Origin of the sequence: Pseudolactococcus piscium (assembly GCF_002441695.1) — a bacterium.
Taxonomy (GTDB): domain Bacteria; phylum Bacillota; class Bacilli; order Lactobacillales; family Streptococcaceae; genus Pseudolactococcus; species Pseudolactococcus piscium.
On sequence record NZ_JXJW01000008.1, the window covers coordinates 1 to 57671 of the forward strand.

The window sequence follows — 57671 nt, forward strand, 5'->3', positions numbered from 1 at the left end:
AAAATCAAAAAAATCGTCTTTACAGGCGCCACTAAAGCACCAGTAAATTCGACTGATTTATTTAAGTCACTAAAAAGCTTAACTGAAATAGAAGGATTGCCTAATCTAGATACATCAGATGTGTCGAACATGACCAGGATGTTTGATGAGTGTACCGCACTAACAGCACTAGACTTGTCAAACTTTAACACCGAAGAGGTAAGGAGCATGCTTGATATGTTTCTTTTCTGTACGAGTCTCACATCACTAGACCTCAAATCATTTAATACGAAAAATGTAAATGATATGAGGGGGATGTTTAGAGGAAGTTCATCGCTTAACAGTTTAGATCTAGCAAGTCTTGATATGTCAAACGTATCACAGATGGGCGGCATGTTTAAAGATATATCACTGGTTAGTTTAACATTAGGCGATGCATTTAAATTTGACAATCCAAACAGCAATTTAAGAAAACCACGAGCGATTGTTTCTGTATCAGACCTGAACCGTGAGGGGAAATATCTAACTGACAACTGGATTAAAAAAGAGGATTCCTCACTTGTCTATACGACAGCTGACTTCATGGCTAACTATGGGAAAGGTGACTTAAAAGCTGGCACCTATGTCGCTGAAATTAAGCCCCTTATTTGGGGAGATGCACCCTATAGATTTGATTCAAATACAGGTGTGCTAACGATCAATTCGGGCACATTAGGTGAGGCTGAAAGCGCACCTTGGAATAAAACGGATAATAGCAAAGTAGCTGGGGAGAAAATTAAAAAAATCGTCTTTACAGGTGAGACTAAAGCACCTGTAAATGCGACTGCTTTATTTAAGTCGCTAAAAAACTTAACTGAAATAGAAGCCTTGCCTAATCTAGATACATCAGATGTGTCAAACATGAGCAGGATGTTTGAAGGGTGTAGCGCACTAACGACACTCGACTTATCAAACTTTAACACCGAAAAAGTAACGAGTATGCTGGATATGTTTCTTTTCTGTGGTAGTCTTACAACATTAGACCTAAAATCTTTTAATACTAAAAATGTGACTGATATGAGAGGAATGTTTAGAGCATGTTCATCACTGAAAAGTTTAAATCTATCAAATTTCGATACCTCAAATGGATCATTGATGGGCGGAATGTTTACCGAGACAGTCCTTTCAAGCTTAACGCTAGGAGATAAATTTAAGTTTAGAGGAGACGGTATTAACCTACCTGAGCCAGCTGCGCTAGCAACAGGAGACAAATTAACCGGAAAATGGATCAAAATGAATCGCGGTTCTTATCCCCACAGTCCGAACGGTTTCATGAGAGAATATGGTAAAAAAGACTTGACTGCTGGCACCTATGTCGCAGAAATTAAAGCGCCACTTCTCTGGGGAGATGCACCCTATACATTTGACAAAAATACAGGGGTTTTGACGGTTGAATCTGGTAGATTATCTAAGTCGGACGCATCACCTTGGAATAAAGAAGGGGATGAAAAAATAGCTGGGGAGAAAATTAAAAAAATCGTCTTTACAGCTGCGACTAAAGCACCTGAGGATTCAACAGACTTATTTAAGGATTTAAATAACTTAACTGAGATAGCAGGTTTGACCAATCTGGACACGTCCGAAGTGACGAGTATGTATAATCTGTTTCGTGACTGTTCTAGTCTCATGACATTTGACATATCAAACTTTAGTACTTCAAAACTAACAAACACTCGTGATATGTTTCGTGGATGTACTAGTCTCCTGACATTAGACCTATCGACATTCAATACTAAAAATGTAAATGATATGAGAGGGATGTTTAGAACCTGTACATCGCTTAATACTTTAGACATATCAGCTCTTGATACCTCCAGTGTTTCAACCTTGATGCAGATGTTTGAAGATGTACCACTTACTAGTTTAACATTAGGGGATAACTTTAGATTTGTCAATACAGACAGCTACCTATCACTACTGCAGGAAAAATCAAAATTAGCCGCACTACGTGAAGGAAACTGTCTGTCTGGCAACTGGATTAAAAAAGACAATCCATCACCTGTTTATACGACAGATGACTTCACCACTAACTATGGAAAAACAGCTGGCTTACAAGCAGGGACCTATGTCGCAGAAACTAAACCAGTTTTTTGGGGAGATGCACCCTATGCATTTGATAGCGATACAGGTGTCTTAACTGTTAGCCCGGGGACCTTAGATGTTTTTGCAAACACACCTTGGATAAGGGATGATTTCTACAAAATTAATAGTGATCAGATCAAAAAAATCGTCTTTACAGGTGAAAATAAAGCACCTGAAAATTGTAATTCGTTATTTTCTAACCTAATCTCTCTAAAGGAAATAGTCGGATTAGATAAACTTGATACTTCCGGGGTCTTCAGTATGGCAAACATGTTTTTATCGTGCACCATGCTAGAAAAACTGGATTTATCAAGTTTTGATACCTCCAAAGTAAACATTTACTTCAAAATGTTCTACAACTGTAAAAACCTTAAAAGTCTGGACATATCAAGTTTCAATTCAACTTCCAATCCTTTCGCTAATCTGCCAACGAAGTCGTACGTCTTCGATATGTTCAAGGATTGTACCTCGCTAGCTAGCCTCACACTAGGAGATAAGTTTGCACTTCATAACATCATGGAACTCTCTGATCCTAAAGTGCTACATAGCTGGGAGAGACCAACTGGAAATTGGATTCGAAAAGATGGCAACTCTAAAGCCTACAGTACTAAAAATTTCGTAGCTAACTACGGCAAAGGGGACTTAACAGCAGGGACTTATATCGCTGAAGTTAAACCTATTAAGTGGGGAAGTGCGCTATGGACATTTGATCCTGATAGTGGTATCTTAACCGTCAACTCTGGTACACTGGAGGCAGGAGCAACTACTTCTCCTTGGAAGCGGACTGATAGGCAAAATATAGATCCGAACAGTGTTAAGCAGATTGTATTCACTGGGAAAACCCAAGCACCGAAAAATTCAGAAGCGCTTTTCTCAGATCTACCAAATCTGACAGATATTGTTAACCTGACTAACCTGGATACCTCAAAAGTGACAGACATGTCTCGCATGTTCATCGGGTGTAAATCGCTCAAAACGTTAGATCTATCTCAGTTTAACACCTCAAATGTAACCAAGACTGAGTGGATGTTCCAAGACTGTGCATCACTTACAGAGCTAAACCTCAAATCCTTTGATACCTCGAAGTTGACCAAGATGTGGATGATGTTTAGTGGATGTGCTAGCCTGACAAGTATAGATCTGTCAAACTTTGATACAAAAAATGTCGTAACAATGGGTAAACTATTTTATGGCTGTTCAAGCTTAACAAGCGTTAACCTATCAAGTTTTGATACCTCACAAGTCACACACATGGGTGAGATGTTCCAAAATTGTACCTCTCTTACAAGTCTCGATTTGTCGAGCTTTGATACAGGTAAGGTCACAACCATGCAAAAACTATTTAAAAACACGCCTCTTGCTAGCTTAACACTAGGTGTTAAGTTTAAATCAGTAGGCAGAGATACTGACTTGCCTATACCTACCGCATTAAATGACGGGGATAAACTGACTGGAAACTGGATTAGAAAAGATGGTCAGTCTAAAGCCTATAGTCCAGAAAACTTCATGGCTAACTATGGGAAAGGTGACTTAAAAGCAGGGACCTATGTGGGTGAGCTGATCTATGGTGGTGCTGTCTTAGAAACAACTATCTCCTTCAGTACTGATTCGGGCAAAACAGCTGCGACGACTGCCGATATTGGTGACAAATTACAAGGTAAGATCACAGTCAAACACACTGCTGACTCACCGAAAGATGCGATTGCCAGCGTCATTAAGCTATCAACTATCAGCCTATTGACAGATGCCTGGGCAGTATCGCCTACTGTCACCGTCACAACCTTTGATCAAGATGGGAAGCAAACAGCGACCAAAGCACAAACCATTAAGGATAATGAACTTAGTTTGCCAGCATTACCTTTCGATTCCTATATCGAAATTACCATAACAGGGACTGCCTGGGAAAAAGCTTATGCAATCCCTAATGGTAATTATCACTACACGCTCTCTCATCAAAATCAATTTGGCGTTCAAAAGGTTGAGAAATCGGATAACTTTGTCATTAATAGTGGTGCATTCGGTTTTAAATCTGTCCCTAATATTTCCTTTACGGACAGCATCTTGCCGATAAAATCTAACCAGTTTATTGATCGAAAAGATACTGACTATGCGATTTCAGTTACAGACTATCGAGGAACACGTTTACCTGATGGGGAAACAGTAAAACCTGATCGTGTTAACTGGGAGATCACAGCAACAGCTAGTCCATTTAAGGATGCTACTGGTAAAACGATTAAGCTATCCACTATGGCTGTCAGTTTTACAAAGGCTATTGGGAAAACGACAGAGCTCGGTGCTGATGCGACACTCATCACGTCTCACGATGTGACAGGTGAAACTGCCAAAGACAATCATCTGACTAAGTTATCTTGGGCTAAAGAGCTTGGCTTTAAAGCAATCGTCCATAACAGGAGCGGATTAGATACCACAAAATATACTGCAGATGTCGAGTTTGATTTAAGAACAGCACCTTAAGTCATCACACATCAAATGAGTAGCTAAACAAGAATAAGCTATACGGCCTACAAATCAAAAAAATCCGGACTAGGTTTAACCCCTAGTTCGGATTTTTTGAGTGCAATCACTCTGCAGTGGGAAATCGCTAAAATGAGTAATATTGAGGTATAAAAGTCATCTTCAGATTGCTTTTTTCGCGTCACTTGGGTGCTAACGCTTGCAAATCAAGCAAGGTTGGCATCCCAGTCTGTGCACCAAATTTAGTGGTGGCATAGGTCGCGCCAGCCGTTGCAAGCGAAATCGCATTTGCTAGAGATTCCCCACGACTTAACTGCTGTGCTAGGATACCGTTAAAGGTATCCCCTGCACCCGTTGTATCGCTTACGGTTACTTCTCGAGTCGGCACTGTTAATAGCTGACTATCTTGAACATAAGCTACCCCTTTGGCACCTCTAGTTACGATCACAGTTGTATCGTACTTTTCTGAGAATGACAACATGGCTTCTTCAAAAGGCAATGCTTTTAATCTATCAGGTAATAAACTTGCAAACTCTAATTCATTAGGTGTGAGGTAGTCTACTTGTGGTAGGAGATTTAAAACAGCTGCTGAAAATGGCGCAGGATTCAGAATCGTTATAACACCGGCTGCTTTGGCAATTCGCAACCCTTGTTTAACAGCCTCAATCGGGATTTCTAGCTGCATGAGCAGGACATCAGCCTCTGCTATGATATCAGCATGTTCGACGACATAGGTGTCATCAATCCTGCCGTTAGCACCCGGGACAACGGTAATACAGTTGTCAGTTGGTAGCTTAAAGACATTGGCGATACCTGTAAAAGACTGGTCGTCTTCTTCGATATTTACTAAATTCAAGCATTCTTGCTTGAGTTGATTCAATATTTTTTCACCAAAGGTATCACAGCCAATTTTACCTAACAACGCTACATCACCACCAACGCGTGATGCTGCAACAGCTTGATTGGCACCCTTACCACCTACAAAGTAGTCTAATTTTTCGGCAATAAGTGTCTCACCTATCTCAGGTAACCTCGCTAAGGTAGTTACCAAATCCATATTTAAACTGCCTAATACGACAACTTTATTCATCAGTCTCCACCTCTAATTTCTTATAAAATACATAAAATAGGCCATATTCGCTTCTTGCTTTGTCTATGTATCCCTCTCCTCTTATAAAGCTATGCTTTAAGAAAAACTCTTGCATTTTATGATTGCTGTGATGGGTTGCTGAATAGCTATATACGACCTTTTTTGCGATTGCTAGTTCTTCTAAATAGTGATATATCTGACTCGCATAGCCACACTTCCTACAATCTGAAACAGTTGCTAGTCGTTTAAGCCAATACCCATCCCCTTTTTCAATAAAGGTAGCAACACAGACAATCCGACCATTTACGACCAGTTTATAACAATGATTATCTGCTATATCCTGCTTGATTAAGTCATAACTAGGATAGGACTGGTTCCATTGTCTGATATGCGCTTTTACCATCTCCACTTTTGCTGTTTGAAACAGATCAACAATTTCCTTTATATCCGCCATCCTTGCTAAGGTGATCATGTGCTACCTCCATTATACGCTTTTTTAGTTTGATTAATAAGGTAATAGCAAGATGGATAGCACAATCACACAGATGATCCCGATGATGGTCGGTACGCTGGTCCGTTTTAATATCCTGACTGGACTAGTACCAACTGTTGATGCGACGATCATAACGACTGCTGCAACTGGCGAGATGGTTCTTGCAAGGTTGGCAATCATTTGCATTGGTAAGGCAATCAAGATACCATCGATACCGGCTTTATCCGCAATATTTGGAATCAGGTCTATGACCGCATAGAACATGGCAAGACCACCTCCACTTAATATACCGAATAGCGTTGTTGCACCACTGAATATCAGAGATGTTACGATGCCTGCTGAGTTTGACGACTGAACAGATGACATCAAGGAATCGATAATACCTAGAGATTGGATAGCCGTGGTAAACAATGACCCACCAACAACTAAAATCACAACTTGGCTAAAGCCCTGCCCCATGCCTTTGAACATTTCAGTCGCGGACTCTTGAACTTTTTTATAGGACCGGTGTCGGATCGTTTCTATGATGACTGCAATAAAATATGCGATAAAGGTCAGCACAAAAATATCCATCGTGATCCCTTTGACCACCATCCCTGTTATACCAACAACGAGTATCAGAATCAGCGGTAATAAGGGTAAAATCGCATAGTATGTCGGTGCATTAATCGCTTCTTGCGCCACAAGGTCTGCTTTATCAAGCGATATGAAAGCATCTTGACCTTCTTTTTTATCACAATATTTTTGCCAAAAGTAGTGGGCAACTGCCATCACAAGCAAGGTTGGTATGGAAATTTTAGCGTGCCAGATGACATAATCCATCAGGTTATAGTTCAAGGTGCCTGCAGCAATCACATTATCAGCGCCTAAAGGAGTTGGCATGACAGTTGCGGTCATGGCGATCACCCCTGCTGCTGTTAAGGATGAAATGCCCATACCAACTAGCATCGGATAGAGGATGGCCATCAAAATAATGGCCAAACTTGATGCACTTGGAATAACGAGGGACATCAAATTACCTACCAAAAAGATAATAGGAATAAATAAGATGTTCGTCTTGATCTTCTTAAGCGGCCCAACCAAGAGATTGACCGCAACTTGGTTTGCACCGATCGTATTCATATAGCCTGAATAACCAAACAAGATCATGATGACGATACCTGCTGAACTGACCTGAGCAATAATGGTATCCTTTAATTTCAAGAAGATATCAAAGAAAGCAAGGCCTGTTCCTTCACCTTTTGGATAGAGTGGATGTCCCAAAACAACCGAACAGGTTAGTAATATCAAGGCACCAACAATCAAACTTAAGGCTGGATGATAGTTATGAATGATCAGATAGGCAACGCCTACCAGGACGAGTAAGACTAAGCTAGCTTCAACCATATTGTTTTTCTCCTGCAAGGGCTAGATGTTCAACCAGCCAGTTTTGAAATAAAGGGACATCGATTTCTAGACAGACAGCACAGTTTGTGACCGAGTGATAGGACATCTTCAAATCAGCTACAGTCACACCTGCAGCTGGTCCTTCTAGCGCTACATCGACAAAGGTATCTTGTGTTCTAAATAGATCAGGAGAAACGAGATAGGCAACCGCACACACATCATGCATTTTAAGGCCTGTTTTTAAGCTACCACCACGATAGTGTTGGAAAAGCCCATAACACATCTCCCCAACTTCGCCAAATGTCTTGATCTGCGTCATCTCTTTTGGCGTCAAGACTGCTGTACTTGTGACATCTAAACCCACCATGACCAGTGGTACACCTGATTGGAAGACCATCTGTGCAGCATGTGGATCGACATAAGTATTAAATTCTGCTGCACTCGTCGTATTACCACGTGATAGTGTCCCACCCATCATGACAATCTTAGCTACTTTTGACTTAACTTCTGGATAGAGGCTAAAGAGTAAGGCGATATTCGTAAGTGCTGCGATAGCTAAGATCACCACAGGTTCATCACTTTGTTCAAGTACACGACGCATCGCTTCAACTGCGTGTGCATCAACCACTTTTGACTGCTGGCCGGGAAAGGCATAGCCAGCCATACCCGTCTCACCATGGATGTCTGATGCATCCTCTGGCTCAATCAGCAAAGGTCTGGCACAGCCTTTAGCCACAGCGATCTTTTTGCCCATAAATTCGACCAGCTTTAAGGCATTGTTGGTCGTTTGTACCACATCTACATTACCTGAAACAGTCGTGATTAACTGAACTGCTAAGCGAGGATGACTAAGGGCAATCACCAAAGCAACTGCATCATCAATCCCCGGATCTGTGTCAATAATTACTGGTATTTGTGTCATCATTTGTTTCCCTTTCCTTAACTTACTTGCTAGTGAACCTCTAAAAGTCATAAATGCTGCAGACATTTTTTCTTCTGATGTGTTCAAGGTTAACTGCACATCTGCTGGTCACGATCAAGCACCTAGCTCAAAAGTATCGACTCCTTATCTTTTTCTATTATCCCCAGCATCAGATAATGATTTGGTAAAACGTTTTATCAAGTTCAGTTTATCACGTTATGTAAGCGTTGTCAATATAAAATAGTGACTTTTTTTAATTCATGATCCTAGCCTAGGTTGATCCCATTTCGACCTCCTAATTATGATATAATTAGCCTGATAAGTATTCAATCAAGCAGGTGAGCTAGAGGTAAGATATGAAATTAACACTAAAAGATATTGCCAAGCAAGCAGGTGTCTCGATTCCTGCTGTTTCACAAGTCTTAAATAATAAACCGATTCGAATAACAGAAGCCAAAAGAGCCTTAATTAAAAAGATTGCCAAAGACAACCACTACATGCCTAATTTGGCTGCCAAGGCATTGGTCTCGAATAAAACCTATACGATTGGTATCATCATACCAGATATCAATAATCCTTTTTTTGCGAATCTAGCCAAACAAATCGAAAGCCAACTGAGAAATTTGGGCTATTGGCTAATTCTAGTGAATTCAAATGAAAAATTTGCCTCTGAAAAGGAATTATTGCCACTTTTATTAAATAGAGGGATAGATGGTCTCATTTTCATTATGTCTAATCAAGCTTATGCTCAGGAAACTGAGTTGAAAGCCATGTTAAGTGATATTGATACACCGTATGTATTAGTAGATAGAGGGCTTGACCAGTTTGACTGCAACCAAATCGTCTTTAATAATCGGCTTGGTGGCTACTTAGCAACCAAGCACCTGATCGCATCTGGCCATCAAACGATTGGAATTATGATGAATTTCCCTGATAATATCAATTGCCATTATCGCTATATTGGCTATCAAGATGCCCTAGCAGAAAGTGGGATTCTGCTCGACAAGCGTTGGGTGGTCTCCACAAAATTTGAGATTGAGGATGCCTATGACAAGGCTGAGCAGCTCCTCAGTAAGCCCGAGATTACCAGTATCGTTGCCGGAAATGACATGATTGCCCTCGGCATCATCAGAAAAGCAAACGAGTTAGGCAAAAAAATACCCGAAGATATCTCAATCATCGGGTATGACAATGTTTTTTATACTGACCTCTTTAAACCGTCACTCACGTCTATCGAACAAGATGTAAACGCCATGGCAACTCAAACGATTGCCGTCTTGTTTGATACGATAGCTGATCCAACTGCTACAAAGTTCATTCAGTTATCTCCTAGTCTAGTCGAAAAAGCCAGTGTCAAAAAAATAATCTGATAGAAATAGACGACAGTAACTAATAGGCTATCGCAATAAGTCGGAGGATAAAAAAATGAAACGTTATATCGCCTTGTTAAGAGGAATCAATATAGGTGGTAAAAATAAACTAGCAATGGCTGACTTAAAAATAGCCAGTACTGAACTTGGTTTGCTATCTGTCAAAACCTATATTAACAGTGGTAATCTTATTTTTACAAGTCCGATTGAGGATCAACACCTACTTCAAACCATGATAGAAACAATGATAAAAGAAACATTTGAGTTAGCTATACCTGTCCATCTCATCTTGCAGACAGACTTAAAAATGATATTAAAGAACGCACCTGACTGGTGGGGTACTGATGATCAAGCAATCTATGACAATCTCATATTCATCATGTCCCCTTTATCAAGTCAAACGGTTTATGATGCCTTAGGTCCGCCAAACACCAGCTACGAAAAAGAATCCCCCGATGACAAGGCGATATTTTGGTCATTCATCCGAAAAGCGTACCGACAAACAAACTGGTGGGCGAAAACGGCAAAGTCAACTGTGTCTAAAAACCTAACGATTCGCACGGCAAATACCGTAAAAAAAATAGTCGACATGTGATTATGAACAGGTATGAACCACTTGCCTGTGACATCACTGGATCAAAGAGGTTTGAATACAAGGCCTACAAGCAAGTACCTGAACAATCAGTACTTGTTTTTTTATCATCGCATACTTGTCGACTAATCAATCAAAAATGCTGATGGACACCTGATAGATTCATACAACCATAGACCAGTTGCTAAACTTTTTTAGCAACTGCACCTAACCATTTTTTATTATTTGCAGCTGATTTTGTGACATTGCCTTTATGAAACCATTTGACCTGTTTCAAGCCCATATCCTTCAAAATTCTTTTCTTTAATGCACCGATAGGATGTCCAGCAAATAATCTGAGATAGATCGCAGGCGCAATCCCGGTCGTAATGATAACTGTTTCTTTGATATGCGTTAATTGACCGACTAGACGACCATTTACTTCCGTATAGGCAAAGTTTTTCAACATCACTTTATCAAAGAACCCCTTGATGATGGCAGGTAGCCCATACCACCAAATAGGGGCGATAATAATCAATTTATCCGTCTGACTTAAAATTTCCTGATACTTGCCTACCAAGGGATCAGCATAGGCACCTTTTGAAAAAAGTGCTAAATCATCTGCCAACATGGCTGGGTTAAAGCCGTCCGCAACTAGGTTAATGACTGTTGCTGACGGATGTCTTTCGAGCAGTTTAGCCAGAATAACATGGTTAAAGCTTTTGTCATAGGGATGTCCGATTAATAGTGTTGTCTGCATGATAAGACCTGTTTTCTATAAGTTTTGAAAGATGTCATTAATCTTTTGAGATAAGCGTGCTTCTGCCTCAGGCGTATCACTAGTTACGGCTAAGGGACCAACCGTATCTAATAACTGAACAATCGTTTTATAGTTGTCAATTTTTCGCAAAAGTGCTGCTTTCTTTTGCAGAATCAGCTTCTGTGTCTCACTCGCACATGACGCTTGTGAAAGACCTGTAAAGCTGAGCATGTCCTTTGTCTCAGCTAAGCTAAAGCCTGCATATTTCATAACTAGGATTAGGCTAAGTTGGTCTCTATCTGCTTCAGTAAACTGCCGATAGTTATTTGCTGCTCTTTTAGCTGTCAGCAAGCCCTTCTTTTCATAGTAACGAATGGTAGACACGGGTATCTGTAATGCTTGAGCTAATGTTTTGATGGTATACATAGGACTATCCTCTCTTATCTTCTATTATAACTGTGAACCATGGTTCAATGTCAAGCGAGAATTTAGAATTACCTGATTATTATTATAAGATATAAAAAAGGGCTCTTTATCAAATCGTATGGAAATATATGCCCATACGATTTATTATAGATCCACTAAAAAAAAGCTATCCGAAGATAACTTTTCACACCTTAATTTACCTCATTTTAGTGTGTTACCACCGCAGAGTTGACAGAACCAAAACAAGTACCGAAGTACTCACTTATAGCTAAAATCAGTGTCTAATAATGTAATCAAAGGCACCTAAAGCTGCGGTTGCACCACTTCCCATAGCAATAATAATTTGCTTATAAACTGAGTCTGTACAGTCACCTGCCGCATAAACACCCGGTAAGTTTGTCGCACCTTGTTTATCAACGATAATTTCTCCGCGCGCTGTACGATCTACACTTCCTTCAAGCCATTCTGTATTTGGCACAAGACCAATCAAGATAAAGACCCCTGCCAACTCAAGTGTTAGCACTTCTTGTGTATCACGGTCCATATAAGCTAGACTGTCAACTTTATCTTGGCCGTAAATCGCTTTCGTTTCAACATTTGTCAGTACAGTAACATTGTCAAGTGAATAAAGCTTATCTTGTAAGACTTTATCTGCCTTTAATTCTGGTAAAAATTCTAAAACAGTCACGTGTTCAACGACACCAGCTAAGTCGATTGCAGCTTCAATACCCGAGTTACCACCACCAACAACAGCTATTTTTTTACCTGCAAATAATGGCCCATCACAGTGTGGACAATAAGCAATTCCTTTGTTTTTGAAGGTTTCTTCACCTGGAATGCCTAATGAGCGCCAACGTGCCCCAGTAGACAAGACAACAGTCTTAGACTGTAACACTGCACCATTTTCTAGTGTTACTTCAACTAGTTCATTTTTAGCAATCTTGATTGCTTTTTGTGTTTTCATCACATCAACTGGATATGATTTAACATGCTCTTCTAGTTGTGCTGCTAACTTTGGTCCTTCCGTATAAGTTGTCCCAATAAAATTTTCAATGCCCAGTGTTTCTAAAGGCTGTCCGCCAAATTTCTCAGCTAAGATACCCGTGCGTATGCCCTTTCGTGCTGCATAAATTGCTGCACTGGCTCCTGCAGGTCCACCACCAACAACAAGGACATCATAGGGATCTTTCTCTTCAAAAGCTTCACTACCTGCTTGGCCAATTAATTTATTTAGAATTTCCTCAAGACTCATCCGGCCACTTGAAAATTCCTCATCATTAACAAAAACTGTTGGTACAGCCATGACACCACGAGAGTTTACTTCATCTTGGAACATCCCGCCTTCAATCATCGTATGTGAGACATTTTGATTGAGCACACTCATAATGTTCAATGCTTGTACAACATCCGGACAATTATGACAGGTCAAACTAACATATGTTTCAAAATGATAAGGTTGACGAATGGATTGAATACGTTCCTTTAGTTCAGTCTCTATTTTGGGTGCCCGACCACTCACCTGTAATAGCGCCAAAACTAAGGAATTGAATTCATGACCTAATGGTAGCCCAGCAAATACAATACCAGAAATCGTATCCTTTTGATCAACTGAGAAACCTGGAGATTTGATAGCTGTCGTTTTTTCAATACTAATTTTCGGAGACATATCTGCAATTTCAGTTACAAAATCATGTACTTTTTTACCATTAGTTTCATTGATATCTGCATTTAAACGTAGTACAATATCATTTTCTAATAGGTCAAGATATTGCTTGAGTTGTGTCTTAAGATTTTCTTCTAACATCTGAGCCTCTCATTTTTCCATTTTCAAAAAGGCGAGTAATCTACATCGCCTGAATGAGTTAAATTTTACCAACTAAATCCAAACCTGGTGTCAAAGTTTCTGCATCTTCTTTCCATTTTGCAGGACATACTTCACCTGGATTTTTGCGAACATACTGTGCAGCACGTACTTTATCAACGAGTTGACTAGCATCACGACCGATACCATCCGCAGTAATTTCTACAGCTTGTACAACACCATCTGGATCAATAATAAATGAACCACGTTGTGACAAGCCAGATGCTTCATCTAATACATCAAAAATACGTGAAATTTTTTGTGTTGGGTCTGCAAGCATTGGATAAGTTACTTTACCAATCGCCTCACTGTGTTCATGCCATGCAGCATGTACAAAATGCGTATCTGTAGAACATGAATAAACATCCACACCTAGTGATTGAAGAAAATCATATTGGTCTTGCAAATCTTCCAACTCCGTTGGACAAACAAATGAGAAGTCAGCAGGATAAAAAACAATCACTTGCCATTTTCCTTTAAAATCTTCCGAATTGACAGTTAAAAATTTACCTTCTTGATAGGCATCAGCAACAAAATTTTCTATTTTTTTTCCAATTAATGACATCATTTTCTCCTAAATTTAATAAATTTTATCTTCAAAATCATTATCGCAAAATAGCTCTGTTTAATCAAAGAATCTGTTTATTATTTGATATTAATAAGTCAATATTAATAGATACAAAATACGAACAGTGATATTAGAAATCAGATCAACACCTACTTAAGTACTGGATCATTATCTACATTCTCTATGTATCATTTTGTATTGTGACAGTTGCGTTGCCTTTGTTTTTCAATCTACCTATTTTTCATCATCAACTGCTATTACCTGTATTCGCAACAAAAAAGAGCAGATACCCCTTAAAAATAAAGGATTCTAAGCTCTTTTCTTTTATTCCCACTCCGTCATAGCTAAGTGTATTTTGGATGAATTTGAATAGTTTAAAGCTTTTTACTTAGAAATAATTAGTAAGAAAATGTTAGTCTTTTCTGCGGTTGTTTGCAAAATGTTTGCAAAAATAAAACTTATGTGCTAAAATGTATTTGTAACCGAGACAACAAAACAATCAAAAGGAGACTAATATTATGGCTAGAGATTATATGAGTATAAGGCTTTCATATGAAGCTAAGTTTTGGTTGGAAAAATTACAAGGTCATGTGCAACAAGTTCTAGATAAATCTATTGATGAGAAAGAAATAGATGATATGGAAATAATTTTGAAAGAATATCTTGAAAAAATTTCAGATTCACTTGGTGGTGTCTCAATAACAAATATACTTAAAGTATCAGCTTCAAGTATAATAGAGAAAGCATATTATTACACTGAAAACTATTCACTAGAAAAATGGTTGGAAATTGATGAATTAGTACGAAATAGTAAAATCAATTCAAATTTAGAAGTAGGAACACTTACCCCGCGTTTGTATTTAGATAAAGAAGTGATTAACGGATTAGAACAGTACAGATATGATTTTAAAAAAGATAATATGGTACGTGTCGTGAAAATGAGCTATGTGATAAAAAATGTATTGTATGCATATCATTTAGAAATATTAGGAAAGTAAAATTATTGAAGATTCTTTTAGAGTCTTCAAATAATTTTTGAATCATTTGTCTCGATTAGCGAGACTAATAAACTAGAGGAGGAATAACATGAAAGAACGAGTAAGGGGCTCTCCTACTGCAAAAAAATGTAGCTATGTTGCAAAATTAAAGAATTGAGAGGATTGAATCAGTTATGAAAAATATCAACGAATTACTATTGTTAGAAGGCATTACCTTATCAAGGTTATCGGATAGAGTGCTCAGAAAGTTACAAACATTGAGATTAGGTAAATCAGAAAGTTTTAATTTCACGAAAGATAATGTTTTAGAAATGTCTGTGCAGTATACTTTGCCAACAGCTGAGAATGTTTTAGACAATATTCTTACAGCAAGCCGCCTATTCACAAACCAAGGGGATAGACTTTTAGACTTTATCATTTTAAAAGATGGTGATTATAGGTTCTATCCTAACATTTTTTTCTACTACACCGATAGTGAACTAAATAATAATATTGCTTTGAAGCCAATAAAAAATGCCTTAGACGAGTTCCAGAATAATACTTCAATTAATCATAAATACTTTGCACGTATTGCTGATGAATCAAGCATAGAAGAGATTCAAAGATTAATGCCTAAAGACTCTTATTTATTTCACAAATTAAAGAGAACATTTGCTAAATCTACTGCTACTGAGTGTAATGTTCGATATTCTTATCTTATAAAAGTCATTGCAGGATTAAATATAATGGATAATGAGGTAGAAAAATGAAAGATATGTATCGAAACTTTTCATTTACGCTAGTACTCATTATCTCTATATTTGTAGGGTTTTCAGGAGATTTAGGAAAAATACAAGTTAAAAGATTTCTTCCTTATCTAAGTGTAAAAGCATTTTTAATACTATCAGTTGTACTTTTAATATGCTCTTTGCCCGATATAGTTGAAATGATAATAAAATCAAGAACTAATAACAAGTGAACCTTAAAAAACTTAAAGAAAGCAGGTGGGCAATATCATAAGCAATAAACTAAAAAAACAAATTATCTCTATCTTTGGGCTAAAAACAGAAAACGAAATAGGAGAACTTAATATTGTAAGTTTGAGTCCAATCTTCAAATCAAAATTACCATGGTTCGTATATTTTAAAAGATTAGCTCTCTTTAGTCTTGCTGTTTTAGTATTGAGTATTTTTTTCGGTCTCAAAGGAAATTATGGCGTTGCAAATTTCATTCTTATAGTGTACTGCTTGGGAATAATGTTGACAATCCTTATTCGATTTAAAAAGAAATTTTTTCCTAATTACCGATCATACGAACCTACTCTTCAAAAATTTATTTATCAAAATAATCTTTATGAAGAGGATAATGGGCAATTAATAAGTGAAATTCGCATGGCTTATATTGAGGAGGAAGAAATACTAAAAGTCATTATTGAGAAGAATGGAGATTCTTACCAAAAAGTTGCGAATCAACTTCGAGAACCGCTTGAGTCTAAGCTAAGTATGTCATTATATGAAGTCAATGATACAATAGATTATGTTGAATATATCTTCATGAAATTTGATATTACACGTGAACAGGTAGTTTCTTTACCAAAAGAAGATGACAGCTTGCTTATTAAAATATATGGTGATTTTAAAGTAAGTTTGATGAACAATTACAGCATGCTGATAAGTGGCGCTAGTGGTGCAGGTAAGTCCTACTTCACCTATTTCTATCTAACTCGATTCATTAGTCAAAAAGTGAATGGCAAACATGCTAATATTATGGCTATTGACCCTAAGCAGAGTGACCTTTATAAGCTCTTTAAGACTGTAAATATGCCTACCGAGAACTATGGAACATCGAATGCAGATGCATTTAGAATCGTAAAACATTATTTGGCTGAAATGGAGCATAGAATGGCTCTATATGATGAAAGCTCGGCGTTTGATTCAGTTGGTATAGATATTGGTTTGGAGCCTACCCTTTTAGTGATAGAAGAGTACAGTTCGTTAGTTGCAAGTATGGACTCTAAGCAGAAAAAAGAATTTGAAAACATGGTAGCTATTATTGCCCAAAAATCCAGAAGTCTATCAATGGGAATTTTGATTGTTATGCAACAGCCCAGGGCGGATTCTCTAAGCTCTAATATCCGTGAACAGTTGCAAAATTCTGTATTTTTAGGAAATCCAAGTAAAGAATCTGCAGGAATGATGTTTGGTACAACAGATGTTCCACACGTTCGAGGAAAAGGTGTAGGTATGTATGCTATTGAACGTAGTGCACCAAAATCATTTGAATCACCACAATTTGAGAAAAACGTATTTGAAACGATTTTACCTGTATGGCAACATGTAGCACATTCTTATAATGAAAATCTTTAAACTAAATGAGCGTTTTGTAAATGATTAAAGCGTTCTTTGCTTTAATTATTTATGAAATGCCCTCACGAAGTCTGCCGAGTGACAAGGGCAGTCAGCTTGAAAAGCTGAAAGTGATAATATTTGTTGAAAATGAAGATACTTTGAATGCTGATTATTTGTTGAGACATTTCTAGTTCGGCAGAAAATCTCTGATTTTCTGAGCGGGGCGGTCGAATTAGAAATAGTTTCAACGAGAAACTTCTGGCCTGCTTGTAATACCAGGCCAACAGTGACATATTTTTACGATAAAGAGCTTATATATAAAGGGTTTTAAGCTGTTTTATAAAGGCAAGAAAATGGCTTAAAAAATGAAAGGTGGTGTATTTACAATTGCAAAAGCGAAATTTGTTACTGCAAAGCTGGATTGGATAAAAATTAGGCTATGGGAACAGCCAGAAATAATAATTAATGAACTACTTGGCATTGAAATTATGGATTGTGAGCTCTCAGATGGTCAACTTAGGTTCTATGATTATGATTCTTATTACTCATATGGCTTAATTCATGTATACACTTATCGCAATGCCCTTTCTACACCAGATTGTTGCATTCAGCTAAGTGGTCAAGCGTGTACTCAACTTGAAATAATCCTAGAGAGTAAGTCATTAACTTGGGCTAAATTCTTTCAAGTAGCTTTGGAAATTTGTGAGAAAGTTGAATTTCTAAGATTAGACTGTGCTCTTGATGATAAAAACAGGGTACCATATTTTACAGTAGAAAAGTTGATTAGTAAGGCAAAGAAAAATCTTTATTGGTCAAATGGTCGTGAGTATTCAATAAATGAATCAAAATACCGCCTTACAACGGGTAAAACCTTAAATATAGGCTGTCGTACAAGCGATCTAATGTGTCGTATTTACAATAAAGCTATCGAGCAAGCTAAAATGACTGGAAATGATATATCAGATTTTGGTAGTTGGAATAGAATTGAAATTGAATTAAAAAGAGAACCTGCAAATGATATGGCTAGAAAAATTGCTTATGAAAATGAATCACTTGAAAATCTTATTCGGGCGGTTCTTCGCCAAGAACTTCGATTTTATACAGATAGCTCAAAAAATACAATCTGTAGGTTTTGGGATAAGTTTTTATTGAAAATATCGCCTATTAAACTGAATAGAAAATATGAAGTTACAACACTACAAAGTAGCGCCAATTGGCTTGAGGAACATGGGGGATTAGCGACATATCAAGCCTTTGTATTTTTATCAGAGAACAATGCATTAGGAAATTTAAATGATTTGAGATTTCAAAAAAAAGACTTCTCTCGTGGATTGTCTGAAAGAATGATAGCACATTTAGTTTCTATTGGACGAACTGACTTAATACCAGCGGTACACGCAAGAACAAAAAAGGAAAAAGAAAATTAGATTAAGAGAGGATGTTCATGGTTACAATAACAAAATATGATTTGATAGAATTAGGTTATGGAACAAGTCAATCTGCCGATATTATCAGACGTGCCAAATGTTTAATGGTTGAAAAAGGTTTTGCTTATTATTGTTCTAAGAGGTTGGCTAGAGTTCCAGTATCAGCAGTTGAGGAAATTTTAGGAATAAATCTTGAAATTGGAGAAAAGGTGAATGCCTAAGATTGCAAATGTTTATCAAGATAAGAAAAATGGGAAATGGTACTTTGTAGCAAGCTTAGGGTTTGACGAAAAAGGAAAACGAGTCCAGCATTGGGAACGTGGTTTTTCAACACAAAAGGAAGCCAAATCTGCTTACGATGATTATATGAATGATTATTCTAAAACGGCTATCAAGAAAAATAGTTCAATGAGTTATCAAGAATTTTATTCAACTTACTTTGAACCAGACTATAAACGTTCTGTTAAAAAGCGAACCTATGATAACCGAGTTTCGTCCATGAGAATTCATTTAGCCTATTTTTACAAAAGAAAGTTAAAAGAGATCAGCCCACCAATGATAAAAAAATTTCAAAATATTTTATCTGAAAAATATTCTAGTGCTTATATTAGGAATATCTACGGTTTATTCCAGATGAGTTTGGACTTAGCTGTAAAATTAGGCTTGTTACAGACAAACGTGGCTAAGCAAGTTGGAAATGTTAAAAAGACTAAAAAAAAGGTTGAGTTTTGGACTCAATCCGAATTTGAAAAAGTAATAGCAACATTTGATATTTCTGAGTACTATCAGCATTATTCATTTATACTTATCTGGTTGCTGTTCATGACAGGTTTACGTTTTGGTGAAGCACAAGCGTTAGAATGGGATAAAGACATTGATTTTGAAAAAAAGACCTTACGTGTTAATAAATCCATGTACTATAAAAATGCAGAAGAATATTATATTACCGAGCCTAAAACAAGTGCCAGTAACAGAACAATTGCGTTAGACGGTGATACGATAAAGTATTTAAAGAATTGGAAAATAGCACAAGAAAATTGTGGTGGTTCAAAATGGATTCTTTCTTACAATGGATTGCCCACAAATAAAAGTGCACCCTATCACATTATTCAAAGACATTCGGAGCTTGCAGGTATTCATAAGATAAAAACACATGCTCTACGTCATAGCCACGCTTCACTATTAATATCATTGGGAGAAAATGCTATTGTAGTACGTGATAGGCTAGGTCATGAAGACATCAAGACAACTTTAGGAACGTACGGACACCTATATCCAAATACCAATATAGAGGTCGCTAACAGGCTTGTAGGGCTTATAAATGTAGAGGTGAATGAAAAGGCAATAAAAGAAACAAAAAAATTTAGCGGAAACCAGTATATCAAGAAAGAAGGAATATAAAAATGGCAAAATTATTAAGCGTTAGAGATTGGGATTTTAACAATATAGGGAATGTTTTCGAATTAGATGAAGTCACACCAGTTTTTGAACAAGAACATAGAGCAGATGAAAATGGCGAAATTATCAAAGACAGAGAAGGAAAACCAAGAAATTTTGCGACAGATAGAATCATAGGACAAAACTATTCTGTTACAATTTTAGATGGGAAATTTAAGAAGAAAAGCACACAAATTAAAATACTAGACCCTAAGGCTTTAATCACAAATGATGATATTATGAAAAAGGATTCTGTTAAGGTCACATTTGTTAACTTAGAATGTAGTATGCAAGGCAATCCTATGTATTATCGAGCTGAAAAAATTGAGTTTGTATAATGAATATTGATACTATTGCTTTTTTGCATGAACCATCAATTGGAATTTTGTATTTAAATAATTCTAAACCAATGTTGGTACGAGAACAATTTACTAAGGAAAGCTTGGTATATTCAAGAATCGAGGAAATGAAAGAAACTGGGTTCGATTATGCTTATATGAATGATTTTTTGGTTATAGAAGATACCGCAAAGAAACGACCTATCTATGAATGCATGGTAGGAGATTTACTATTAAGTACACAAGGAGATTTCATTGCATTCTTTCATGCAGAAATAAAAAATCATATATGGCTAGCAAGCGGTTTGACATTACCTAATATGGTATACTTAGAACGACATTTAATTACAATACCTAGACCCCCAAAAAAATTAAGAGTCTTGGACTAGATATAATAAGGATAATTTTGGGTTCAAATTTAAAAAAAGAATAAAAGCTGTTGTTTGCAAATTGTTAGCAGAATGTAAAAAAAGAGCCTATAACCTTTATAAATAAAGGCTTCTAAGCTCTTTTCTGTTACTCCCACTCAACCGTAGCTGGTGGTTTAGCCGTAATATCGTAGACGACGCGGTTAACGCCTTTGACTTCATTTGTGATGCGACGTGATACTTCTGAAAGGACTTGCCAATCGATCTCAGCAAAGTCAGCAGTCATCCCATCAATCGATGTGATGGCACGAATGGCAATGACCGTATCATAGCTACGGAAATCGCCTGTTACACCGACTGAGCTAACGCCTGTATCGACTGTGAAGTATTGCCAGATTTTTTCGTTTAGACCGGCTTTAGCGATTTCTTCACGAAGAATCAAGTCAGAATCGCGTACTTTTTCAAGACGTGGTTCTGTAATCTCACCCATGATCCGGATAGCAAGACCTGGACCAGGGAAAGGCTGACGCCAAACAAGGTCATGTGGCATGCCAAGGACTTCACCTAATTCTCTGACTTCATCTTTAAACAATTTGTTAAGTGGTTCAATCAGTTCAAACTGCATATCTTCTGGTAGGCCACCAACGTTATGATGGCTCTTGATTGTTTGTGCTGTATCAGTTCCTGACTCGATCACATCTGTATACAGTGTGCCTTGTGCAAGGAAGTCAACACCATCAAGTTTCGAAGCTTCATCATCAAAGACTTCGATAAACTCGTTACCGATGATTTTACGTTTTTTCTCAGGATCAGCAACGCCAGCAAGTTTACTCATAAAGCGGTCTTTACAGTCGACTTTGACGATATTTAGGCCAAATTTACCACCTAAATCTTTCATCACTTGTTCTGCTTCACCTTTACGAAGTAGGCCATGATCGACAAAGATAGAGGTTAATTGGTCGCCAATCGCACGTTGTAACAAGACACCAACAACTGATGAGTCAACCCCACCTGATAGGCCGAGCAAGACTTTTTTGTCTCCAACTTTTTCACGAATTTCTTTGATTTGTTGGTCTACAAATCCAGCCATCGACCAAGTACCAGATGCCTTAGCGATTTTCTTAACAAAGTTCTCAATAATCACATGACCATACTCACTGAGGGTTGTTTCAGCGTGAAATTGCACACCGTAAAGACCTTTTTCATCATTTGCAATCGCAGCAATCGGTGTTTTATCCGTATGAGCGGCAATTTTAAAGCCTTCAGGAAGAACTGTGACATTATCAGAGTGACTCATCAAGACAGTTTGCTCTGCAGGTGTGCCGTCAAGCAGATTTGATGGTGTATCTAGGCTAATTTTTGTTGGGCCAAATTCGCCATTACCTGGATTAGCTTCAACCTTACCACCGAGTTTTTGGGTCATCAGTTGCATACCATAGCAAATACCAAGGACTGGAATACCTAGCTCAAAAACGCCTGGATCGATGTCGAAAGCATCTGCTTCATAGACAGAGTTTGGGCCGCCTGAGATGATGATGGCTTTAGGGGCATAGGCCTTAATTTCATCGAGAGTCATTTTATGGCTTTTCAGCTCAGAAAAAACACCAAATTCACGAATGCGTCGTGTGATGAGTTGGTTGTATTGGCTACCGTAATCCAGTACGATGATTTTCTGGATGTCTTGCGTATCAGTGGTTGTCAAAGTAAAGCTCCTTCTATAACTGCGAAAATATGTTTCTTCTATTTTACCAAAAAAAGTGGTGTTTTTGAGATTTATTTTCAGGATACTTGATTAATTTGGCAAGTTTGTGATGAGGTCGTAGACTTTTTGACTTCATCTCCTTTCTTTACCACTCTATTTGCTAAGCAATAAGGGAACGCCCTTTCATCCCTGAGACAAGGAAACAGCTATCTGACTAGATAGCTGCTTGTCTATAAGATGTCTGTCAATCAAGTCAAAATTTGTAAAATCTCTGATAAGGATTGCACACGATAAGTTGCCTGATGCGCTTGAACTAGACCTAGCTGTTTGTCATTATCTATCCAGATACTATCGATCCCAGCTTGATTTGCACCTTGAATATCTGATCCTAAGGTATCGCCAATCATCAAGAAGTCTGATTTAGTATTGTCTGGATATAGCTTAAAGATATGGTCAAAGAATCCCGTACTTGGTTTGGCATGTCCGATTTCCTGTGAAATCACGACCTGCTTAAAATAGCGATCAAATCCTGTTAATGCTAATCTGCTATACTGGGTCGCTGTCTTACCATTTGTCCCAACAACTAAGTGGTAACCTGCCTGATTCAGCTGACTAAGTAACGTATCTGCTCCTGCTACCACAGCATCATTGGCATCTAATACTTGACGATAAACGCTTTCAGCTTTTGCCCCATCGATGACTTGACCGAACTCAGCAAACGTTTTAGAAAAGCGTTCATTTAATAACGGTTGTGTCGCTGCACCAGCCTCGATTTCTCGCCAGATGCGATGATTAATCTTGCTATAAGCTGTTACCCAAGCCTCATAGTCAACTGCTGCCGTCTGAAACGCTTTAAATACTGTTGCTAATCCTTTAACTTCACCAGCTTTAAAGTCTAAAACGGTGTCATCTAAGTCAACTATAATTACTTTGTAGGTCACTTGCTAGTCCTCATCCTATATTTTATTCTTCTATTATAGCATATATGATCAGTCAGCTGTTCTGAGTAAATTAAAGACCATGGCCATATTTTAATTACTTTTGTCTGTATTGAGTTGCGCATGTATAGCTAGATTAACTGCTAAGACATTAACGGTAGGCGTCCCTAAAAAATTTAAGGCTGGTTTTGTCGTCTGTGCATCAATCAGTTGATATAATTTTTTTTCGCTTATCTTGCTCGCCTTAGCTATTTCTGGCACTTGAATCTTTGCACTTTCAGGACTGATATGAGGGTCTAGTCCAGATCCAGAAGCGGTCATTAAATCTGTTGGGATAGCCTCCTTTTTAATCGTTGGATTCTGGTCTAGGAAACGTGCCATATCCTGTGCTACTCGTTTTTTGAGGTCAGGATTACTTGGCGCTAGATTTTCTGATCCTGATGCCACACCAAGGTAGTGACCATTTTCTTTTTCAGCTGCTGTATAGGTGTTATAGTTGACACCTGATGGTCTACCTTTTAAGTAGGTCGTCTCAGTAAAGGCTTGTCCGATTAATGCGGACCCCACAACTTTTCCATTCTCTTTGATTTGACTGCCATTTGCCTGATAGGAAAATAAAGTCTGACCTAGTCCTGTGACGAGTAACGGATACCCTATCCCACAGATAATCATAAATGTGACAGTAAGTAAAAACGGCGTTTTTAATGTATAGATGATCTTTTTCATCGTTTTCCTTTCTTAAATCCCTAATAAATGTAAGAGTGGCGCTATCACTAAATCAATTAACTTAATCCCGATAAAGGGAGCTATCACACCACCCAACCCATAAACTAACATATTATGCGTCAGTAATTTTTCAGAACGCTGAGGTTTATATCGAACCCCTTTCATCGCGAGTGGAATCAAAATCGGGATGATCACCGCATTAAAGATGAGTGCTGATAGTATTGCACTTGATGGTGTCGCAAGTCCCATCACATTCATGATACTAATTTCTGGAATTGCAACCATAAACATGGCTGGGATAATCGCAAAATACTTGGCGATATCATTGGCGATTGAAAAGGTTGTCAATGCCCCTCTGGTAATCAACAGTTGCTTACCTATCTCAACAATATCAAGAATTTTTGTCGGATCTGAATCTAGGTCGACCATATTTGCTGCTTCTTTTGCTGCACTGGTCCCAGAATTCATGGCAATGCCGACATCTGCTTGTGCGAGCGCGGGTGCATCATTAGTACCATCACCGGTCATTGCGACTACTTTGCCTTGTGCCTGCTCTGCTTTTATGGCGCGAATCTTATCCTCAGGCGTACATTCAGCTATAAAACTGTCGACGCCTGCTTCTTGTGCAATTGTCGCTGCTGTCAAAGGGTTGTCTCCTGTACACATAATCGTTTTAATGCCCATTTCATGTAACCTTGCAAAGCGTGCTACCAATCCTGGTTTGATGGTATCTTTGAGATAAATCACGCCTAGGATTGCTTGATTGTTTGCCACAACCAGCGGTGTGCCACCTGCTGAAGAGACACTATCTGTGATTGCTTTTAGGGATTTAGGAATGTCCCCACCCAATCTCTCGACATAGTTGACGATGGCATCAGTTGCGCCTTTTCGAACACGAGCACCTCCAGAAATATCGACACCGCTCATCCTTGTTTGGGCGGAGAAGGCAATAAAGGTCATCTCGGAATGATTGACAAAAGGCAGCCCTGTTTGAGATTGTGCTAACTTAACGATGGATTTACCTTCTGGCGTGTCATCCTGTAAAGAAGTTAAAACAGCACTTTCGATTAATGTTTCTGGTGCGATACCTGCCACCGGTAAAAATTTAAAGGCCATCCGATTCCCGTAGGTGATGGTTCCTGTCTTGTCTAAGATCATGGTATCGACATCACCGCTTGCCTCTACTGCCTTGCCAGACATGGCAATGACGTTAAATCGGGTGACACGATCCATGCCAGCAATCCCAATAGCTGATAGTAGCCCGCCTATTGTTGTCGGAATTAAACAAACGGTTAAGGCAATCAGAGTCGAGACCGTTAGTGGGACATGCACAAACAAAGCAATTGGATATAGCGTGACGATAACAATCATAAAAATAATCGTTAAGCTGACAAGTAAGGTATTCAAGGCGATTTCATTTGGTGTTTTTTTGCGTGATGCGCCTTCAACCAGCGAAATCATTTTATCGAGAAAAGACTCGCCTGAATTCGCAGTAATCCTAATTTTCAGCCAATCACTTGACACTCTAGTACCACCCGTAACAGAGGAAAAGTCGCCACCAGATTCTTTAACCACCGGTGCTGACTCACCTGTTATAGCCGATTCATCTACTGAGGCAATCCCATCGATTACCTCTCCATCACGGGGAATAATCTCACCCGATTTAACGAGGACGATGTCTCCCTTGGCTAGGTCACTAGCGTCGATCATTTTTTCTATGTCCTGAGTCGTGTTATCTGCAGTGGCGATTAAGCGTGCCTTCATGTCTTCTTGTGTTTTTTTCAGACTTTCAGCTTGCGCTTTACCGCGCCCTTCTGCTACAGATTCTGCAAAATTGGCAAATAGGATGGTCAAGAGTAATATCAGTGTCACGATGATATTATAGAGACGTCCCTCACCAACTACATGACCAAATAAATTAGGCATGACTGAGAGGAGTAAGGTAATCATAAACCCGACTTCAACAACAAACATGACCGGATTCTTCATCATATAAGCTGGATTTAGTTTAACAAAAGCGCCAAAAACCGCCTGTTGTAAGAGTTTCTTATCCATCAATTTTTTATTTTTTTCTGACATGTCTAACCTCGCATCTTAAGAAATTCAGCTATTGGTCCCAGTACCAAAACCGGTAAAAACGTTAAGGCTGAGATAACAATCACGATAACAAATAGCACTGTTGTAAAGGTCATCGTATCTGTTTTAAGGGACCCAATCGAGTCATTTACTTTTTGTTTTGCCATTAAAGAGGCGACGATTGCCAGCTGTAAGATGAGGGTAACATACCGACCTACAAACATGGCAATACCTGCTGTGACATTCCAAAACAGGCTATTATCTTTCAGTCCCTCAAACCCTGAGCCATTATTTGATGACGAAGAGGTATACTGATAAACGATCTGAGAGAGGCCATGATTACCAGGATTTGAGATACCAGCCACACCAGCAGCCACCGATACTGCTATTGCAGAAAAGACGAGCACAATCAAGGGATGGACGATAATCGCCATTGCCGTTAGCTTCATTTCCTTTCCTTCTATCTTTTTACCAAGGTAAACAGGTGTATGCCCAATCATTAGCCCACAGATAAATACAGTCAAGATGACGAAGATGACCATATTCATCAGGCCTACACCTTTGCCACCAAAGACAACATTTAGCATCATATTCATCATCGCAACACCACCACTTAGTGGGGTGAGGCTATCGTGCATATTATTAACTGAACCAGTAGTAAAGGCTGTGGTGATTTCTGTAAACAGGCCACTCATCACGACACCAAATCTCGTCTCCTTGCCTTCCATGCTCCCCATCGCCTGACTGAGTCCGAGGTGTTTTAAAATCGGATTACCTTGGGACTCTGACCACAGTATCGCACCTAACCCTAGTAAAAATAGGACGCTCATGACGATAAATAGCGGTTTAGCTTGGCTACCTAACCAAACTTTATGCCTCTTTTTAGGATGTAAGGAAGACAGGGTTGATGTGTTAGCCACTATCGTGCGATGTTTCTCTTTTTGACTATCTGAAACCATCAAGCCAAATGCAACGACCACACCTCCTGGTAACAGGGTCATCGATAGCATCTCGATGACATTAGTCAGGATCGTTGGATTTTCAAATGGCATGGCCGAATTAGCACCAAAGAAGCCACCACCATTTGTACCGAGATGTTTGATAATTTCGAGTGCTGCAACTGGCCCAAGCGCAATATCTTGCAACTTGCCTTCTATTGTGTGCACAGTTAAATTATGCATGAGTGTTTGTGGCACCCCTTGTGAGATTAAGAGCATTGCACCTAGGATTGATAAGGGTAATAACACGCGCGTGATAATCCTGATGAAGTCAGCGTAGAAATTACCCATATCTGTCACTTTACCAGATAAGCCGCGAATAAAGGCCATAGCCGCCGCAAATCCTGAGGCTGCTGAGGTAAACATCATAAATATGATGACAATCATTTGGCTCAAATAAGATAGGGATGACTCACCTGAATAGTCTTGTAAGTTAGTGTTTGTGATAAACGAGATGACCGTATTAAGTGCTAAGCCTTGTTCCATACCATGTATCTTATTTGGATTAAGGAATGGCAGTGCTTGTATCCTAAGCATAAAATACCCGATGACAACCATTACCGCATTTGTCAGTAATAATGTCATGATGTATTTCTGCCAATTCATGCCAGTTAAGCCTTTGTTTTTTACGCCGATAACTTTATAGATGAAGTTGTCGACGCGATCAAAAACTGGATCTCCAAAAGTATGTGCTCTTGTGGCAATATGATATAAGTACTTGCCCATTGGCAACATTAGCAAGATGCTAATGATTAAAACAAACGTAATCTGTAACATGATTTTCTCCTAAAATTTTTCTGGATTAATTAAGGCATATAGTAAGTAACCCATGAGTAAACTAATCACAATCCATAAAAGTATAAACATTATGCGTCCTACCCTTCTCTATTGATCTGCTTGTCACACCAGTTAATCAGCCAAAATAGCAGGCCAAACCCAACTATCAAGCCTATCATGATTATTAAATCCATTATCTTCCTCCTATGTGATGATAAATTATTTTAACACTTGAAAAATTAAGATGGTATAAATATTTTACTTATGGTATTAAGATTCTGTTAAGATAAGTCACACATCATATCTATAGTCAAAAAAAAGCACACCCTGAGGGTGAGCCTGTTTGATTTATGCATCTAGTTTAACCATCCGATAGCCGATACCGATATGTGTTTGGATCAGTTTAGGGTTACTAGGATCTAACTCTATTTTTTTTCTTAGTGTTGTCGCAAAGACACGTAAAGCAGCATAATCTGTTTCATTATAAGACCAAATTTCACGTGTGATAAACTGATAGGTTAACACACGATTAAGATTATTAGCAAGTAAGACGAGCAACTTATATTCTATCGGTGTCAGATGTACCTTCTCGCCCTGAATCAACACCTCTTGCGCTAGATAGTCGATACTGAGCCAACCATTTGAAAAGACTGTAGACTCTTGACCCGTTTCTTTCGAAGCAGCTTTGGATCTTCTATAGGTGGCACGTAACCTTGCCAAAAGTTCTTCAGTTGAAAAAGGTTTTGTCAAATAATCATCTGCGCCAGCATCAAGTGCCATTACCTTATCCGTCTCTTCTCCTCTTGCACTAATGACGATGATAGAGAAATCAGAAAATGCACGCACTTTCTTGATAATCTCAACCCCTTCCATATCTGGCAGACCTAGATCAAGTAAAAGTATATCCGGCTCTTCGCGTACGATTTCACGAATACATTGTTTCCCCGTCGTAACCGAGCGATAACGATAGCCTGCTACTTCCATTGTGATCGACAGTAATTTATTGATGGCTGTATCATCTTCACAAATTAAGATTGTTGTCTGTTCATTCATTAAGCTTTATCTCCATCCTGGGTAAAGTAAACCCGATAATCGTGCCACTAGGTATCTGATGCTTGGCATAGATTTCACCTTTGTGGATGGTGATAATCGTTTTGCAAAGTGCTAGCCCAATGCCTAATCCACGTGCCGCGTCTGGGGAATCCGTAGACGTATAAAAGAGATCAAATAATTTTGCAAGTGCCTGATCAGATATGCCTGGGCCATTATCAGCAGCTTCAAGGCAAACCTGTTTGTCACTAGCTGTCACGCGCAAGTCGATTGTTGATCCCTGATGTGTGTATTTTACAGCATTGTTTAATAGGTTAATGATGACTTGCATGATTAATGCAGGATCCATGTTAACAAACAAATCTGCTTCTGATATCGTCAGGTTGAAGATATGCTCATCCAGATGGGGATCAACATGCTTAATTGCTGCCCTAATTACGTCATCCAGGTTATTTGCCTGTAAGTTAAGTGCAACATCCCCTTCTAGTCGGGTAATCATCAGTAAATTCTCGATTAAGTTGGTCAACCATAATGCATCATCATAGATAAAGGATAGCAACTCTTGTTTACTTGCTTCTGCTATGCGCGTACTGTTATCTAGCATGAGCTTAGCATTACCTGAGATGCTGGTTAATGGGGTTCTCAAGTCATGCGATATAGAGCGTAATAGGTTACTTCTTAACTGCTCTTGTTCCATTTCTAATGCAACTTTTTGTTGCTGTCTTCGCAAGGTATCTTTTTCCAATACTAAGGCTGCTTCTCCTAACATGGCCAAGGATACTTCCTTCTCAAATGGGTCTAGTGGATCAGTATCCGCCATCAAAATCCCAATAATTGCAAAAACAGCTTGTTTGCGTCTGACGGATAAATATAGGAATTTGGCAGCAGATAAAGTATCCGTTGTCGCACCAGCACGTTTATTATTATAGAGTACCCACTCTGCCACGCCTGACTCTTTTAAATTCTGGTAAGTGTCTAAAGTATAGGTCGTATTACCTGCTGGATAATAGACCTCTTTTTGCCTGATCCCATCTTCTACAGGATAAATCACAATATCTCTTGCTAATAGACTGATCAAGGCATTTGCTGTAACAGCTAATGTCTCACTTCTACTTTCTGGAATCTGTAATGCTTGATTAGTTTGAAACAAGAGTTCTGTTCGATGGGCCCTCTCAGAATTCAGGCGAACTTGCGCCTTAATCTTTTTGATCAGATTACTCGTGATAAGCCCCGCTGTCAGCATGACAAAAAAAGTCGCCGGATAACTTGAGTCTATTGCCCGAAGTGAAAAATACGGCTCTGTAAAGAAGAAGTTAAAACACAATACTGCAAGTAGCGACGCAATAAAACTAAAAATTCTACCTTTTGTGACCAAGGCATTGACTTGAACCCCTAAAATATATAGGATGATCACATTTGAAAAACTAAAGCCGACTTTCTCTGCAAATAGACCCAAAATCGTACAGCACACTAGCATAAGTAATGTCTTGACTAAATCACTCATGTCAAAATGTAGGTCAATTTTCCCTCGTCTTTTGAGAAAAAATCGGTTTGGCTGCTGCTCATTTACCATGGGAATAATGTAAATACCTAAATTAGGTACTGCTTGTGCCACGTCGTTGATAAAGGTACGCCCTTTAAAAAATCGCTTGTCTGGTGATTTCCCAACAACAAGCTTAGAGATATGACTCACTTTGGCGTATTCAGAGATCTGTTCAGAAAAATTTTCACCATAGATAACAGCGATTTTTGCGCCGAGTTGATCAGCTAAGCGCAGATTTGCTTGTAGTTGTTTGCGTTCTGCTTTAGTTAAGTAGTCATCTCTCTCAGTGACGACATGTAGGGCTGTAAAGTCACCTTTGAATGCCATGACCAGCTTTGCTGCAGACCGAATCACACCTGGTGTTGTCAAGGAAGCTGATACACAGACTAGGATATGCTCCTTAGCATAAGCACCATCGTAATTACTGTCATTTTTTAGTGCAGCGTGATTGACTTGATCCGCAGTTTTACGTAAGGCTATTTCTCTTAGGGCGCGCAGTTTCTTTAAGGTGAAAAAATGGTCCAGTGATTGTTGAACCTGTGACTGATGATAGATTTTTCCCTTATGCAAGCGATCAATGAGCTCAGCAGGGTCAATATCAATCAGTTCAATTTGACTCGCATTATCAAATAGATAATCCGGAATTCTTTCATTAACACGGACGCCTGTTATGGCTTCTATCTGTTCAAATGCACTCTCAATATGTTGCACATTTAAAGTCGTATAGACATCAATACCAGCCCTTAAAATTTCTTCGACATCCTGAAAACGCTTATGATTGCGTGACCCAATGATGTTACTATGTGCTAACTCATCTATGATAACAACTTGCGGATTTCTTTTGATAACTTGGTCGACATCGACCTCATAAAACGGTCTATCTCTATAGGTAATTACCTTAGGGGACAGCTGCTCAAGTCCTGAAATTAATGCCGTCGTATCCGGTCTATTATGTGGCTCAACATAGCCAACGACTAAATCTACCCCATTATGTTTATCTTCATGGGCAGCTGCTAACATCGCATAGGTTTTGCCAACACCAGCAACATAGCCAAAATATATTCTTAACTTACCTTCTTGCATTGCTCTGCCTCGACTAGTATCTAGTAGTTTAATACTGTAAATTATACCACAATATGTCCTAAGCAAACTGGTGATGAGATTACTGTCTTTTCAAGTGATATCAGACAAAATAAAAAAAGCTGTCATACGACAACTTCTCAACAGCTTAGTCTGTCACTCTCAGTTTTTCAAGTGTTGCCTTAAATAATTTAGGCGGCTCAATCTCAAACTCCAACCATTCTTGAGAGGTAGGATGCTTAAAGCCTAATATCTCCGCATGTAGGAATTGACCATGGTTTGGCTTCAAGACATTTTTAGGGCCGTATAATGGGTCTCCTGCTACTGGATGACCAATATAGGCCATGTGGACACGAATTTGATGCGTGCGTCCAGTTTCAAGTGTCAAATTAACCAGCGTAAACTCGCCAAACCGCTCTAATACTTCAAAATGAGTCAAGGCATGTTTCCCACCAGCAATCACTGCCTGTTTCTTACGGTCTTTAGGATTACGACCAATCGGTGCTTCAATCACACCACGGTCATTTAAGAGATTACCATGAATAATGGCCAAATAACGACGCTTAGAGCTATGATCTTTCAACTGCGCTGCTAACAGCTCATGGGCTTGGTCATTTTTAGCAACCATCAGTAGGCCACTCGTATCTTTATCTATACGGTGAACAATACCAGGTCTGATCACCCCATTAATACTAGATAATTTTGTCATGTGATACATCAAGGCATTGACTAATGTACCTGAATGATGGCCTGCTGATGGATGCACAACCATACCTTGCGGTTTGTTAATCACAGCCACATCATCATCTTCATAGACGATATCTAGTGGGATATTTTCAGCCTCATAAGACAAAACTTCTGGTTCAGGTATCACAAATGAGATCAGATCATTTTCTAATACCTTATATTTCGCTTTTTTGACTTCACCATTGACAAATACGGCATCTGCTTTGATTAAGTCATTCGCTTGTGTTCTAGACACATTAGAGGTATCTGAAATGGCTTTATCAAGTCGTGAGCCAACCTGTGTTGCTTTGATTTTAATTTTCATGTTTTAATCTTCATCCTTTTCTGTTAAAATCCCGATAAATAGGATGACAAACCCAATACTCAAGAACATATCTGCGACATTAAAAATCGGAAAATTGATAAAGTCGAGTTGGAACATATCGACAACATAGCCCTGACGGACACGATCGATAAAATTTCCCAAAGCACCTGAGATGATCAAGGTTAAGCCAAAGGCATACCAATTTTTATGCAAGTTTTTGATTAAAAACCAAGTTGCTGCGACTAAGACTACTATCGTAGTAATCGTAAAAAACCACTGCTGTCCTTCTAGTAAGGACCAAGCAGCACCATTATTATGTAACTTTGTAAGGGACAAGACCCCTTTTAACACAACTTTTTGCTGTGATAAGGCAAAATGATTAACAACTGCTATCTTGACGATTTGGTCAATGACAATTCCCAAAATGATGAGAATCGGTAACCCTATTTTTTTTAACTTCATTCATCAATTATACCAAAAAAAGCAAGCCTGCGCTTGCTTATAAATGATTATCATTTTGTTTGCTATTTAGTCATATGCACTGAGCTAAATAGGGTAGTTTATCTGATTACAACTTACCTTTTTTTGCCAAAACTAAGCCAAAACCAGCAAGTGTGAGCATGACGAACCCAATGAGATAATATAGATGATTAATTATCTCAGATGTTTTCGGTAATTGATTGTCGTTAGGTTTGTTAGGTGTAGTTGGTGGCTTAACATAAGTGTTTGTCAAGTTATAGCCATTAACTGCCATCACATATCCCTTAACTGCATCTTCTGAAATCGTGTAAACAATTGTCGAACCTGCGTCAAATTTTGGTAAATTAGCGAAAGTATAGGTCCAATTATCTTGAGCCGTTACAACTTTTGAAGTAATAGGTGTTCCGTTAGCAAATAAATTAACAGTGATTTTATCTGGACGGATACCATACTGATTATTATTATCAGCCCAAGTCTTCGTACCACTGACTACTGTTAATTCAGGCGTATGGGTATTCGTCAGGTCGTTACCGTTAATCGTTGTGTCATAACCTGCTATTTTTTCTTCAGAAATTGTATAGACGATTACTTTACCCGCCGCAAATTTTGACAGATTAGCAAAGTTGTATTTCCAATCATCTTTAGCAGCTACGTCTTGCGTCATAACTGTTTTACCATCTGCTAGTAAGTTAACGGTGATTTTATCTGGACGAATGCCATCTTGGTTATTATTATCTGACCAAGTCTTCGTACCACTGACTGCTGTTAATTCCGGCGTATGGGTATTCGTCAGATCATTGCCATTAACGGTCATGTCATAGCCTACAACAGCTTGCTCTGATATCGTATAGCTAATTGCTTGACCAGCTTCAAATTTAGGTAAGTTAGCAAATGAGTATGTCCAGTTACTTTCAGCTGTCACGTCTTCAGAAGCAACTTGTTTCCCATTTGCAAGCAGGTTAACGGTAATACTGTTTGGTCGAATACCATCTTGGTTGTTACTATCTTCCCAAGTCTTTGTCCCCGTAACACTTGTCAATTCAGGAGCATGTGTATTTGTCAGGTCTTTGCCTGTAACAGTCATATCATAGCCTGTAACAGATTCTTCTGAAACGGTATATATAATTTCCTTACCAGCTTCAAACTTAGGTAAGTTGATAAATGTATACTGCCAGTTATCCGTACTTTTTACTTCTTTAAAACTTACTTTTACACCATTTGCAAGTAAATTAACAGTAATACTGTTTGGTCGGATACCATCTTGGTTGTTATTATCGTTCCAAGTCTTGATCCCACTGAATTCTGAGGTTTCTGGCGTATGTGTATTTGTGATATTGTAACCTTGAATACTTTGGTCATATCCTGCAACTGTTTCTTCAGAAATTGTATAATTAATGGCTTTACCAGACACATATTGTGGAAAATTTGTAAATGAATATGCCCAGTTAGTTGCAGCTGTCACAACTTGTTCGGCTACCTTTTCACCATCTGCTAGTAAATTAACGGTAATGCTATCGGGTCTGACACCATCTTGGTTGTCATTATCATCCCAAGTCTTTGTACCGATAAACTGTTTTAGTAGCGGTCTATGTGTATTTGTAATGATGACATTGTTTTTATCAGTGTCATTAACATCTGCTTTATAACCTGCTACATTACCAACTTCTTTAACCTGATAGTTAATTGCTTGTCCATTAGCATTTAAATCTAGATTAGTGAACGTTGTTTGCCAATTATTTTCTGCATTCAAGGTTACAGGATCACCACTAGGGTTATCATTAGCATATAATTGAACTTGAATATTTGTTGGACGCATGCCATCTTGGTCATTATTATCTTCCCAAGACTTGGTTACTGCAATACTCGTTTTGGCAGGTGTATAACTATTAGTGATATTATAGCCATCAATCTTTGCACTATATTTATCAACGCTATTCTCGGTCACCTTATATTCGATAGCCTTACCATCTTTAAACTTGTTAAGATTATCAAATGAATAGGCCCAATTATCTGTAGCAGATACTGTTTTAGTCTGAACTTGTACATTATTGGCTAACAAATTCACAGTAATATTATCTGGGCGAATGCCATCCTGATTAACTTTATCATCCCAAGTTTTACTTCCCTTAACTGAGATAACCTCTAAGATACGTGAGTTAACAATTTTCACATTGCTCAAATCAGTTTGATCAATATTAGATTTATAAGAGCGTACAGTATCTTCTGAAACAGTATATTTGATTGGTGTACCATCATCATGGTATTTAACTAATCCATCAAAGCTAAAAGCCCAATTTAAAGCTTGTGTTACAGTTTTTGATTGACTGAATGTACCGTCTGCTAAAAGGTTAACTGTAATTGATGCTGGTCTTAACCCTTCTATATTGTTATTATCATCCCATGATTTTAGACCTTTAACACTCGTCTTGGTTTTCTCATTTGTTTGTGTTAATTGTATGTTACTATTGGCATCAGCTTGACTAGCTTTGAGTGTTATTTTTTTTCCTACAGCCAAATCTGCTGGTATATCATAGCCAGCAATTGTTGTTGTTTCAACAAGGAAGTAGTCTCCACCTTTAAGATTTCCCCAGGAAAGTTGCCCTTTATCATCTGTAGTTCCTGATCTTAATAAACCGCCCTTATTGCCATTACTAGAGGCATATAACTCAAATTTAACACCTGGAAGGACTTTTGACGTATTATCTTGATCTACTTTAGTGATAACTAAGTTGATATTTTTAGAAGACGATGAACCACTGTTATTAACAACTTTTACACCTTGAGTGGTCCCATTATCAACTGTTTTTTGCCCAGTTCCCTTTACATTAACTGAATTGGTCAGTGTGTCATTTACTAATGATGAGTTGATAAACGCACGATACTGAATTAAATATGCTGTATCAATTGTGTGTAAGAACTTGATGACTAAGACTTGTTCACCAGTGGTTGAATTTGTTTGAAGATCAACAGAATAGTCAGCATCTTTTACAAGTATTTTCTTTTGATCTTGTGAAACTGTACCGTTTTGTGCAACTGTACTGCCATACACAACGATAGAGTCTGCGATTACTGTTTGGTTTGATGATGGCTTGTCAGTAATTACAACATCTTTCAAGGTAGATTGTGCCTTGTTCACCCATACATTCCAAACAGCAAGTGAGGCATCCGATGGGTCTTGTTGTCCAGTTTTCTCTATTGAATTGCCGCCATTATTAACTGATACAGTACCGTTAGCTAGATTTGACTTGTTATTGTTGACATAAGTTGCGGTGTTTTGATAGTCTTTTTTATCAATAACCTTATTAACTAATGACGTATCAAATTTTAATACGTATGCAGATTTTGATCCTTCAGGCAAGTTCACACTAACCGTCTTTGTCGTAGCATCATAAGTAGGTGTTACGCCATCTACCTTAACAAGATTAACAACATCCCCAGCCTTATTGATTGTGCCAGAGTATAAAATGGCACTCCCAGCAACGTAATCCTGATCATCTTGTATAGGATCCGTGATGGATGCACCTATCAATGAACGCTGATTTAAGTTTGTATAAATAGACCATGAGATGTTTTTATTTACTGCATTATAACTACCTGATTTACTACTATCTGATATATAATCAGCTCGAGGTTTAAAATCACCTGAAGCATTATTGGTATGGTTTGTGTTGAACTTGTCCGTCCATGTCATGGTAGCATTATTGGTCCATTTACTTGCATTCCCTATTTTCTGGGTCTCAAATGAAGTATTAAAAGTTAACACATACCAATTACTAGCCTTTACTTTTAAATCCCCTAAAAATGCTACCTTAAATCCCTTATCAGTATCAGTAATAGTATAGTCTGTACCAAGTTTAAGCGGTGCGTTACTATCTCTAAATTTGAAAGCTATAGACGTTTTATCTACTGTTAAACCGTCAGGTATGACTTCATCTAGAGACCAATTGGTCATATCTTGACGTGCTGGGTTGACATCTAATCGCCAAGTTGCCGTTCTATTTGCATAATCAGTATCAATAACATATTTGTATAAACCTTGTGGGGCAACTGAACCAGACCCAACTGTGACTGTTTTATTATTACTAGTTGCCGTATTATTTAGATTTGTTGAGCCATTATCGTTAAGTGGTGTCGTTACTTGCGATTTGTAGCTAACCTTAACTTTCTGGTTTAGTCCATTAGGGAAAGTTACAGTCATTTGTTTGTTGTCAGATGAATACGCAATAGTATAAAGAGACTTATCAAGTACCTTACCCGATGTATCCGTTAATACTGGACTACCAGAGAAAATTTGGTCCCCATCTAACGTATCGACTATTGTTGTTCCTGCTGGTAAAGTTTTCTCACCGGCATTATAGTCAATATGCCAAAAATAGACTTGAGAACCATTCGTATCATTACCATCAAAAGTTTTAGCAAGTAATTTACCATATATTGCTGTTACTTGTGCACTGGCGGTTGCTACCTTATCTCCATTAACCAAAGTAGCCGTATTTTTGAAATTAATATTACCGCCATCATCAGGTTTTTTGTCTTGACTGATAGTCGTAGTATAAGCAACTTTAAATGCCTTATACGTATCTGCGTAATTACCAATAAAACTGATCGTGCCATTAGCATCTACTGTATAATCTGTTCCAGCAACTAGCGGTTGTCCAGTAGCTGTAACAGTTCCTTTGGTATCAATGGTTAACGGATAAACGATAGCACTTTTATAAATATTACCATCTGGCAATGCATCTGAAACTTTTGCATTGACCAAATGACTGCCACTTGTATTAACAGTTACATCCCAGAAAACTTGATTTGGATTATTCGCTTTATCAAGTCTCCCTGCTTTTGAAATGTCATTCCCACCGTTTGGTTTGATGACAATGTTAGCTTTTACTTCACCATCTTTAGTTGGAATGTCAATAGTCGTAGGTCCAGGACTATTCGTTTTATCCAAGGATTGACTAAATGAAAGTGAGCCATTAATATCAGATTGATTCTCAACATTTTTAAATGTTAATTTAACAGTGCCATCTGAATTAACGAGGAAGTCGCCATATTCACCTGCAGAATAATTACCAGGTACATATGCTAATTTCGGTGGTAAACTGAATACAAAATAATCACCATTTTTTAGCACGTAGTTATCTTTTAACTGATCAGGAATCGACCAGTTATACTTTAAATTAATTTTACCATCTGCAGGGAAGTTATCAGCACTTACCTCTTTACCAGTACTATCCTGAAACTTCAGGTCAACACTATCAAAGATAGTCCCATTTGCTGCATCTGGTAGATAAGTTGTGATGTCATTAGGTGTTGGTGCAACATCATTAAGTCTAGCTGTTGTCGTCTTTTTTTCTTTAACAGTTGCGTTATTAGCATCTTCCTTACTACTGTTGCTTGCTGTTGAACTAGCAGGAATTGATGACTCAGTACTTTTAGCCGAAGACTCTGGCACAGTTGAACTTTTCTCTGGTAACTGGGTGATACTACTTAAGTCCAGAGTCGTCTTGCTATCTCCACTGCTAAGTTCAACAGAGTCAATCCCTTTCAAACTTGCTTTATCAAGTTTGATACTAAGATTATTTTCTTCTTTGCTAGTATTTGGTGCTATTGTAGCTTCAAATACTTGGCTATTCAACTTATATTGATTTTTAGAAGCTGTTGTTTGATTTAAGATTTCCTTAATCATAACAGACTTGTTACTAAACTCAATGTTAGTTTGCTTAGCTTGCTCTGTAGCGTTGTTAGCAGTTACTTTAAGATCAACTGTTACAGTTTGATCATCTTCTTTGCTAACGTTCGCTGTATTCAGCGTAATCAAATCATTTTTTTCATCTAATGTATTAGCAACTGCTAAAATCGGTGATACATATTGTAACAATATAATCACCGTCATCAAAATAAAAATACCATTTTTCGATAATTTTTTCATAAAATATATCCATTCCATTAAATTTTCATAAGCTCGTAAGCTAGTAGTGAAGTTGCTAAATGTAACCAGTACCAGATAAAAAGTGATACTTTATATTTAATTTTTCCATATAACTTTACTCCTTTATTATTTATATATTCCTGAATAGTTATAAGGTTATATACATACGCATATATATATGCTTATAACTATTCATAAAACGCTTTTTTTAATCATACTATCTAGATACCTATGCGATATTGATACACATATAAAACTTAGGCATCAATAAAACCCAATCTAATTTGAAAACGTATTAATTTATAAAATCATAGCGATTAAATTCATTTAATTATAGAAAATAGGTTATAAAATAAAGCATACACATCTAAAACAACGAAAAAGATATAGGATAAAAAATTGCTAGACCTACTACTTTCTATGTTGCAAACGTAACTTAACATAACTTTAATTTTAAAAAGACATCTTTAAGGAAAATCTTAATTTTTTCGAAAGATAAATAGGTTAAAAGTCATATAGTTACTGGGTTTAAATGGTATATGCTTGGTTATATATAATGCAATACAATTCTAACTAAATGCTCATAATGTCTTGAAAAACAAATAGAAATAAGCTATAATTGTGGTGTTAATACTATTAAACAATCATGAGACTACGAAAAATTAAGATTTTTCGTAGTCTCATGATTTAATTCTTTAGACGCTTAATAACAAATTAATTAAGTTAAAAATATATAAAACAAAAAAAGAAGCCGAGTAGACCTCTTTATTTTATAATCTCTTTGATAAATCCTTAACTACCAAGTTTTATTAATAAAACAACCATCTATTGAATTAACACTGCTTCTCCCTTATTTCAAAGACTATTTTAAAGGTATAAACAACAAAATCAAGGTAATCAAGTGCTGTGCATTTAAATTTAGGACATTTAGAAACATCAAAAAAGGATCCTTTTAATGAACATTGTTTTGATCGATAAAAAAATAAGCACCTGAGTACTTGCCATATAGTCTTTAGGTATTTCCCACATCATTTGACAAAGGGCCAAAATAAAAAAGAAGTCTGGCCGACTTCTTTTTTATTTTATATCGTTTTTCACTAAATACTATTTGATCTTAGATGACTTAACGCCAAGTTCTTTTGCCTCATCAAAGATAAATGAGCCATTTGATGTACGTTCTAGAATATTCAAATCTGGCAAGTTAATTTCAAATAAGGTCTCCGTGTTAGAGATAACTTGTAAGACTTGCATTTCCTGATCGGCTTCTGCAAATAAGTCACCACCGTACCTATTTTTGATTGTGCCTGAGCTTACGACCTTGTGAGGCGCTTTTTTAAGTTCACGCAAAATTTGCAAGCCACGACCTGCACGACTTTTAGCAGGTAGGTCACTAAATTTAACGCGTTTTAGGGCACCGCGTTGTGTGAGGACATAGAATGAATCAGTACTGACAAAATAACTTGCGACGATAAAATCGGCATCCTTCAAATTCATTGCTTTAACACCTGCTGCCTTAGGGCCGACAAGCGGTACATCTGTTGATGGGAACCTAAGGGCATAGCCATTATAGGTCACAAGCATGATATCTAAGTTCTGAGCAAACTCTAAGCCAATGACAACATCATCTGCCTGTTTAAACTTGGCAAATTGCAGTGATTTCGATCGATACGTTCGCCATGGTTTAAAGTCAGACAGTTGCACTTGCTTAATCAAGCCAAACTTGGTCGTGATTAGTAACTGACTCGTGACTGTCTCAAAATCATCTAAAATATAAGCAAATAAAATCGCTTCATCTTGAGAAAAATTATTGACTAAAGAGGAACAATGCGTCCCAATATCTTTCCATTTGACATCATCTAGTTCATGAATAGGGCGATAAATCACGTTACCTAGTGTTGTGAACATGAGTAAATGCTGGGTTGTCAAAGCAGGCTGATGAAACAGCAAGACGTCATCTTCACGTTTCCCAATCTCAGTTAGTTTAGAGGCACCAAAACTTCTTGGTGTCGTCCGTTTCACATAACCAGAACGTGTCACACTGACGATGGTTTCTTCTTTGACGATGAGTGATGCTGCTTCGACTTCTATCGTCACAACCTCATCTACTAAGACACTTTTGCGCGGTTGATCAAATTTCTTTTTAACTTCACGCAATTCACGTTTCATGACATTAAACATCGTTTTTTCATCATTAATGATGGCAGACAAGGTCAAAATCCGTTCTTTTAATTCGGCTTCTTCATTTTGTAAAGTGACAACATCTGTATTGGTCAGACGATAAAGTTGTAAGGTAACGATGGCTTCTGCCTGTGCTTCACTGAAGTCGTAAGATGCCATCAGATTTTCTCTGGCATCAGCCTTATTATCACTGGCACGGATTAGGGCGATGACTTCATCCAAAATACTCAGTACGCGAATCAAGCCCTCAACGATATGCAAGCGTTTCTCAGCCTTTTCACGATCAAATATCGACCGTGATCTGATGATTTCTCTTTTATGTTGGATATAGCTAGATAAAATTGGGATAATGCCGACCTGTTGCGGTGTCGCATGGTCGATTGCCACCATATTAAAATTATAGTTGACTTGTAAATCTGTATATTTTAAAAGATAGTTCAAGATCAGCTCAGCATCAGCATCTTTTTTAAGTTCAATTGCGATGCGCAGACCATCACGGTCAGATTCATCACGCACTTCTGCGATACCAGCTACTTTTGCATTCACACGAACATCATCGATTTTTTTAACTAATGTTGCTTTGTTTAACTCATAGGGAATCTCAGTGACAACAATCTCTTTTTTGCCACCTTTAAGCTCCTCGATTGCTGTCTTCGAACGGACAACAACCTTACCCTTACCCGTTTCATAAGCTCTTTTGATCTCAGATTTCCCTTGGATGATTGCACCAGTTGGAAAATCGGGACCAGGTAAGAAGTCCATTAATTTATCAACTTTTGCTGTCGGATGATCGATCATATAAACTGTCGCATCGATCACTTCCCCTAAATTATGTGTGGGGATGTCAGTCGCATAGCCTGCTGAAATACCAGTAGAGCCATTGACCAATAAATTTGGAAAACTTGCCGGTAAAACAGTCGGTTCTTTTTCTGTATCATCAAAATTCCAGGCGAATGGGACTGTATTTTTATCGATATCTTGTAATAAATAGGTCGAAATTTCAGATAGGCGTGCCTCGGTATACCGCATTGCAGCTGGTGGATCACCATCCATAGACCCGTTATTCCCGTGCATTTCAACGAGAACTTGCCCCATCTTCCAGTCCTGTGATAGGCGGACCATGGCATCATAAATCGAACTATCACCGTGTGGATGGTAGTTACCCATAATATTACCGACTGACTTGGCCGACTTACGATACCCTTTTTCAAAGGTATTACCATCCTTGTTCATCGAATAGAGAATGCGACGTTGCACAGGTTTTAAGCCATCACGAATATCAGGTAATGCCCGCTCCTGAATGATATACTTTGAATAGCGACCAAAACGGTCACCCATAATTTCTTCTAAAGAGAGTTTTTGTACATTGCTCATAGGTTATCTAATTTCTTTTTATTTTTATATGATTTCTGAAAATTTTTCTATATCTTGCTTGTTGCCGACCACATAGAGTACATCGTCTAAATCAATGACCGTATCATGTTTACCGATACTGGCAGTACCGTCTGTTTTCTTGATAAAGGCGACATTTACTTGATAATCCTGTGTCAGATTTGCTTGGTAGAGGGTTAAGCCTTTAAATTTTTTATTTTTAACAGCGATTTTAGCAAAAGAATAGTCATCTGATAAATCAAGATATTCCGCAATATCTGGGTGTGTTAGCGTATCAGCTACTCGGTTACCTGCATCTTTTTCTGGTTCAATGATCTTACCAGCACCGATTTTAGTCAAGACTTTAATCTGAACATCTGTCGTTGCCTTGGCAACAACATTTTTAGCCCCACTTTCGATGACAATCATCGTCGTTAAAATACTGGCTTGCACATTTCGACCAATGGCTACAACGACGCCATCAAACTTATCAATCTCGATGTTTTTCAATACACGTTCATCTGTTGCATCCGCAATCATGACATGGGTTGCAATATCTTTATGATCATCAATCTTTTTGGCATCTGTATCAATCGCCACGACTTCATGGCCACTGCTTATCAGACTTTTGACAACACTAGAGCCAAATTTGCCCAATCCTATCACACAAAAACTTTTCATAGGTCATCTTTCTCCTCTTATATAAGCGACTTAAACAGCGACATACCTTACCCAACAACAATTTCCTCATCTGGATATTGGATCAACTCTTCATCGATTTTCGCATGACTACCGACCGCATAAATCACCGTCATAATCCCGATTCGACCGATAAACATCAAAATCATGATCGTTACCTTGCCGATAGCAGTCAACTCTGGAGTCAGTCCTAAGGATAAGCCGACTGTAGCCAGCGCTGAAATCACTTCAAAGAAAACGTACTCGATGCCATTATTTTTAGGTAAATGTTCTGTTATTAATAAAATAAAGGCAGAGGTAAAGATGATACCGATATAGATGAACACAATTTCATAGACACGACTAATGATTCGCCTGGGGATACGTCGTTCATGGTATATGGTACTATTACGATTGGCAAAAATTGCCTTTATATTCAGGATTAATATCCCAAAAGTCGTCGTTTTTACCCCACCAGCAGTCGAACCTGACGTCCCACCGATAAACATCAAAATCATGGTTAAGACAAGACTAGCATAACTTGTTGCGTTATAGTTACTAAAGGTAAAGCCGCCCGAACGTGGTGTGATACTTAGGAAAAAGTTTTGTGCCATATAGCTCAGGATATGCCCATCAAACGATTTGAGGTTCAATAGACTGTACAAGACCGTTCCACTACCTACTAAAGCAGTCGTCATAGTTAAAGCCAAACGAGAATGCAGGGTAATTTTTTTGATTGAGCGAAAATTGATTAAGTCAAACCAAACGATAAAACCAAATGAGCCTGATAGAATCAGTAAACTCATGACAAATAAGACATAGGGATTATCCTTAAACTGAAATAATGAGGTCTCAAACAAGTCAAATCCTGCATTTGAATGTGCGGATATGGCATGAAAGACACTAAACCAGACCCCTTTTGCCCACCCAAATCTTGGGATGAAATCTACACTTAATAATAAAGCACCGATCATCTGTGTCATCAAGGACAGTTTGATGACTGATTTGACCAGATTAACCCCACCATTAATACTGGTAAAGCTATAGGCGTCACGAATCATCATCTTGGACTTAAATGAGGGATGTTGGCCTGTCATATTTAACAGCAAGACCAAAAAGCTCATAAAGCCTAGCCCGCCTACTTCGACCATGATTAAAATGACGACCTGACCAAAGGTATTCCAGTGGTCAGCAGTGTTAACGACGGCTAAACCCGTCACACAGGTTGCAGATACAGCCATAAATAAACTGTCTAAATAAGAAGTAGCCTGACCATTTTGATCTGATATCGGCAATGCCAAAAAGATAGAGCCAATCAAAATGACCGTTAGAAAGACAAAGATAATCAGTTGCGGTGGTTTCATATTTTTGACAAATCGAGGCACAAACATCTTATTGCATCACTTCACTTTTCTCTTCAAGCGTAAATTCTACGTTATTTTCGATCCATTTACGACGTGGTTCTACTTTGTCTCCCATGAGAACCGAGACACGTTTTTCGGCTTGCGCCACATCATCTAGTGTGACCTGGATTAAGGTTCTAGTCTCAGGATTCATGGTTGTCTCCCAAAGCTGGTCGGCATTCATCTCGCCTAGCCCTTTATAGCGCTGTAACATGGCACCTTTAGAAAACCGCTTGCGAACATCTGTTAACTCGCCATCTGTCCATGCATATTCGATTTTTTCTGATTTTCCTTTACCCTGACTCATTTTATAAAGTGGTGGTAAAGCGATATAGACATGCCCACCTTCAACTAAAGGCTTCATATAGCGATAAAAGAAGGTTAATAACAAGGTTTGAATATGCGCCCCATCTGTATCGGCATCGGTCATAATAATGACTTTGTCATAGTTAATATCAGACACATCAAAATCAGCGCCAACACCCGCACCTATGGTATAAATCATGGTGTTAATTTCTTCATTTTTGAGAATATCTGCCATCTTGGCTTTCTCAGTATTGATGACCTTACCTCTAAGTGGTAGAATCGCTTGAAACTTGCGATCTCTCCCTTGTTTGGCAGAGCCACCGGCAGAATCTCCTTCGACCAGGTATATTTCATTCTTAGCAGGGTTTTTACCTTGTGCTGGTGTTAATTTGCCTGATAACAGGCCCTTATCTTTCTTGCCTTTTTTACCAGTTCTTGCATCATCACGCGCTTTTCGAGCTGCCTCACGGGCATCACGGGCTTTAATCGCCTTACGAATCAAGTTTTGTGATAGTTCAGCATTTTCCATCAAGAAATAAGCCAGCTTATCACTGACGATACTATCTACGATTGGACGTGCCTTAGGACTACCCAATTTATCTTTTGTTTGTCCTTCAAACTGTAGATGTTCTTCAGGTACCAGGACAGACAAGATCGCTGTCAAGCCTTCCCGGTAATCAGAGCCTTCTAGATTTTTATCTTTTTCTTTGAGTAAGCCTGATTTACGGGCATATTCATTCATCGACTTGGTAATAGCTTGTTTGAGTCCTGCTTCATGCGTCCCACCATCTTTGGTCTTGACGTTATTAACAAAACTTAAAATATTATCAGAGTAGCCATCGTTATATTGAATGGCAACTTCAACTTGGAAACTCTCTGCTTCACCCGCAAAATACATGACAGGTGTTAGCGTGTCCTTGTCTTCATTTAGATAACCGACAAAATCCTGTACACCATTTTCATAGTGGAAACTTGCTGTTTCAGGTTGTCCATCCACTTCATGACGTTCATCTGTTAAGACCATAGTCACATTAGGTAGGAGGAATGCTGATTCGTTTAGGCGATCAAAGATAGTCGCATATTTAAAATCAGTTGTTGAAAAAATCGTTGGGTCTGGCATAAAATGTACTTTTGTGCCAGTTTTTGATTTAGGTGCTTTACCAACCTTTTCCAGGGTTGTCGCAGGTTTCCCACCATTTTCAAAGCGTTGTCTATAAACAAGACCATCACGTATGATTTCAACTTCCAGATAACTAGACAGGGCATTAACAACTGAAGAACCAACGCCATGAAGGCCACCTGATGTTTTATAGCCACCCTGACCAAACTTACCACCTGCATGCAGGACAGTAAAAATCACTTCTACTGTGGGAATACCCGTCGCATGTGTCCCAACTGGCATACCACGACCACTATCTGATACCGTAAGTGAGCCATCTTGATGAATGGTGACATCAATTTGATCACCAAATCCTGATAATGCTTCATCTACTGCATTGTCGACAATCTCCCAGACAAGATGGTGAAGACCGATACCATCTGTAGACCCAATATACATGCCTGGTCTTTTTCTTACAGCATCTAGACCTTCTAATACCTGGATGGCATCATCGTTATAATTATTAATATCTATTGTCAATTTACTTTTTCCTTTGGAAATATCGTGTTTGCGCCATACCTACACATGAACTGAATCAATGCTGCAGGATGACAACTCTCTTTAAGGCCTTGTGGTGCTAATTTCCTTATCAAAAGTGTTCTATACTATAGAATACCTTATTTTTTTACTTTTGGCAAAAATCCACCTAAAAACGCTATCATTAGACAGCGTTTTTAGGGTTAGCCATGTATATTATTGCTTTTACTTAACCTTTTCTTCTTCATAGTCACCATTGCTACAAACGACTTGTTTGCCACAAGCTTATTCACTAGATAATAACCATTTTGCTGCGGAAACAATAGCAATCCCCTTTATATCGGAAATACCTTCATCTACTCCTAAAATTAACGTTTTACTATGATTATCTGCTATTTTCAATAAATTTTCTATTTCTCGATCACTATTTTCTGGTAAACGATAGGCAACTTGAAAATACGCTATTTTACCATTTTTAATGGCTACAAAATCAATTTCAGACTTGTCAACATTACCATATTTTAATGCATATCCGCGTCTTAACAATTCAACTGCCACTATCGCTTCTAATCGATTACCCAAATTGCTATTATTATTTTCAACTTGGGATTGCCACAAGCCATTATCAACTGAATAATACTTGGCACCTGCTCTTAATCGTTGCTTGCCGCGAAGCTGTGTCTGATCAACTCGATAAAAAAGAAATGCTGACTCAATTAGGCTAAGATATTCTCTCAACAAGGTTGTTGAGATATTAAATCCTGAACCCTGCAATCTTTTTTGTAAGGTTGTCACACTAATCTCACTACTCGTTGCATCATAAAGATAGAGGACAATTAATCTGAGTAAAAAAACTTGCTTTGCACTCGAGCGAATCGATACATCACGTAGCATGATTGAGTCAAAAATATCAGATAAAAACTTAAGTTGTTGGCTAGTATCCGTTGTGGTTGTAATGACACTTGGCATTGCGCCATACATCATATAATCATGCAAAGCAGTTTCCATATTAGTTGTGGATACAGATTGTGCCAATTGTCTAACTTGTAAGTATTCCTTAAATGAGAATGGAAATACTTGAATCTGGACATAACGACCCGATAAGCGTGTAGCGAGTTCTCCTGATAGAATCGACGCATTTGATCCAGTTAGATAAATATCACAATCAAAATCAACTCGCAAACTATTCACCACTTTTTGCCAGTCATTTGCCAATTGGATTTCATCAAAGAAAAAGTAATGTTTATTTTTCGAGTTAACTTTCTCAACAAGATATTGATAGAAAACTTTGAAATCATTTGCTAAATCAGAAAACATTAATGATTCGAAATTAATATAGATGATTTGTTCATCTGTCACATCCGCACGATGTTTGATAACATCTCTGATTTGTTTCATCAAGACCGATTTACCTGATCGTCTAACCCCTGTAATCACTTTTATAAACTCATTATCAATATTTGCTTTCAATTCATCTAAATATTTTGTACGCGCTATCATCTCGACCCTCATCAGTCCTTTTCATTCATTATAGCACAAAAAAGAAACTTGTAAATTTATTTTTTAAACTTATAACACAAAAAAAATTTAAAAGTTTATTTATATCACTAATTAAGGCATGTAGATAACAGGAAAGTATGCTCCGAAAGATGTATCTTATCTGAACTGTCTATAATAATCATTGCTAATAACATCTATGCACCAAACACAAGTAAAAAATACCTTGTTTTACCTCTAGTTTACTCCTTTTAGTGACTTCCCACCGTAGAGTTGACAAATCCAAAATTACGCCACACCCTAGATTATACAGAACCCAAAAAACAAGCAACATCAAAGTCACTTGCTTTCTATTTACTGATGAATCAGTGCTATTTAAAATCAAGAACTGAACAATTACTTAGCAGGCCTTTTACTTAACCTTTTCTTCTTCATAGTCACCATTGCTACAAACGACTTGTTTACCGCCACCACGGACTTTCTTCTCGACCAAGAACTGATTACATTTTGGACAGTCTCGACCGATTGGTTTATCCCATGAAGTAAACTCACAGTCAGGATAGCGTGCACAGCCATAGAATATCCGATTACGTTTTGATTTACGTTCAATGACTTGTCCTTCATGACAGGTCGGACAAATCACACCGATTTCCTTAACGATGGCCTTAGTATTGCGGCAATCTGGGAAATTACTACATGCATAAAACTTGCCATATTTGCCAAGTTTGATCACCATAGCATGGCCACAAATATCACAGTCAAATCCGGCTGGTTCATCTTTGATCTGAATCTTCTCAATTTCAGTTTCAGCTTTTTCAAGTTCCAGTGCAAAAGGACGATAGAATTCATCTACGACCTTAACCCATTGACGGCTACCATGCTCAACGTCATCTAATGAACGTTCCATCTCAACGGTAAAAGCTGTATTGACAATATTAGGGAAAAATTCAACAACCATGTTATTGACGATTTCACCAAGTTCTGTCGGTTCAAAGCGTTTAGCCGACAGTTTAACATAATATCGCCGTTGGATTGTTTCCAGAGTCGGTGCATAGGTAGACGGTCGCCCCACACCAATTTCTTCAAGTATCTTAATCAGCGTTGCTTCACTATAACGTGCTGGTGGTTGCGTGAAATGCTGCTCAGGTTTAATCGCTGCTTTCTTAACCAGATCTCCAGCAGCCATCTCAGGTAGCATTTTATTTTTATCCGCATCATTATAGACAGCCATATACCCATCAAATTTGACTTGAGAGCCGTTTGACGTAAACATGACACCGTTTTGAGACAGATTTACTTTGACTGTATCAAATACAGCAGGTGTCATTTGACTGGCAACAAACCGATTCCAAATCAAACGATAGAGTTTTAACTGGTCTTTGTCCAGATACTTGGCGATGTTCTCTGGCGTATTGAGCACATTTGACGGACGAATTGCTTCATGGGCATCTTGCGCACCAGCTACATTCTTGACCTTACTGCCATGTTTACTATAAGCTTCACCAAATGTAGACACGATATAGCTTGCAGCTGCAGCTTGGGCAACAGGTGAGATCCTTGTCGAGTCAGTTCTCATATAGGTAATCAAACCTTGATGACCGTTAGGACCAAGTGTGATACCTTCATAAAGTTGTTGGGCAACTGACATCGTTTTTCTAGCTCTAAAGTTAATTTTATTGGCAGAATCTTGCTGTAAAGAAGACGTTGTATAAGGCAGTGGTGCATTTCTGCGACGTTCTTTTTTATCAACCTTATCGACTGTAAAGTCGTCTGAAGTCAGGCGTGCCATAACTTCTAAGACATCTGAATTTTTTTCTAATTTTTTCTTCTTACCATCAAGGCCATAGAAACTACCTGGAAACTTCTTAGTCCCTTTTTTGAAATCCCCTTCGATAGACCAGTATTCTTCAGGAATAAAAGCATTAATTTCATTTTCCCGATCAATAATTAGCTTCAAGGCAATCGACTGAACACGTCCTGCTGATAAGCCTTTCTTAATTTTTTTCCAAAGAATTGGTGAAATTGAATACCCGACTAATCGGTCTAAAATACGTCTTGCTTGTTGGGCATCAACTAAATCTAAGTCAATAGAACGCGGTTCTTTGAAGGCATCCTTTACTGCATCTTTAGTGATTTCATTAAAGACAACACGATTTTTATCATGGACATCTAGTCCTAAAATATGCGCCAAGTGCCAAGAGATTGCTTCTCCTTCTCTATCCGGGTCACTTGCTAGATAGACGGCTTTGGCATTTTTAGCCTCTTTTTTAAGAGAGTTAATCAATGGCCCTTTACCACGAATATTAATATATTGTGGTTCATAATCATTTTCTATATCGACAGACATAGTTGATTTTTTCAAATCACGAATATGTCCTACAGAAGCGACCACTCTATAATTACGACCTAGATATTTTTCGATGGTCTTAGCTTTGGCTGGTGATTCGACGATAACAAGATTCTTTTTGATCTTTGAAGCAGCTTTCTTTTTAGCTGGCTTCTTTACTGCCGTCTTTTTTTTAGCTGTCGTCGCCTTAGTAGCCACTTTTTTTACTGCTGCCGTTTTTTTAGGAGCAGCTTTAGCAGCCGTTTTAGTTGCTGTTTTAGTTGCTGTTTTAGTTGCTGTTGTCTTTTTAGGAGTTGCTTTCTTTACTGGTGTTTTGCTTACTGCTTTTTCTTCTGATGTCCTTGCGACCATGCATGGTGCCAACTTTCTATTAAAGTATTGTCAACCCATCATAACGGCTTTTTTTACGATTGTCAAGAAAAAAAGAAAGTTAATGTTTTTCTTATAGGAGAAACACATTCATATTTTTATAATAAAAAGCAGTGTTAAACGCTTAACACTGCGGGTTAATGCCCTAATAATGAGCCACTATTTCGATACACTTATTTTAAGATAATTGCTGCAATAATCGGACTAACGATGACATAAACAATACCTGTCACACCAATCGACAAACCAGCCATTGCCCCTTCTATTTGGCCCAGTTGCATGGCTGCTCCTGTCCCAATCGCATGACCCGTTCCACCTAAAGCAACACCTTTGGCGACACGATCTTTGATCCCAAATAGATCCAGTAAGACTGGACCAACAACCGAACTAATGATCCCGGTGAGCACCACAACAACTAAGGTAATGGTTGCCATACCCCCCATTTTACTGGTGATACCTACGGCCATTGCTGTGGTGACTGATTTTGGAAATAGACTGATGGCTAGAAAATAATTCATGCCAAATAGTTTGGCTAGCACGGCTGTTAGTGCCGTGTTAACGATTGCACCTATAATCACGCCTGACAAAATACTGCGTACATGAAACTTCATCAACTTGAATGCTTGAAATAGGGGAATACCCAATGCAACAGTAGACGGAATAATCAGGGTATTGAGATACGACCCACCAACATAATAAGCTTTATAGGAAATGCCTGTTAATTTGAGAAAGACAATCACCATGATAACGGCTACTAATAAAGGGTTAGTTGCTGGATTTGTCCACTTACGATGGATTTGAGCTGCAATAAAGTAGGCAAAAATTGATACAGTCAGGCCAAAGAGCGGATTAGAAAAGACATCTTTCATTTTTTATAATCTCCCTCAAAATGTTGCTTGATAAACTGTGTCACAAACCCAATTACAGCAAAATTGACAACAATAGCAAGTAAGGTGATCACGATAATTTGCCACCAATAGGTTGAAATCGCATCCCAATGGCTCATGATCCCAACACCAGCTGGTAAGAATAAGATCGTCATATTCTCGATCATAAATTGGCCTGCATCATAAATTTGTCGCAATCTAATCAGTTTAAACTTCAATGCTAAAAATAATAAAACCATCCCAATAATTGAGCCTGGCACTGGCAAGTTCAAGCCAGTCGATAAAAATTCTCCTACTATAGAAAATAAGAGAATATACATAAATTGAAAATAAATTTTCATTTAATTTCTGCAACCTTTCTAATCTTTAAGTTTATTATAACCCTTTTTTCTGAAAATTACAGGAAAAAAGATACCTTTTGACGTCAAAAAATATCTTTTTTCTAGGGTTAAAATTTAATATCAAGTAAGCTTATCATCTCATGATAGGCCGTCTCAATCCGTTCTTGTTTTGCTTTGGGCACCTTGTCAGCATATTTACCGCCTGGTAGATAATCCTCAGCTAGATAAACCTGATAATCATAGGCTGGATAGCCCAGAAAGGTCCGATCAATCGGTTCTCTAGATACCCAGGTTGGATGTGCTTTAACAGCCGTTAATTGCGTTTTATTGGCTTCTTTTGTGACCTGAACTTCCATAATCACACCGCGTTCAGTCCAATAATTTTCAAGTGTTTCATATCTTTGATTAGATAGGAGGTTGCCCATCGAGTAGATGATAAATTTCTTCTCACCATCTTTTTCGATTGTTTCAGTTGGTTCAGCCACATGCGGGTGGCCTCCGAAAATAATATCTGCACCAAAGTCAATCATTTTATGATAAGTCGAGACTTGTTCAGGTGTGGCTTCCAGACTATATTCGACACCAGATTGTGGCATAATAACTGTCACATCAGCCAATTGCTTAGCTGCTTTGATTTTCTTTTCCACTTTAGTCATGTTGAGGTCATTGAGATATTTATCGTAATCTGATTGGCTAATACTGGCTTCAATCCCATTAAAGCCATAGCTAAATCCCAAAATTGCGATTTTTATACCATTGACTTCTTTTACTAAAATTTTATCGTCAGGCACATTGACACCAAAGGTATCGAGGCCAGCTTTTTGAAAGGCATTGGCTGTATACTTTAGTCCACTGATACCCGTATCAAGTATATGGTTATGTGCTAAGTCTAAGGCATCATAGCCTGCATTCTTGATAGACGATATGACAGCTTCTGGTGCATTAAAAATAGGATAGCCAGCCAGGGGCATATCAGGATTGATCGTCCCTTCAAAATCACCTAAAGCTAAATCTGCTGATTTAATGAGTGGCGTGATTTGCTCATAGTCATTTGAAAAATCATATGTCTGCCCATCAAAGGCACTACCATAGACGATATCATGATAAAGCATATCACCACTCGCCATTATCGTAGCAGTCGACTTTGCTTTGCCACCTTTAGTCGCCTTAGCTGTTTTCGTCTTAGTGGACTTGCTACTGCTTACTTGCTTATCTGATGATGTTGCACTACCATGTCCAAATGGATTTCTCAGTTGGCCAGTCACAAATAATATGACTAATAAGCTAGATAGCACGCCGATGATAATAGCTATTTTTTTTCTAAAATCTTGCTGTTGCTGTCGTCTGATTTTTTTTCTATTGAATTGCCTTGACATGATACTCCTTTGTAGATGCTGTCTCAGCCAAACACCTATCAGTAGTCTAGCTATCACAGTATAATTGGCAGGTAGAGACACGCTGTCTCTACCTCATCCTGATTTAAAAATTAGCGATAATCGCAGCTGTAAAGTCAGCTGTTGTTAGCGTACCACCTAAATCGCGTGTCGTTTGACCTTGCGCAATCGTCTTAGCTAAGGCTGCTCTTACAAGGTTTGCTGCCTCTAGCCAGCCAATGAACTCAAGCATCATCACACTTGATAGAATCAAACTAGACGGATTAGCCAGACCTAAGCCTGCAATATCTGGCGCAGTACCATGTGTGGCTTCAAAGATGGCATGCCCTGTTAAAAAGTTGATATTAGCTCCCGGTGAGATACCGATCCCCCCAACTTGTGCTGCAAGGGCATCAGAAATATAGTCGCCATTTAAATTAAGGGTTGCAACAACTTGATAGGCTGAAGGATTAATCAAAATTTGCTGCAAAAAATTATCAGCAATGGCATCATCCACATAAATTTTACCAGCAGCTAAAGCTGTAGCTTTGGCTGCTAACGCAGCATCTAGACCTGATTCAGATTTTAGCTTGTTAAAGGCATTCACCGTAAAAGTAGGATACTCATCTGCAACTTCATAGCCCCATTTTTTAAAGCCACCTTCGGTAAACTTCATGATATTCCCTTTATGAACGAGGGTCACACGGTTAATCCCATGCGCAATCGCATGCTCAAATGCCGCACGTACCAAGCGTTTAGACCCATCTGGTGAAACTGGTTTAATACCGATAGCCGATGTTTGCTCAAAGCGAATGTTATCAATACCAAAATCTGTCTTAAGTAACTTAATTAAGCGCTTGGCATCAGGACTCTCGCTTTCAAACTCAATACCGGCATAGATATCTTCTGTGTTCTCGCGAAAAATCGTCATCTCAACGTTTTCAGGGTGTTTGACAGGAGATGTAACACCTGTAAAATAGGTAATCGGTCGCACATTTGCAAAGAGATCAAACTGTTGTCGTAGGGTAACATTTAAGCTTCGAAATCCTTCACCAATCGGTGTCATCAAGGGGCCTTTAATGGCGACAAGATTTTCGGTCAAAGCAGTTACGGTTTCTTGAGGTAGATAATCCCCTTGCGCTGCATAAGCTTTTTCGCCAGCAGCAAGTTCCTGCCAAGAGATGGCTTTCTCACTACCATAGGCTTTAGCGACTGCAGTATCGACGACTTTTATCATGGCAGGTGATATATCAATCCCGACGCCATCTCCCGTAATATAAGGGATATCAGGATCATTTGGGACCTGTAACCTGCCGTTTATCATCTCTATTTTAGCCATTTGTCACCTTTTTTCTAATTACCATTTGTAGAATCCCACCATTTTCATAATAGCCTAGATCAGCTTGTGAATCGAAACGTAGAGTAACTTGGAATTGCTTATCATCTGCATGAACTGTAATCAATTGACCAATTTCAGGTTGTTCTGGAAAATCAAAGCTGTAGGTCTCAAATCCAGTTAAGCCGAGGATATCTGCACTTTCCCCTGCTAAAAATTGTAGGGGAATCAAGCCCATCATGGCAAGATTACTGCGATGAATCCGTTCAAAACTTTCTGCAATAACGACTTTAACGCCTAAGAGATTTGTCCCTTTAGCTGCCCAGTCACGAGATGATCCCATGCCGTAGTCTTTACCCGCTAAGACAACCAAAGAGGTCCCATCTGCTTTGTAGCGCATGGCTGCATCATAAATCGGTAAGGTCTCTTCCTTATACTTGGTTACGCCACCTTCAATACCTGGCGTTAACAAATTCTTGATCCGAATATTAGCAAATGTCCCTCTGGTCATCACTTTATCATTACCTCGGCGACTACCGTATGAGTTGAAATCTCGTGGTGCAACACCAGCTTGATCTAGGAACTCACCCGCGGGAGATTTCATGGCAATATTACCAGCAGGGCTGATATGGTCTGTCGTGACCGAATCACCAAATTTTGCAAGAACACGCATGTTTGTCAAAGGCCGATGTGAGACGTCTTCTGATAAGCTCAAGCCCTCAAAATAAGGGGGATTTGCGACATAAGTTGAGTTTTCATCCCACGGATAGGTTTGAGATTTCGATGACTTAATGTCATTCCAAGCATCATTTGCATCAAAAATATGGGCATAGTAGGTTTCATAAAGCTCACGTGTGACATACTGATCTACTTCTGCCTTAACCGTATCATAATCAGGCATGATATCTGTTAGATAAACAGGCTGACCTGCTTGATCAAGACCAAGTGGCTCAAGCGTCAAATCTTTTTTGATATTACCCGCAATCGCATAGGCAACAACTAATGGTGGACTTGCTAGATAGTTAGCTTTCACAAGGGGATGAATTCGCCCTTCAAAGTTACGGTTCCCTGACAGGACAGATGTCACCAGCAAATCTTGATCCGTGATAGATTCTGATACTTGATCATCTAGTGGTCCTGAGTTACCGATACAGGTCGTACAGCCATAGCCAACGACATCAAACCCAAGTTTTGCTAAGGGGTCAATCAAGCCAGCTTTCTCTAAATATGCTGTCACAACTTTTGAGCCTGGCGCTAGAGATGTTTTAACCGTTTTTGGCACTGTAAGGCCTTTTGCTACAGCATTTTTAGCAAGTAGACCTGCCATCATCATGACATAAGGATTACTAGTATTAGTACATGAGGTAATGGCAGCTATGGCGATATCCCCTTCTTGTACTAAAGCATCTGGGCTTGGTTTAACTGCTGCTAAACTTTTAGAAAAGTGCTCAAATTCTGATGCCATTTTTCCTAGCGGAATTAAATCTTGAGGTCGTTTTGGACCCGACAAATAGGTCTCAATCTTGGCCAAATCGACTTCAATGACTTGATTATAAGTCGCTTCTTTTGTTGCATCATAAAAGAGGTGATTTGCCTTGGCATAAGTCTCCACTAAGGAGATAAGCTCAGCATCACGGTTAGTGTTGGTCAGGTAGTTCAGTGTTTCGTCATCAATTGGGAAATAACCACAGGTTGCGCCATACTCTGGTGCCATATTGGCCACAGTAGCACGGTCTGCAAGCGTTAAACTTGCAAGGCCTGGGCCAAAATATTCGACAAATTTACCAACGACATCTTGATCACGCAAGATTTTTGTCATCGTTAAGGCCAGATCAGTTGCCGTGGCCAATGGGTTTAACTTACCGACAAAACGCACTCCGATGACTTCAGGCATGGGGAAGTAAGAGGCTTCACCAAGTATAGCAGCTTCTGCTTCAATCCCACCAACACCCCAACCAAGGACACCTAGACCATTGATCATCGTCGTATGGCTATCTGTCCCGAACACTGTATCCGGTAGTAACACCTGATCTTTCGTATTCACAACATCTGATAGGTACTCAATATTGACTTGGTGAATGATGCCAGTAGCTGGTGGCACAACTCGGAAATTTTCAAAGGATTCCGTTGCCCATTTGAGAAACTCATAGCGTTCACCATTCCGTTCAAACTCACGTTTGGCATTTAATAGAAGAGCTTGTTCAGACCCCGAAAAGTCAACTTGTAAAGAGTGGTCAATGACCAAGTCAACCGATACTTCTGGATTAATCAACTCAGGATTGCCACCTAATTGCTTAACTGAATCCCGCATTGCTGCTAAATCAACAACTGCAGGTACACCCGTAAAGTCCTGTAAGATAACACGACTAGGCTTAAACGGAATTTCACCTGTATCCGTTTTACTGCCATCAAAGCTATTTAGCATCTCAAGATGCTCTGTCGTAAAATTGACACCATCTAGATTGCGTATGACCCCTTCTGCCAAAATACGCAGCGCATAAGGCAGCCTGTCGATATGATGTACAGCAGATGCGATATCAAAATAAGTGTAAGCAAGGCCGTTAACGGTTAATGGTTTCTCATATTTTCTCAATTTTATAGCTCCCTATCTTCTATTTTGGTATAGGCTTTTGTGGTTAAGACGCTTTCATATGCTGGTCGAATAATCTTATTCATATTTAG

42 protein-coding genes (1 of these 42 running past the window's edge) are annotated in these 57671 nt (G+C 38.5%); 11 read left to right on the forward strand and 31 right to left on the reverse strand.

From position 1 onward, the window contains the following. Window positions 1-96: 96 nt before the first annotated feature. Window positions 97-4575, forward strand: a complete 4479-nt coding sequence (locus tag RU86_RS04855) for a BspA family leucine-rich repeat surface protein (protein ID WP_245810478.1) — start codon at window positions 97-99, stop codon at window positions 4573-4575. Window positions 4576-4756: 181 nt separating this feature from the next. Here the strand turns inward: RU86_RS04855 and RU86_RS04860 are convergent, their stop codons facing one another. The 4 genes from RU86_RS04860 to rihC are packed head-to-tail and all read right to left on the reverse strand — an operon-like array spanning window position 4757 to window position 8466. Next, on the reverse strand, window positions 4757-5665 hold the full coding sequence (locus tag RU86_RS04860) for a ribokinase (RefSeq protein WP_096814311.1): 909 nt from the start codon (window positions 5663-5665) through the stop codon (window positions 4757-4759). Continuing rightward, window positions 5658-6137 (reverse strand): GNAT family N-acetyltransferase, encoded by a 480-nt coding sequence (locus RU86_RS04865; protein WP_096814312.1) that lies wholly within the window; start codon window positions 6135-6137, stop codon window positions 5658-5660. The genes RU86_RS04860 and RU86_RS04865 overlap by 8 nt, the downstream gene beginning before the upstream one ends. 33 nt (window positions 6138-6170) lie before the next feature. Next, window positions 6171-7544 carry a C4-dicarboxylate transporter DcuC gene (gene dcuC, locus RU86_RS04870; protein WP_096814313.1) on the reverse strand — a complete coding sequence of 458 codons (1374 nt, stop codon included), beginning with the start codon at window positions 7542-7544 and terminating at the stop codon, window positions 6171-6173. Then, entirely contained in the window at window positions 7537-8466 is a 930-nt protein-coding gene (rihC, locus tag RU86_RS04875) for a ribonucleoside hydrolase RihC (protein WP_425435897.1), read from the reverse strand. Before rihC ends, dcuC begins: the two co-directional genes overlap by 8 nt. A gap of 356 nt (window positions 8467-8822) precedes the next feature. Here rihC and RU86_RS04880 point away from each other — a divergent pair, with 356 nt between their 5' ends. Together RU86_RS04880 and RU86_RS04885 are read left to right on the forward strand one after the other, a co-directional pair. Continuing rightward, window positions 8823-9836 carry a LacI family DNA-binding transcriptional regulator gene (locus RU86_RS04880; RefSeq protein WP_096814314.1) on the forward strand — a complete coding sequence of 338 codons (1014 nt, stop codon included), beginning with the start codon at window positions 8823-8825 and terminating at the stop codon, window positions 9834-9836. Between the two features lie 55 nt (window positions 9837-9891). Beyond that, on the forward strand, window positions 9892-10431 hold the full coding sequence (locus tag RU86_RS04885) for a DUF1697 domain-containing protein (RefSeq protein WP_096814315.1): 540 nt from the start codon (window positions 9892-9894) through the stop codon (window positions 10429-10431). A 181-nt stretch (window positions 10432-10612) separates the two neighbouring features. Here the strand turns inward: RU86_RS04885 and RU86_RS04890 are convergent, their stop codons facing one another. The 4 genes from RU86_RS04890 to ahpC form a co-directional block, all read right to left on the reverse strand. After that, window positions 10613-11167 carry an NAD(P)H-dependent oxidoreductase gene (locus RU86_RS04890; RefSeq protein ID WP_096814316.1) on the reverse strand — a complete coding sequence of 185 codons (555 nt, stop codon included), beginning with the start codon at window positions 11165-11167 and terminating at the stop codon, window positions 10613-10615. 15 nt (window positions 11168-11182) lie between these two features. Then, window positions 11183-11593 carry a MerR family transcriptional regulator gene (locus tag RU86_RS04895; RefSeq protein ID WP_096814317.1) on the reverse strand — a complete coding sequence of 137 codons (411 nt, stop codon included), beginning with the start codon at window positions 11591-11593 and terminating at the stop codon, window positions 11183-11185. Window positions 11594-11867: 274 nt separating this feature from the next. Continuing rightward, complete coding sequence (gene ahpF, locus RU86_RS04900; RefSeq protein ID WP_096814318.1) at window positions 11868-13397, reverse strand: alkyl hydroperoxide reductase subunit F; 1530 nt, start codon at window positions 13395-13397, stop codon at window positions 11868-11870. Between the two features lie 58 nt (window positions 13398-13455). Continuing rightward, window positions 13456-14019 (reverse strand): alkyl hydroperoxide reductase subunit C, encoded by a 564-nt coding sequence (gene ahpC, locus RU86_RS04905; protein ID WP_096814319.1) that lies wholly within the window; start codon window positions 14017-14019, stop codon window positions 13456-13458. Between the two features lie 521 nt (window positions 14020-14540). Here ahpC and RU86_RS04910 point away from each other — a divergent pair. The 8 genes from RU86_RS04910 (at window position 14541) to RU86_RS04950 (ending at window position 20938) form a co-directional block, all read left to right on the forward strand. Next, window positions 14541-15020 carry a hypothetical protein gene (locus RU86_RS04910; RefSeq protein ID WP_096814320.1) on the forward strand — a complete coding sequence of 160 codons (480 nt, stop codon included), beginning with the start codon at window positions 14541-14543 and terminating at the stop codon, window positions 15018-15020. Between the two features lie 173 nt (window positions 15021-15193). Next, window positions 15194-15769 (forward strand): hypothetical protein, encoded by a 576-nt coding sequence (locus RU86_RS04915; protein WP_096814321.1) that lies wholly within the window; start codon window positions 15194-15196, stop codon window positions 15767-15769. A 234-nt stretch (window positions 15770-16003) separates the two neighbouring features. Further along, window positions 16004-17365 carry an FtsK/SpoIIIE domain-containing protein gene (locus RU86_RS04925; RefSeq protein ID WP_096814323.1) on the forward strand — a complete coding sequence of 454 codons (1362 nt, stop codon included), beginning with the start codon at window positions 16004-16006 and terminating at the stop codon, window positions 17363-17365. A gap of 347 nt (window positions 17366-17712) precedes the next feature. Next, the gene (locus RU86_RS04930) at window positions 17713-18774 is read left to right on the forward strand and encodes a replication initiation factor domain-containing protein (protein ID WP_096814324.1); all 1062 of its coding nucleotides are present in this window, start codon (window positions 17713-17715) and stop codon (window positions 18772-18774) included. A gap of 17 nt (window positions 18775-18791) precedes the next feature. Beyond that, the gene (locus tag RU86_RS04935) at window positions 18792-18995 is read left to right on the forward strand and encodes a DUF3173 domain-containing protein (protein WP_096814325.1); all 204 of its coding nucleotides are present in this window, start codon (window positions 18792-18794) and stop codon (window positions 18993-18995) included. Beyond that, window positions 18988-20175: a site-specific integrase gene (locus RU86_RS04940; protein ID WP_096814326.1), complete on the forward strand. Its 1188-nt coding sequence runs from the start codon at window positions 18988-18990 to the stop codon at window positions 20173-20175. The genes RU86_RS04935 and RU86_RS04940 overlap by 8 nt, the downstream gene beginning before the upstream one ends. Before the next feature lie 2 nt (window positions 20176-20177). Then, window positions 20178-20549, forward strand: coding sequence for a hypothetical protein (locus RU86_RS04945; protein WP_096814327.1), 372 nt, complete (start codon window positions 20178-20180; stop codon window positions 20547-20549). Continuing rightward, window positions 20549-20938 carry a hypothetical protein gene (locus RU86_RS04950; protein ID WP_218839032.1) on the forward strand — a complete coding sequence of 130 codons (390 nt, stop codon included), beginning with the start codon at window positions 20549-20551 and terminating at the stop codon, window positions 20936-20938. The genes RU86_RS04945 and RU86_RS04950 overlap by 1 nt, the downstream gene beginning before the upstream one ends. A gap of 127 nt (window positions 20939-21065) precedes the next feature. Here RU86_RS04950 and guaA read toward each other — a convergent pair whose 3' ends face one another. The 23 genes from guaA to RU86_RS05065 form a co-directional block, all read right to left on the reverse strand. Then, window positions 21066-22619: a glutamine-hydrolyzing GMP synthase gene (gene guaA, locus RU86_RS04955; RefSeq protein ID WP_179296204.1), complete on the reverse strand. Its 1554-nt coding sequence runs from the start codon at window positions 22617-22619 to the stop codon at window positions 21066-21068. Window positions 22620-22867: 248 nt separating this feature from the next. Next, on the reverse strand, window positions 22868-23560 hold the full coding sequence (locus RU86_RS04960; protein ID WP_096814328.1) for a YjjG family noncanonical pyrimidine nucleotidase: 693 nt from the start codon (window positions 23558-23560) through the stop codon (window positions 22868-22870). A 90-nt stretch (window positions 23561-23650) separates the two neighbouring features. After that, on the reverse strand, window positions 23651-24283 hold the full coding sequence (gene kdpC / locus RU86_RS04965) for a potassium-transporting ATPase subunit KdpC (RefSeq protein WP_096814329.1): 633 nt from the start codon (window positions 24281-24283) through the stop codon (window positions 23651-23653). A 12-nt stretch (window positions 24284-24295) separates the two neighbouring features. Beyond that, a complete protein-coding gene (kdpB, locus tag RU86_RS04970; RefSeq protein WP_096814330.1) occupies window positions 24296-26362 on the reverse strand; it encodes a potassium-transporting ATPase subunit KdpB in 2067 nt (688 codons plus the stop codon). Between the two features lie 2 nt (window positions 26363-26364). After that, entirely contained in the window at window positions 26365-28134 is a 1770-nt protein-coding gene (locus RU86_RS04975; protein ID WP_096814331.1) for a potassium-transporting ATPase subunit KdpA, read from the reverse strand. 9 nt (window positions 28135-28143) lie between these two features. After that, on the reverse strand, window positions 28144-28224 hold the full coding sequence (gene kdpF / locus RU86_RS12485) for a K(+)-transporting ATPase subunit F (RefSeq protein ID WP_079506363.1): 81 nt from the start codon (window positions 28222-28224) through the stop codon (window positions 28144-28146). A 258-nt stretch (window positions 28225-28482) separates the two neighbouring features. Next, window positions 28483-29187, reverse strand: a complete 705-nt coding sequence (locus RU86_RS04985; RefSeq protein WP_096814332.1) for a response regulator — start codon at window positions 29185-29187, stop codon at window positions 28483-28485. After that, a complete protein-coding gene (locus RU86_RS04990; protein WP_096814333.1) occupies window positions 29180-31810 on the reverse strand; it encodes a sensor histidine kinase in 2631 nt (876 codons plus the stop codon). The genes RU86_RS04985 and RU86_RS04990 overlap by 8 nt, the downstream gene beginning before the upstream one ends. Before the next feature lie 145 nt (window positions 31811-31955). After that, window positions 31956-32858, reverse strand: coding sequence for an RluA family pseudouridine synthase (locus tag RU86_RS04995; protein WP_096814334.1), 903 nt, complete (start codon window positions 32856-32858; stop codon window positions 31956-31958). A 3-nt stretch (window positions 32859-32861) separates the two neighbouring features. After that, on the reverse strand, window positions 32862-33320 hold the full coding sequence (lspA, locus tag RU86_RS05000; RefSeq protein ID WP_096814335.1) for a signal peptidase II: 459 nt from the start codon (window positions 33318-33320) through the stop codon (window positions 32862-32864). A gap of 106 nt (window positions 33321-33426) precedes the next feature. Then, a complete protein-coding gene (locus RU86_RS05005; protein WP_179296205.1) occupies window positions 33427-39267 on the reverse strand; it encodes a Cna B-type domain-containing protein in 5841 nt (1946 codons plus the stop codon). Between the two features lie 1104 nt (window positions 39268-40371). Continuing rightward, on the reverse strand, window positions 40372-42819 hold the full coding sequence (parC, locus tag RU86_RS05010; RefSeq protein WP_096814337.1) for a DNA topoisomerase IV subunit A: 2448 nt from the start codon (window positions 42817-42819) through the stop codon (window positions 40372-40374). Between the two features lie 24 nt (window positions 42820-42843). Continuing rightward, window positions 42844-43497 carry a potassium channel family protein gene (locus RU86_RS05015; protein WP_096814338.1) on the reverse strand — a complete coding sequence of 218 codons (654 nt, stop codon included), beginning with the start codon at window positions 43495-43497 and terminating at the stop codon, window positions 42844-42846. Window positions 43498-43544: 47 nt separating this feature from the next. Next, complete coding sequence (locus RU86_RS05020; RefSeq protein WP_096814339.1) at window positions 43545-44885, reverse strand: TrkH family potassium uptake protein; 1341 nt, start codon at window positions 44883-44885, stop codon at window positions 43545-43547. Between the two features lies 1 nt (window position 44886). Next, window positions 44887-46863: a DNA topoisomerase IV subunit B gene (gene parE, locus RU86_RS05025; protein WP_425435898.1), complete on the reverse strand. Its 1977-nt coding sequence runs from the start codon at window positions 46861-46863 to the stop codon at window positions 44887-44889. A 261-nt stretch (window positions 46864-47124) separates the two neighbouring features. Then, window positions 47125-48339 carry an ATP-binding protein gene (locus RU86_RS05030; protein ID WP_179296206.1) on the reverse strand — a complete coding sequence of 405 codons (1215 nt, stop codon included), beginning with the start codon at window positions 48337-48339 and terminating at the stop codon, window positions 47125-47127. Between the two features lie 409 nt (window positions 48340-48748). Continuing rightward, entirely contained in the window at window positions 48749-51034 is a 2286-nt protein-coding gene (gene topA, locus RU86_RS05035; protein WP_245810475.1) for a type I DNA topoisomerase, read from the reverse strand. A gap of 191 nt (window positions 51035-51225) precedes the next feature. Beyond that, on the reverse strand, window positions 51226-51921 hold the full coding sequence (locus RU86_RS05040; protein ID WP_096814342.1) for an LrgB family protein: 696 nt from the start codon (window positions 51919-51921) through the stop codon (window positions 51226-51228). Continuing rightward, window positions 51918-52280, reverse strand: a complete 363-nt coding sequence (locus tag RU86_RS05045; protein WP_096814343.1) for a CidA/LrgA family protein — start codon at window positions 52278-52280, stop codon at window positions 51918-51920. The genes RU86_RS05040 and RU86_RS05045 overlap by 4 nt, the downstream gene beginning before the upstream one ends. 107 nt (window positions 52281-52387) lie before the next feature. Further along, window positions 52388-53629, reverse strand: a complete 1242-nt coding sequence (locus tag RU86_RS05050) for a CapA family protein (protein ID WP_179296209.1) — start codon at window positions 53627-53629, stop codon at window positions 52388-52390. A gap of 130 nt (window positions 53630-53759) precedes the next feature. Next, entirely contained in the window at window positions 53760-54992 is a 1233-nt protein-coding gene (gene icd / locus RU86_RS05055) for an NADP-dependent isocitrate dehydrogenase (RefSeq protein WP_096814345.1), read from the reverse strand. Beyond that, window positions 54985-57582: an aconitate hydratase AcnA gene (acnA, locus tag RU86_RS05060; RefSeq protein WP_425435896.1), complete on the reverse strand. Its 2598-nt coding sequence runs from the start codon at window positions 57580-57582 to the stop codon at window positions 54985-54987. The genes icd and acnA overlap by 8 nt, the downstream gene beginning before the upstream one ends. Before the next feature lie 2 nt (window positions 57583-57584). After that, window positions 57585-57671 carry the 3' end of a citrate/2-methylcitrate synthase gene (locus RU86_RS05065; RefSeq protein ID WP_096814347.1) on the reverse strand. 1239 nt of this gene lie beyond the right edge of the window, so the window shows 87 of its 1326 coding nt (coding positions 1240-1326); its start codon lies off the right edge, out of view; its stop codon occupies window positions 57585-57587.

Bases quoted from the DNA above. Each gene is read 5' to 3' on its own strand.
- RU86_RS04860 (WP_096814311.1), bottom strand. From the start codon at position 5,665: ATGAATAAAGTTGTCGTATTAGGCAGTTTAAATATGGATTTGGTAACT.
- RU86_RS04865 (WP_096814312.1), bottom strand. From the start codon at position 6,137: ATGATCACCTTAGCAAGGATGGCGGATATAAAGGAAATTGTTGATCTG.
- dcuC (WP_096814313.1), bottom strand. From the start codon at position 7,544: ATGGTTGAAGCTAGCTTAGTCTTACTCGTCCTGGTAGGCGTTGCCTAT.
- rihC (WP_425435897.1), bottom strand. From the start codon at position 8,466: ATGACACAAATACCAGTAATTATTGACACAGATCCGGGGATTGATGAT.
- RU86_RS04880 (WP_096814314.1), top strand. From the start codon at position 8,823: ATGAAATTAACACTAAAAGATATTGCCAAGCAAGCAGGTGTCTCGATT.
- RU86_RS04885 (WP_096814315.1), top strand. From the start codon at position 9,892: ATGAAACGTTATATCGCCTTGTTAAGAGGAATCAATATAGGTGGTAAA.
- RU86_RS04890 (WP_096814316.1), bottom strand. From the start codon at position 11,167: ATGCAGACAACACTATTAATCGGACATCCCTATGACAAAAGCTTTAAC.
- RU86_RS04895 (WP_096814317.1), bottom strand. From the start codon at position 11,593: ATGTATACCATCAAAACATTAGCTCAAGCATTACAGATACCCGTGTCT.
- ahpF (WP_096814318.1), bottom strand. From the start codon at position 13,397: ATGTTAGAAGAAAATCTTAAGACACAACTCAAGCAATATCTTGACCTA.
- ahpC (WP_096814319.1), bottom strand. From the start codon at position 14,019: ATGTCATTAATTGGAAAAAAAATAGAAAATTTTGTTGCTGATGCCTAT.
- RU86_RS04910 (WP_096814320.1), top strand. From the start codon at position 14,541: ATGGCTAGAGATTATATGAGTATAAGGCTTTCATATGAAGCTAAGTTT.
- RU86_RS04915 (WP_096814321.1), top strand. From the start codon at position 15,194: ATGAAAAATATCAACGAATTACTATTGTTAGAAGGCATTACCTTATCA.
- RU86_RS04930 (WP_096814324.1), top strand. From the start codon at position 17,713: ATGAAAGGTGGTGTATTTACAATTGCAAAAGCGAAATTTGTTACTGCA.
- RU86_RS04935 (WP_096814325.1), top strand. From the start codon at position 18,792: ATGGTTACAATAACAAAATATGATTTGATAGAATTAGGTTATGGAACA.
- RU86_RS04940 (WP_096814326.1), top strand. From the start codon at position 18,988: ATGCCTAAGATTGCAAATGTTTATCAAGATAAGAAAAATGGGAAATGG.
- RU86_RS04945 (WP_096814327.1), top strand. From the start codon at position 20,178: ATGGCAAAATTATTAAGCGTTAGAGATTGGGATTTTAACAATATAGGG.
- RU86_RS04950 (WP_218839032.1), top strand. From the start codon at position 20,549: ATGAATATTGATACTATTGCTTTTTTGCATGAACCATCAATTGGAATT.
- kdpC (WP_096814329.1), bottom strand. From the start codon at position 24,283: ATGAAAAAGATCATCTATACATTAAAAACGCCGTTTTTACTTACTGTC.
- kdpB (WP_096814330.1), bottom strand. From the start codon at position 26,362: ATGTCAGAAAAAAATAAAAAATTGATGGATAAGAAACTCTTACAACAG.
- RU86_RS04975 (WP_096814331.1), bottom strand. From the start codon at position 28,134: ATGTTACAGATTACGTTTGTTTTAATCATTAGCATCTTGCTAATGTTG.
- kdpF (WP_079506363.1), bottom strand. From the start codon at position 28,224: ATGTTTATACTTTTATGGATTGTGATTAGTTTACTCATGGGTTACTTA.
- RU86_RS04985 (WP_096814332.1), bottom strand. From the start codon at position 29,187: ATGAATGAACAGACAACAATCTTAATTTGTGAAGATGATACAGCCATC.
- RU86_RS04990 (WP_096814333.1), bottom strand. From the start codon at position 31,810: ATGCAAGAAGGTAAGTTAAGAATATATTTTGGCTATGTTGCTGGTGTT.
- RU86_RS04995 (WP_096814334.1), bottom strand. From the start codon at position 32,858: ATGAAAATTAAAATCAAAGCAACACAGGTTGGCTCACGACTTGATAAA.
- lspA (WP_096814335.1), bottom strand. From the start codon at position 33,320: ATGAAGTTAAAAAAAATAGGGTTACCGATTCTCATCATTTTGGGAATT.
- RU86_RS05005 (WP_179296205.1), bottom strand. From the start codon at position 39,267: ATGAAAAAATTATCGAAAAATGGTATTTTTATTTTGATGACGGTGATT.
- parC (WP_096814337.1), bottom strand. From the start codon at position 42,819: ATGAGCAATGTACAAAAACTCTCTTTAGAAGAAATTATGGGTGACCGT.
- RU86_RS05015 (WP_096814338.1), bottom strand. From the start codon at position 43,497: ATGAAAAGTTTTTGTGTGATAGGATTGGGCAAATTTGGCTCTAGTGTT.
- RU86_RS05020 (WP_096814339.1), bottom strand. From the start codon at position 44,885: ATGTTTGTGCCTCGATTTGTCAAAAATATGAAACCACCGCAACTGATT.
- RU86_RS05030 (WP_179296206.1), bottom strand. From the start codon at position 48,339: ATGATAGCGCGTACAAAATATTTAGATGAATTGAAAGCAAATATTGAT.
- topA (WP_245810475.1), bottom strand. From the start codon at position 51,034: ATGGTCGCAAGGACATCAGAAGAAAAAGCAGTAAGCAAAACACCAGTA.
- RU86_RS05040 (WP_096814342.1), bottom strand. From the start codon at position 51,921: ATGAAAGATGTCTTTTCTAATCCGCTCTTTGGCCTGACTGTATCAATT.
- RU86_RS05045 (WP_096814343.1), bottom strand. From the start codon at position 52,280: ATGAAAATTTATTTTCAATTTATGTATATTCTCTTATTTTCTATAGTA.
- icd (WP_096814345.1), bottom strand. From the start codon at position 54,992: ATGGCTAAAATAGAGATGATAAACGGCAGGTTACAGGTCCCAAATGAT.